Annotated in this window: 51 protein-coding genes (1 of these 51 cut by a window edge); 25 read left to right on the top strand and 26 right to left on the bottom strand. The window is 72.4% G+C overall.

Features of this window, described 5'->3' with window-relative positions; genetic code table 11:
• Positions 1–932, top strand: partial view of a SpoIIE family protein phosphatase gene (locus tag AB0L00_RS42640; protein WP_364443477.1) — the 3' portion only. 1,789 nt of this gene lie to the left of the window's left edge; the window shows 932 of its 2,721 coding nt (coding positions 1,790–2,721); its start codon lies beyond the left edge, outside the window; it ends in the stop codon at positions 930–932.
• 277 nt (positions 933–1,209) lie between these two features.
• Here the strand turns inward: AB0L00_RS42640 and AB0L00_RS42635 are convergent, their stop codons facing one another.
• Both AB0L00_RS42635 and AB0L00_RS42630 read right to left on the bottom strand, forming a co-directional pair.
• Complete coding sequence (locus AB0L00_RS42635) at positions 1,210–1,422, bottom strand: hypothetical protein (protein ID WP_364443476.1); 213 nt, start codon at positions 1,420–1,422, stop codon at positions 1,210–1,212.
• Complete coding sequence (locus tag AB0L00_RS42630; RefSeq protein ID WP_364443474.1) at positions 1,419–1,835, bottom strand: ATP-binding protein; 417 nt, start codon at positions 1,833–1,835, stop codon at positions 1,419–1,421. The genes AB0L00_RS42635 and AB0L00_RS42630 overlap by 4 nt, the downstream gene beginning before the upstream one ends.
• A 168-nt stretch (positions 1,836–2,003) precedes the next feature.
• Here AB0L00_RS42630 and AB0L00_RS42625 point away from each other — a divergent pair, with 168 nt between their 5' ends.
• Both AB0L00_RS42625 and AB0L00_RS42620 read left to right on the top strand, forming a co-directional pair.
• Positions 2,004–2,780 (top strand): helix-turn-helix transcriptional regulator, encoded by a 777-nt coding sequence (locus AB0L00_RS42625; RefSeq protein WP_364443473.1) that lies wholly within the window; start codon positions 2,004–2,006, stop codon positions 2,778–2,780.
• Complete coding sequence (locus AB0L00_RS42620) at positions 2,771–2,863, top strand: DUF397 domain-containing protein (RefSeq protein WP_364443471.1); 93 nt, start codon at positions 2,771–2,773, stop codon at positions 2,861–2,863. The genes AB0L00_RS42625 and AB0L00_RS42620 overlap by 10 nt, the downstream gene beginning before the upstream one ends.
• Positions 2,864–2,879: 16 nt before the next feature.
• Here the strand turns inward: AB0L00_RS42620 and AB0L00_RS42615 are convergent, their stop codons facing one another.
• Positions 2,880–3,395: an HAD domain-containing protein gene (locus tag AB0L00_RS42615; RefSeq protein WP_364443470.1), complete on the bottom strand. Its 516-nt coding sequence runs from the start codon at positions 3,393–3,395 to the stop codon at positions 2,880–2,882.
• 75 nt (positions 3,396–3,470) lie between these two features.
• On the opposite strand from AB0L00_RS42615, the gene AB0L00_RS42610 reads away from it, so the two are divergent.
• Both AB0L00_RS42610 and AB0L00_RS42605 read left to right on the top strand, forming a co-directional pair.
• Positions 3,471–3,944, top strand: a complete 474-nt coding sequence (locus tag AB0L00_RS42610) for an Rrf2 family transcriptional regulator (RefSeq protein ID WP_364395392.1) — start codon at positions 3,471–3,473, stop codon at positions 3,942–3,944.
• 48 nt (positions 3,945–3,992) lie between these two features.
• Positions 3,993–5,189, top strand: coding sequence for an MFS transporter (locus AB0L00_RS42605; RefSeq protein WP_364443469.1), 1,197 nt, complete (start codon positions 3,993–3,995; stop codon positions 5,187–5,189).
• 163 nt (positions 5,190–5,352) lie between these two features.
• Here the strand turns inward: AB0L00_RS42605 and AB0L00_RS42600 are convergent, their stop codons facing one another.
• The 4 genes from AB0L00_RS42600 to AB0L00_RS42585 form a co-directional block, all read right to left on the bottom strand.
• Positions 5,353–5,625, bottom strand: a complete 273-nt coding sequence (locus AB0L00_RS42600; protein WP_364443467.1) for a FeoC-like transcriptional regulator — start codon at positions 5,623–5,625, stop codon at positions 5,353–5,355.
• A 55-nt stretch (positions 5,626–5,680) separates the two neighbouring features.
• Entirely contained in the window at positions 5,681–7,834 is a 2,154-nt protein-coding gene (gene feoB, locus AB0L00_RS42595; RefSeq protein ID WP_364443465.1) for a ferrous iron transport protein B, read from the bottom strand.
• Positions 7,827–8,054 carry a FeoA family protein gene (locus AB0L00_RS42590; RefSeq protein WP_364395342.1) on the bottom strand — a complete coding sequence of 76 codons (228 nt, stop codon included), beginning with the start codon at positions 8,052–8,054 and terminating at the stop codon, positions 7,827–7,829. The genes feoB and AB0L00_RS42590 overlap by 8 nt, the downstream gene beginning before the upstream one ends.
• A 241-nt stretch (positions 8,055–8,295) precedes the next feature.
• A complete protein-coding gene (locus AB0L00_RS42585; protein ID WP_364443464.1) occupies positions 8,296–9,168 on the bottom strand; it encodes a helix-turn-helix transcriptional regulator in 873 nt (290 codons plus the stop codon).
• Between the two features lie 205 nt (positions 9,169–9,373).
• On the opposite strand from AB0L00_RS42585, the gene AB0L00_RS42580 reads away from it, so the two are divergent.
• Complete coding sequence (locus AB0L00_RS42580; protein ID WP_364443462.1) at positions 9,374–10,225, top strand: oxidoreductase; 852 nt, start codon at positions 9,374–9,376, stop codon at positions 10,223–10,225.
• Between the two features lie 151 nt (positions 10,226–10,376).
• Here the strand turns inward: AB0L00_RS42580 and larC are convergent, their stop codons facing one another.
• Together larC and larB are read right to left on the bottom strand one after the other, a co-directional pair.
• Positions 10,377–11,606, bottom strand: a complete 1,230-nt coding sequence (gene larC, locus AB0L00_RS42575) for a nickel pincer cofactor biosynthesis protein LarC (RefSeq protein ID WP_364443461.1) — start codon at positions 11,604–11,606, stop codon at positions 10,377–10,379.
• Positions 11,607–11,775: 169 nt separating this feature from the next.
• The gene (gene larB, locus AB0L00_RS42570) at positions 11,776–12,468 is read right to left on the bottom strand and encodes a nickel pincer cofactor biosynthesis protein LarB (RefSeq protein ID WP_364443460.1); all 693 of its coding nucleotides are present in this window, start codon (positions 12,466–12,468) and stop codon (positions 11,776–11,778) included.
• Positions 12,469–12,495: 27 nt separating this feature from the next.
• Between larB and larE the strand changes: the two genes are divergently transcribed.
• From larE to AB0L00_RS42540, 6 genes are all read left to right on the top strand, one after another.
• Positions 12,496–13,323 (top strand): ATP-dependent sacrificial sulfur transferase LarE, encoded by an 828-nt coding sequence (gene larE / locus AB0L00_RS42565; protein WP_364443458.1) that lies wholly within the window; start codon positions 12,496–12,498, stop codon positions 13,321–13,323.
• A 369-nt stretch (positions 13,324–13,692) separates the two neighbouring features.
• A complete protein-coding gene (locus AB0L00_RS42560) occupies positions 13,693–15,978 on the top strand; it encodes an HAD-IB family hydrolase (RefSeq protein ID WP_364443456.1) in 2,286 nt (761 codons plus the stop codon).
• Positions 15,975–17,171, top strand: coding sequence for a zinc-binding dehydrogenase (locus tag AB0L00_RS42555; RefSeq protein ID WP_364443454.1), 1,197 nt, complete (start codon positions 15,975–15,977; stop codon positions 17,169–17,171). Before AB0L00_RS42560 ends, AB0L00_RS42555 begins: the two co-directional genes overlap by 4 nt.
• A 64-nt stretch (positions 17,172–17,235) precedes the next feature.
• Positions 17,236–18,813: a lactate racemase domain-containing protein gene (locus AB0L00_RS42550; protein ID WP_364443453.1), complete on the top strand. Its 1,578-nt coding sequence runs from the start codon at positions 17,236–17,238 to the stop codon at positions 18,811–18,813.
• Entirely contained in the window at positions 18,810–19,763 is a 954-nt protein-coding gene (locus AB0L00_RS42545) for a lysophospholipid acyltransferase family protein (protein WP_364443451.1), read from the top strand. The genes AB0L00_RS42550 and AB0L00_RS42545 overlap by 4 nt, the downstream gene beginning before the upstream one ends.
• Before the next feature lie 123 nt (positions 19,764–19,886).
• Positions 19,887–20,387, top strand: a complete 501-nt coding sequence (locus AB0L00_RS42540) for a hypothetical protein (protein WP_364443449.1) — start codon at positions 19,887–19,889, stop codon at positions 20,385–20,387.
• Positions 20,388–20,406: 19 nt separating this feature from the next.
• Here the strand turns inward: AB0L00_RS42540 and AB0L00_RS42535 are convergent, their stop codons facing one another.
• Positions 20,407–21,102, bottom strand: a complete 696-nt coding sequence (locus AB0L00_RS42535) for a hypothetical protein (RefSeq protein WP_364443448.1) — start codon at positions 21,100–21,102, stop codon at positions 20,407–20,409.
• Positions 21,103–21,411: 309 nt separating this feature from the next.
• Positions 21,412–22,236, bottom strand: coding sequence for a MerR family transcriptional regulator (locus AB0L00_RS42530; protein WP_364443447.1), 825 nt, complete (start codon positions 22,234–22,236; stop codon positions 21,412–21,414).
• 467 nt (positions 22,237–22,703) lie between these two features.
• Between AB0L00_RS42530 and AB0L00_RS42525 the strand changes: the two genes are divergently transcribed.
• Both AB0L00_RS42525 and AB0L00_RS42520 read left to right on the top strand, forming a co-directional pair.
• Positions 22,704–23,615 carry a helix-turn-helix transcriptional regulator gene (locus AB0L00_RS42525; RefSeq protein ID WP_364443445.1) on the top strand — a complete coding sequence of 304 codons (912 nt, stop codon included), beginning with the start codon at positions 22,704–22,706 and terminating at the stop codon, positions 23,613–23,615.
• The gene (locus AB0L00_RS42520; protein WP_364443443.1) at positions 23,612–24,433 is read left to right on the top strand and encodes an SDR family NAD(P)-dependent oxidoreductase; all 822 of its coding nucleotides are present in this window, start codon (positions 23,612–23,614) and stop codon (positions 24,431–24,433) included. The genes AB0L00_RS42525 and AB0L00_RS42520 overlap by 4 nt, the downstream gene beginning before the upstream one ends.
• Positions 24,434–24,725: 292 nt before the next feature.
• Here the strand turns inward: AB0L00_RS42520 and AB0L00_RS42515 are convergent, their stop codons facing one another.
• Positions 24,726–26,846 carry a HEAT repeat domain-containing protein gene (locus AB0L00_RS42515; RefSeq protein WP_364443442.1) on the bottom strand — a complete coding sequence of 707 codons (2,121 nt, stop codon included), beginning with the start codon at positions 26,844–26,846 and terminating at the stop codon, positions 24,726–24,728.
• Here AB0L00_RS42515 and AB0L00_RS42510 point away from each other — a divergent pair.
• Positions 26,803–28,449: a hypothetical protein gene (locus tag AB0L00_RS42510; RefSeq protein WP_364443440.1), complete on the top strand. Its 1,647-nt coding sequence runs from the start codon at positions 26,803–26,805 to the stop codon at positions 28,447–28,449. The two genes, AB0L00_RS42515 and AB0L00_RS42510, sit on opposite strands and share 44 nt — an antisense overlap.
• On the opposite strand, the gene AB0L00_RS42505 is transcribed toward AB0L00_RS42510, so the two are convergent.
• The 10 genes from AB0L00_RS42505 to AB0L00_RS42460 form a co-directional block, all read right to left on the bottom strand.
• Positions 28,446–29,864 (bottom strand): serine hydrolase, encoded by a 1,419-nt coding sequence (locus AB0L00_RS42505; protein ID WP_364443438.1) that lies wholly within the window; start codon positions 29,862–29,864, stop codon positions 28,446–28,448. The genes AB0L00_RS42510 and AB0L00_RS42505 overlap by 4 nt on opposite strands.
• Before the next feature lie 113 nt (positions 29,865–29,977).
• On the bottom strand, positions 29,978–30,481 hold the full coding sequence (locus AB0L00_RS42500) for a MarR family transcriptional regulator (protein ID WP_364443437.1): 504 nt from the start codon (positions 30,479–30,481) through the stop codon (positions 29,978–29,980).
• Between the two features lie 19 nt (positions 30,482–30,500).
• Positions 30,501–32,171, bottom strand: coding sequence for an FUSC family protein (locus AB0L00_RS42495; protein ID WP_364443436.1), 1,671 nt, complete (start codon positions 32,169–32,171; stop codon positions 30,501–30,503).
• Between the two features lie 43 nt (positions 32,172–32,214).
• Positions 32,215–34,266 carry a glycogen debranching N-terminal domain-containing protein gene (locus tag AB0L00_RS42490; protein ID WP_364443435.1) on the bottom strand — a complete coding sequence of 684 codons (2,052 nt, stop codon included), beginning with the start codon at positions 34,264–34,266 and terminating at the stop codon, positions 32,215–32,217.
• Between the two features lie 97 nt (positions 34,267–34,363).
• On the bottom strand, positions 34,364–36,979 hold the full coding sequence (locus tag AB0L00_RS42485) for a hypothetical protein (protein ID WP_364443434.1): 2,616 nt from the start codon (positions 36,977–36,979) through the stop codon (positions 34,364–34,366).
• A gap of 150 nt (positions 36,980–37,129) precedes the next feature.
• A complete protein-coding gene (locus tag AB0L00_RS42480; RefSeq protein WP_364443432.1) occupies positions 37,130–38,764 on the bottom strand; it encodes a glycoside hydrolase family 13 protein in 1,635 nt (544 codons plus the stop codon).
• A gap of 37 nt (positions 38,765–38,801) precedes the next feature.
• On the bottom strand, positions 38,802–39,671 hold the full coding sequence (locus tag AB0L00_RS42475; protein WP_364443431.1) for a carbohydrate ABC transporter permease: 870 nt from the start codon (positions 39,669–39,671) through the stop codon (positions 38,802–38,804).
• A complete protein-coding gene (locus tag AB0L00_RS42470) occupies positions 39,668–40,684 on the bottom strand; it encodes a sugar ABC transporter permease (RefSeq protein WP_364443430.1) in 1,017 nt (338 codons plus the stop codon). Before AB0L00_RS42470 ends, AB0L00_RS42475 begins: the two co-directional genes overlap by 4 nt.
• 55 nt (positions 40,685–40,739) lie before the next feature.
• Positions 40,740–42,011 carry an ABC transporter substrate-binding protein gene (locus tag AB0L00_RS42465; protein WP_364443428.1) on the bottom strand — a complete coding sequence of 424 codons (1,272 nt, stop codon included), beginning with the start codon at positions 42,009–42,011 and terminating at the stop codon, positions 40,740–40,742.
• Between the two features lie 77 nt (positions 42,012–42,088).
• Positions 42,089–43,099, bottom strand: a complete 1,011-nt coding sequence (locus tag AB0L00_RS42460; RefSeq protein ID WP_345364427.1) for a LacI family DNA-binding transcriptional regulator — start codon at positions 43,097–43,099, stop codon at positions 42,089–42,091.
• Between the two features lie 395 nt (positions 43,100–43,494).
• Here AB0L00_RS42460 and AB0L00_RS42455 point away from each other — a divergent pair, with 395 nt between their 5' ends.
• Positions 43,495–44,937: a hemolysin family protein gene (locus AB0L00_RS42455; RefSeq protein WP_364443427.1), complete on the top strand. Its 1,443-nt coding sequence runs from the start codon at positions 43,495–43,497 to the stop codon at positions 44,935–44,937.
• Positions 44,934–45,950, top strand: coding sequence for a hemolysin family protein (locus AB0L00_RS42450; protein WP_364443426.1), 1,017 nt, complete (start codon positions 44,934–44,936; stop codon positions 45,948–45,950). The genes AB0L00_RS42455 and AB0L00_RS42450 overlap by 4 nt, the downstream gene beginning before the upstream one ends.
• Before the next feature lie 75 nt (positions 45,951–46,025).
• Here the strand turns inward: AB0L00_RS42450 and AB0L00_RS42445 are convergent, their stop codons facing one another.
• The gene (locus AB0L00_RS42445; protein ID WP_364443424.1) at positions 46,026–47,168 is read right to left on the bottom strand and encodes an MraY family glycosyltransferase; all 1,143 of its coding nucleotides are present in this window, start codon (positions 47,166–47,168) and stop codon (positions 46,026–46,028) included.
• A 307-nt stretch (positions 47,169–47,475) separates the two neighbouring features.
• Between AB0L00_RS42445 and AB0L00_RS42440 the strand changes: the two genes are divergently transcribed.
• The gene (locus AB0L00_RS42440; protein WP_364443423.1) at positions 47,476–48,051 is read left to right on the top strand and encodes a hemerythrin domain-containing protein; all 576 of its coding nucleotides are present in this window, start codon (positions 47,476–47,478) and stop codon (positions 48,049–48,051) included.
• Positions 48,052–48,402: 351 nt separating this feature from the next.
• On the opposite strand, the gene AB0L00_RS42435 is transcribed toward AB0L00_RS42440, so the two are convergent.
• On the bottom strand, positions 48,403–49,329 hold the full coding sequence (locus AB0L00_RS42435) for a sensor histidine kinase (protein ID WP_364443422.1): 927 nt from the start codon (positions 49,327–49,329) through the stop codon (positions 48,403–48,405).
• 207 nt (positions 49,330–49,536) lie between these two features.
• Here AB0L00_RS42435 and AB0L00_RS42430 point away from each other — a divergent pair, with 207 nt between their 5' ends.
• From AB0L00_RS42430 to AB0L00_RS42405, 6 genes are all read left to right on the top strand, one after another.
• Entirely contained in the window at positions 49,537–49,923 is a 387-nt protein-coding gene (locus tag AB0L00_RS42430; protein WP_364443421.1) for a hypothetical protein, read from the top strand.
• Positions 49,924–50,202: 279 nt separating this feature from the next.
• On the top strand, positions 50,203–50,364 hold the full coding sequence (locus AB0L00_RS42425) for a hypothetical protein (RefSeq protein ID WP_345364446.1): 162 nt from the start codon (positions 50,203–50,205) through the stop codon (positions 50,362–50,364).
• 35 nt (positions 50,365–50,399) lie between these two features.
• Positions 50,400–50,882, top strand: coding sequence for a TrkA C-terminal domain-containing protein (locus tag AB0L00_RS42420; RefSeq protein ID WP_364443419.1), 483 nt, complete (start codon positions 50,400–50,402; stop codon positions 50,880–50,882).
• A gap of 6 nt (positions 50,883–50,888) precedes the next feature.
• Entirely contained in the window at positions 50,889–52,061 is a 1,173-nt protein-coding gene (locus AB0L00_RS42415; RefSeq protein WP_364443418.1) for a cation:proton antiporter, read from the top strand.
• A 129-nt stretch (positions 52,062–52,190) separates the two neighbouring features.
• Positions 52,191–53,840, top strand: a complete 1,650-nt coding sequence (gene pgm / locus AB0L00_RS42410; RefSeq protein ID WP_364443417.1) for a phosphoglucomutase (alpha-D-glucose-1,6-bisphosphate-dependent) — start codon at positions 52,191–52,193, stop codon at positions 53,838–53,840.
• A gap of 74 nt (positions 53,841–53,914) precedes the next feature.
• Positions 53,915–54,433 (top strand): hypothetical protein, encoded by a 519-nt coding sequence (locus AB0L00_RS42405; RefSeq protein WP_364443416.1) that lies wholly within the window; start codon positions 53,915–53,917, stop codon positions 54,431–54,433.
• Here AB0L00_RS42405 and AB0L00_RS42400 read toward each other — a convergent pair.
• Together AB0L00_RS42400 and AB0L00_RS42395 are read right to left on the bottom strand one after the other, a co-directional pair.
• Positions 54,411–55,073: a TetR/AcrR family transcriptional regulator gene (locus tag AB0L00_RS42400; RefSeq protein WP_364443415.1), complete on the bottom strand. Its 663-nt coding sequence runs from the start codon at positions 55,071–55,073 to the stop codon at positions 54,411–54,413. The two genes, AB0L00_RS42405 and AB0L00_RS42400, sit on opposite strands and share 23 nt — an antisense overlap.
• Positions 55,070–55,519, bottom strand: a complete 450-nt coding sequence (locus tag AB0L00_RS42395) for a helix-turn-helix domain-containing protein (RefSeq protein ID WP_345364458.1) — start codon at positions 55,517–55,519, stop codon at positions 55,070–55,072. The genes AB0L00_RS42400 and AB0L00_RS42395 overlap by 4 nt, the downstream gene beginning before the upstream one ends.
• A gap of 141 nt (positions 55,520–55,660) precedes the next feature.
• Between AB0L00_RS42395 and AB0L00_RS42390 the strand changes: the two genes are divergently transcribed.
• A complete protein-coding gene (locus tag AB0L00_RS42390; protein ID WP_364443414.1) occupies positions 55,661–56,515 on the top strand; it encodes an SDR family oxidoreductase in 855 nt (284 codons plus the stop codon).
• Positions 56,516–56,734: the final 219 nt, after the last annotated feature.

Genomic DNA, 56,734 nt, shown 5'->3' with positions numbered 1-56,734 from the left:
TGGAGGAGGTCCTGTGGCACCTGGACGAACTGGTCGCGCGGATGGACAGTGAGGAGGACACCGGCCAGGACGCGGAAGGTCACGGCGGCGACGGGGTCACGGGCGCGACGTGCCTGTACGGGATCTATGACCCGGTGACGGGCACCTGCACGCTCGCCCGCGCCGGACACCCCGGCCCGGCGGTGGTGTACCAGGACGGGACAGTCACCTATCCGGACGTACCACCCTCACCTCCGCTCGGCCTCGGCGGCTACCCCTTCGAGACCACCGAGCTGCGCCTGCCGGAGGGCTCACGACTGGTGCTGTACACCGACGGGCTCATCGAGGACCGAACCCGCGACATCGACGCCGGCCTGGAGGAACTGCGCCGGACGTTGGAGCGCGCGGAGGGACTCAGTCCGGAGGACACGTGCCAAGCGGTGATCGACTCCGTCGCGCCGCCGCACCCCGCTGATGACGTAGCGCTGCTCGTGGCGCGCACCCGGTTGTTCCCACGCTCACACGTGGCCGAGTGGGACGTTCCGGTCGACGCGGCGGCGGTCCCCGCGGTACGGGCCAAGTGCGCTGCGAAGGTACGGGAGTGGGGCCTGGAGGAGATCGCCTTCACCACCGAACTCATCATCAGCGAACTGGTCACGAACGCCATCCGGTACGGAGCACCGCCGATCAAGGTGCGGCTGCTCTACGGGCGCTCCCTGACCTGTGAGGTCTCCGACGGCAGCAGCACCTCACCACGACTCCGGCGCGCCGCCACCACCGACGAAGGCGGCCGCGGCCTGTTCCTCGTGGCACAGCTCGCCGAACGCTGGGGAACCCGCTACACGACCAACGGCAAGGTCATCTGGGCCGACCAGGCCCTTGGCGACGGTAGTTCGCCCGCCGAGGGCGGAGCACTGGCCGACGTCCTCGAGCAGTTCGACGCCGCCTCCTGAGTGACCGCCTACGCCGACCACCCGCAGCCGGCGGCGCGGCCCGGGGCGGGACGTCACCCGCCGAGGGTGGCGCACCCGCCGACGTCCTCCTCCAGCAGTTCGACGCCGCCTCCTTCTGCGCAGGTTCGGCTACTCGAACAGGTGACGGTGGGGCACTTTGCACCGCCCGAGACGGCACGTCGCCGCTGCCGTTGCCGGATCGCCGTCGGCGTTGACGGCATGCTGCCGGATTCGTCCCCGTACGAGCGACAACAAGGACGCCAATGTTCCAAGGGTTCTACGGACGGCTCCGCTTCTCCGCTCGGTGGCGGCCTCGCCGGCCAGGTGGGTCGAGTTCGGCCAGGAAGTGCCGCGCATGGCGGGGGTACTTGGTGACCAGAACCCTCAACCACTGAACCTCCGCGACCTGCGACGCTCCGGTGAAGCGCATCGCGTCGAGCACCGCGTGGAACTCGACGAGCGAGCGCCGCAGCCGTTCCTCCGGCGTCACGCCGTCGGCTCCTCGCCCGCGGTTCGCGCGTGCGGGAACGCGGTCTCGCACCAGACGGCCCGCCCGGAATCGCCGGCGTAGGTGCCCCACCGTCCGCCCGTGAGGATGTCGACCATCCGCAGTCCGCGCCCTCCCGTCGCGTCCGGTCCCGCCTCGGCGATTCGCGGAACGCCGCCGGAGGTCCCCGCGTCCACCACCTCGACGCGAATCGCGTCGGTGAGTGAGAGCAGCGTGACCGTCACGCGCTTGGAGCCCGAATGGCGGATGGCGTTCGTCGCCAATTCACAGGCGAGGAGCACGACGTCATCGGCGATCGCCTCGTAGGCCGGGACGAGCATGTCGTACGCCCAGCGGCGCATTCGGCCGACCTCCGATGCCGCTCCCGGCAGGTCGAGCTCTCCGAGAATTCTCACCCCGGTCATTTCGCGGAACACCATGAGCCGCCCTTCCGTCGTCTCGATAGGACTCCCCACAATGCGCTGCGCCGACTACAATCCGTACGCAGTCGAATACGGATCACGAACAACGAAACGGACCGAGGAGTTCTTGAAGCGACCCTGAACTCCGGCGCGGAGGTACAAATGGGCACTCCCCCCGGCCCAACGCTGCTCAAACTCGGCGCGGCGATTCGCCGCTATCGGCAGGCCGCCGGATTCACACAGGCGCAGCTCGCCCAACGGATCAATTACTCCGAAGGGTGGCTGAGCAATCTGGAGACCGGCCAGCTCCGCCCCAGACGTAAGGCCGTCGACGCCGTCGAGAAGGCACTCGGCCTGCCGAACGGGGTCCTCATGGACCTCTACGACCTGCTCACCGAGGAGACCCCACCCGGCTGGTTCCGCCCCTGGCTCGAAGAAGAGCGCGCCGCCACCGGCTTCCGGTCCTTCGAGCCCATGGTCGTTACAGGCTTCCTTCAGCGCGAGGAGTACGCCCGTGCGCTACTCAACGGCGACGAGGCGGCCGTCACGGCGCGGCTGGAGCGCCAGGAGATCCTCGTACGCAGCAATCCCCCGACCCTTCGCTGCGTCATCGACGAAATGGCCCTCTATCGTGAGGTGGGAGACGCCGCCGTCATGCGCGCTCAGCTGGAATACCTGGTAAGCCGCGTATCGCCGCTGATAACCGTCCAGGTGGTTCCCGCCGCCGCGAATCCCCACAGAGGGGGCGGATTCACCCTCGCGACCGTCGATGGCGGCGAGGTAGCCTACGTGGAAACGGCCGTTCGTGGCATGGTCACCAGCAACCGGGAGGACATCTCGGTTCTGTCGCACACCTGGGAGTCCATCCGGACTTTCACCCTGTCACAACAGGAGTCGGTCGAGTTCATCACGAGGGTGGTAGCGGAAAGATGGACCTGAGCCGCGCCGAATGGCGTAAGTCCACACGTAGCACCGAGAACGGCGGCATGTGCGTCGAGGTGACCGTTCTGGAAGACGTCTAGTCGGGGCCACCGCGCTTCAGCGGTGGGCGGCCAGCCATCGGCCCATGACGTCGAAGTCCTCGCCGGTCAGGCCGAGGCGATGGTCAACGTAATGCAGGAGAGCCCGCCCTCGATGGTTCGCGGACACCCAGGCTCGATCCGCGTCGGTGATCTCGTCGTCGACCCAGACGAATGAGCGTCCGGCGGCCCACTCGACCAGGCCACGGGTCTTCCAGTGCAGCCCGCGGTCGTACTCATCGTCCTCAGCGGAGTCGGGCCACACCAGCACCGGCAGTTGGGGCAGGCCCAGCCGTGGGGCGATCTCGTCGTTCGCGTCCTCCATCCACGTCGTGGCCCACACGAGGTCGCACGGCAAGGCCGACAGCCGCCTTCCGTGGTCGGGATCGAGCCTGGCCAGGAGCGGGTTCGTGGCCGGCTCCGGCGGATCGAACCCTGCCTGCCCTGCGGGCTCCCGCCCGGGCCTGACCCCGAACGGGATCAGCGGTCCGTCGACGTCGAGGAAGAGCAGCGGGCGGCCGATGACATCGGTCATGGCCCGCACCGTAGCGCCGGACGTGACACGACTTCCATAGAAAATCATGGACATGTAACATCCAGGTTCGTGCGAATGGGTGAAGGGGTCGAGTGGGGTCTGCACTGCTGTCTGGCGCTGGCCTGGATCGGTGATGACGAGCCGCTGTCGACGGCGAAGCTCGCGGCGTGGTTCGAGCTGCCACCCGCGTACCTGAACAAACGACTCCAGGCGCTCGTACGGGCCGGCGTGCTGACCTCGACCGCCGGAGCGCGCGGCGGGTTCCGCCTGGCCCGGCCCCCGGAGAAGATCACGCTCATGGACGTGGTGTCCGCGCTCGAGGGGCCGGACGAGGCGTTCCGCTGCACCGAGATCCGGCAGCGGGGGGCGGGCGCGGAGGCGCCCGCGAGCGAGTTCCGGCACGCCTGCGGTGTCTCCGTCGCGATGCGCCGGGCGGAGCTGGCGTGGCGGCGCGAGCTGGCCGCCCAGACGATCGCCGACCTGATGGCCGAGGCGCCGCCCTCCGCCCCCGCCCGCGCCCGGCGCTGGCACGAGCGCGTCAACGGCTGATCGAAATTTCGACGAACGAGCAGGGAACGACGTGTAAGGAGAATCTGGATGAATAATGTCCTGATTGGTCGTGATGCCGAGCGGGCGACGGCAGGTGGCCTGACCTCCACGCTGGTCCTGGCTCTGGGGACCTTCGCCGTGGGGACGGACGCCTTCATCGTCGCCGGCTTCCTGCCGTCCATGGCCCGTACGCTGCACGTCTCCGTCGGCGCGGCGGGCCAGTCGGTGACGGTGTTCGCGGTCGCGTACGCCGTCCTGGCGCCGGTCCTGGCGACCGCGACGGCACGGCTGCCGCGCCGCGCGCTGCTGGTCGGCGCGTTGCTCGTGCTCGGCGTCGCCAACCTCGCGTCGGCGCTCGCGCCGGACCTGCCCCTGCTGATCGTGAGCCGGGTGCTGGCGGCGGCGGGCGCCGCCGTCTACACGCCGGGGGCCGGCGCGGTGAGCGCCGCCCTGGTCCGCCCGGAGAAGCGGGCGCGCGCGCTGGCCGTGGTCGTGGGCGGGCTGACCGTCGCGACCGCGATCGGAGTGCCGCTGGGCGACCTGGCCGGGCACTGGTTCGGCTGGCGTACGGCGCTCGGCCTGGTGGCGGCGCTCTCCCTGGTGGCCGCCGTCGGCGTCTGCTGGATCATGCCGTCGCTGCCCGGTGGACCGCGCGTCCCGTTGCGGGCCCGCCTGGCACTGCTGTGGCGGCCCACCGTGGCGTCGGTGCTGCCGCTGACCGTCCTCGGCATGGGGGCGAGCTACACGGTGTACGCCTACAGCGTCCCGGCGTTGCGGAGCGTCGGCGTGCCGGACGGCTCGATGGTCCTGATGCTCTTCCTGTACGGCGCGGGCGCCGTGGCCGGGAACCTCGTGGCCGGCTACGCCACGGACCGATGGGGGCCGGTCCGCGTGCTGAGCGGCGGTTACCTCGCCATGGCCGTGTCCCTGGCGGCGCTCGGGCTCGTCGCCGCGACCGGGGTCCGAAGCGCGGCGGCCGCGGGGGCGCTGGTGCTGCTGTGGGGCGCGAGCACCTGGACGCAGACTCCCCCGCAGCAGCACCGCCTCATCGCCGCCGCGCCGCAGGAGGCCCCGCTCGCCGTCTCGCTCAACGCCTCATCGATCTACGTCGGGATCGGCGCCGGCACCGCCCTCGGAGGCGCGACCCTCGGCGCGGGCCCGTCCGTGATGTACGCCCTGGCGGCCGGGGTGGCGGCGCTCGCCTTGGTGTTCCTGCGCTGGACCACCCGGGCCGGGCGCGGATGACCGCCGTCTTCGCGCGTACGGCCGGGCGGTCCGAGCCGCGCTCTTCCGTCTCCGTGCGCGGCGGCCGGGGCGTACCCCATCCTCAAGGCGACCCGGAGTCCGTCGCGCGGCGGCTTCCGCCGGGCCGGACCACCCCGGTACGAGTCGCGCGGTGGAGTGCCGGTCAGGGGCGGCGCACGCTGATGGCGAGCAGCACCGGGCCGTCGCGCCGCGTCCCGCAGCCCGGCTTGCCGTCGTCGCCCTGGGGGCAGCCGCCGCAACCCCCGCTCGGGCAGGCGGCCCCCAGGTCCTCGGCCGACAGCCGGCCCTTGCGGACCCAGTAGTCGACCATCGACTCGGCCTCCTCGCGGCTGACGCCGACGCGGCGGGCGATCTCGTCGAGGCTCGCCCCGCGCGAGGTCGTGATCTCCTTGAGAATCTGCCGCAGTGCGCTCATGCGACCTCCTTCGTCGGAGGAGGGGCGAGAGACGCTGTGCTCACGATTCGCTCGCTCATAGAAAGAGGCCTCCGATCTGGAAGACGGCGACCGCGAGCAACCAGGCGACGACCAGTTGCATGCCGATGCCGAACAGGGTCATCCGGCCGCCGAGTTCGGCGCGCTGCGCCGCGACGGTCGTCATGCACGGCGTGTACGCCAGCAGGAAGACCATGAACGCCAGCACGGCCGGGATCGGATGGCCGTGGGAGGTCCGCTCGAACGTCTGCCGCAGGGCGGGCCCGAGGCTCCCGGCCCGGTGGTTGTCGGACGGCTCGCCCATGCTGTACGTCTGGGAGACCGTCGAGACGACGGCCTCCTTGGCGACGAAGCCCGTGATCAGGGCCGCGGACGGGTGCCAGTCGCCGAAGCCCGCCGGGGCGAACGCCGGGGCGACGGCCCGGGAGGTGCTACCGAAGAGGCTGTGCTCGATGGGGGTCCTGCCGAACCCGCCGTGACCGCCGCCGGCCGGGATCGAGGAGAGCAGCCACACGACGGTGACGGTCGCGACGATGAGGCCGCTCGCGGTCCGCAGGAACGCCCAGAGCTTCTGCCAGGTCTGCGCGCCGATGACCCGCAGGGTCGGCAGGCGGTACGGCGGCAGGTCCAAGACCAGTGGTTCGTAGCTCATGCCGCGGAACAGGGTGCCCCGCAGCAGCAGGCCCATGCCGACGACCAGGACGATGGACAGGACGTACATCGCGAACACCACGGTGCCCGCGTTGCTGCCGAAGAAGACGCCCGCCACCAGGACGTACACCGTGAGGCGGGCGCTGCAGCTCACGAAGGGGATCAGCAGGCCGGTCAGGAGGCGGTGCCGCCGGTCCGCCAGGATGCGCGTGCCGGCCAGGGCGGGCACGTTGCAGCCGAACCCGACGACCAGCGGCAGGAACGCCCGGCCGGGCAGGCCGATCAGGCGCATCAGCCGGTCGACGACGAAGGCCGCCCGCGCCATGTAGCCGGAGTCCTCCAGCACCGACAGCAGCACGAACATGATCGCCATCAGCGGCACGAAGCTGAGCAGTTGGCCGACACCGCCGATGATGCCGTTCAGCACCAGGCCGGACAGCCACACCGGAGCCGAGACCCCGCGCAGGGCGTGTGCGGCCCCGCTCGTGACCGGTCCGTCGATGAGGCTCTGCAGGCCGCTCTGGAGCGGTGCCGCGGCCTTCGTCGTGAGGATGAACACGCCCCACATGACGAGGAGGAAGATCGGCAGGCCGACCCAGCGGGAGGTCAGCACCCGGTCCACCCGGTCGGACACCGTGGCCCGTACGTCGCCCTTCCGGCGGACCGTCTCGGCGATCAGGCGGTGCGCCCAGGCGTACCGCTGCTCGGCCACGACGATCTCGAGGTCGTCCAGGTCGTCCAGATCTTCTGCCTCGTCCTCGGCGAGCAGGCCCGCGCCGGCGGCCCGCGCCAGCGCGCCGACCTCCTCCGGTACGCCCGGGACCGTCTCGCCGGTGAGCAGGGCGGTGGCCGTCCATCGTTCCGGGTACCGCAGCAGCGCCTCGGCGGGCAGGAGTGCGGCGACGTCCGCCAGGACCGCCTCGACGTCCTCGCCGAGGTCCGGCTCGCCCGGCGGGCGGCGCTCGGCGAGCGCGCCGGCGACGGCCGTGCGCAGCGCGTCCAGCCCGCGGTTCTGGCGCGGCACGACGGGGACGACCGGCGCGCCGATGAGCTCGGCGAACCGGTCGACGTCGATCCGGATGCCGCGGGCCTCGGCGATGTCGACCATCGTGAGGGCCACGACGATCGGCACGCCGGTCTCCATGACCTGGGCGAGCAGGTAGAGGTTCCGCGCGAGGTTGGCGCTGTCGAGGGTGAGCACGACGACGTCGGGGCGGTCGTCCATCCCCCGGTCGACCAGCAGGTCGCGGGTCAGCGCCTCGTCCGGTGAGTCGGGCAGCAGGCTGTAGGTGCCGGGAAGGTCGATGAGCGTCATCTCGCCGTCGGGGGTCCGCCAGGTGCCGCGCGCGACGCTGACGGTCTTGCCGGGCCAGTTGCCGACCCGCTGGCGAGCCCCGGTGAGGATGTTGAACAGCGTCGACTTCCCGACGTTGGGGTTGCCGACGAGCGCCACCCGCGCGTGCCCCTCGTCGACGCCCGGGGCGTCGGCGTCGCAGCAGGGCTTCTCCAGGACCAGCCGGGTCAGCGGGCGCTCAGACATCGGCGGGCTTGACGAGAAGGGTCTCCGCGGTGAATGAGTCGACGGCGATCCGCGAGTCGCCCAGGGCGAGGACCAGCCCGCCCATCGTTCCTCTTCCGATGACCGACAGGACGGCGCCTCGCACGAAGCCCAGCTCGATGAGACGCCGCCGGTGCCGCCGGTCGCCGGTGACCCGGCACACCTCGAGACGCGACCCGACCGCGCAGCCCCGCAAAGTCATCCAACCTCCAGCAGCCTAATGCTGATAAGGCTAGCCTTACCTGGCCGCATCTCAACCCACGTGAGATTCAAATCACCCGGTCGATTATCAATGTGACAGAGGTCGGCAAAGCGGACAGATCGCCGTCTCGCCGATCGGGCAGCGGCGAACGCTGGCTTGCGTTCCAACCTCTGACTACGTATTGAGAGTTGCCGCGCGGCACGAATGGGCAGGTCACCGCTCCTCGCGGACCGGCGGGCGTCTAATGATCTGCGTGCCGCCCGTGCGAGGTCTCGGGCTCCCGTATCCACGCGGCCAGTAGCCGAAGCGTCTGTTCGGAGCTGGAGCCTGCCTCGGCGGTGTAGACACTCAGCCGCTGGTCCGGGTCGGCGGGCAGGGTGAGGGACTCGTAATTGAGGGTGAGCGGGCCGACGATCGGGTGGTGGAAGTGTTTGCTGCCATGCGTGTGCCGATACACGTTCTGGTCGGCCCACCAGCGGCGGAAGTCCTCATCCGTGATCGAGAGTTCGCCGACGAGTTCGGCCAGCAGTGGATCGTCGGGATGGCGTCCGGCGTAGAGCCGGAGCGAGGCGACGATGTCCTGGGCGTGGGTGTCCCAGTGGGTGTACAGCGAGCGGGCGGTCTCGTCGCAGAACATGAACCGCACCAGGTTCCGCTCGCGGTGCGGCAGCGCGTCGAAGTCGGTGAGCAGCGCACGTGCCATCTGGTTGGACGCGAGTACGTCCAGTCGCCGGCCCAGCACAAGGGCGGGGGTGTGCTCGAGTATCCGGAGCAGGTCACGCAGCCCCGGGCGGACCGGCTGCGGGCGCGTCGCCGTGCGGCGGGGCCTGCCTGCGGCGGGCTTGGCGAGCTGGAACAGATGGGTGCGTTCGACGGGATCGAGGCGTAGCGCGCGGGAGATGGCGTCCAGCACGGTCTCGGAGACGTTCAGTCGGCGTCCGCGTTCCAGGCGTACGTAGTAGTCGACGCTCACGCCCGCCAGTTGCGCGATCTCTTCGCGGCGCAGTCCTGGCACCCGCCGAGAGCCGCCGTCGTCGGACAGGCCCGCCTGACGCGGGGTGATCCGTGCCCGCCGAGAGCGGAGGAACTCACCGAGAGCCGTGTTGCGGTCCATGCCGTTCACGATAGGGCCCAAGATCGACCCGACGGCTCCCGAAAGGGGGACTGGCAGTCCTCCGGTCCGGCTGTCCCCGGGGCGAGGCGGACCCCCCGGAAGTCGATCAGCAGCCGATTCCGGTGCTGAAGTGGAACCTGTCGAGACCGACCGGGGCCTGACCGCCCCGGTCGGCCTCTGTTCGCATCGCACGAAGGGAACTCCTGTGTCGGACACCAAGACATTCCTGATCACCGGCGTCAGCACCGGCCTGGGCCGCGCACTCGCGCGCGCGGCGTTGGCCGCGGGCCACCGGGTGGTGGGCACGGTGCGCACGCCCGCCGACGCACGGGCCTTTGAGGCGCTCGCCGGCGACGCGCACGCCCGCATCCTGGACGTGACCGACCATGACGCGGTGGACACGGTCGTGGACGAGACCGAGCGCGCCCTGGGCCCGGTCGACGTCCTCGTCGCCAACGCCGGGTACGGCCATGATGGCCTCTTCGAGGAGTCGTCGATGGATGACCTTCGCCGTCAGTTCGAGGTGAACGTCTACGGAACCGTGGCGGTGATCAAGGCCGTGCTGCCGCACATGCGGGAGCGCCGTTCGGGCCACATCATCGCCGTCACCTCGATGGGCGGGCTGATCACCATGCCGGGCCTCAGCTTCTACCACGGCAGCAAGTTCGCGGTGGAGGGCATCCTCGAAACGCTCGGCAAGGAGGTCGCCGATTTCGGCATCCATGTCACCGCCGTCGAGCCGGGCAGTTTCCGGACCGACTGGGCCGGTCGCTCGATGATCCGCGCACCCCGTGTGATCGCCGACTACGACGAGCTGTTCGAGCCGCTGCGCGCCCGGCGCGTCCACGGCAGCGGGCACCAGCCGGGCGACCCGGACAAGGCCGCGGCCGCGGTGCTGCGAATCGTGGCGGCCGACCAGCCGCCGACGCGCCTGCTGCTCGGCACTGACGCGCTTCGGCTCGTCCAGGCCGGACGCGACGCCTTCGAGCGCGAGATGCTGGCATGGGCCGAACTGTCGGCCTCCACCGACTTCGACGACGTCAGCCAGTCCGCCTAACGTCATTCGCTGCCGGGCCCCCAGGGCGGGGCCTCGACGGCGGCCGTCATCACCAAGCCGGCCCGCTCTTGGTCCACCACAGCCAGACTTGCTCCTAGCCGTTCACGCCACCCAGCGCCTCCTGGTAACCAGGTGAAGGTCGAACCTCAAGCTAGGGCGTGTCTGACGAATCCCGTTCGAAGCGAGCGGCGTCCAGGTCGCGGGCGGCGGCGCGGGCCTCGGCGAGCACCTCCCGTACGGGGCGGCCGGTGCGCTCGGCGGCGGCGCGGACGTCGTCGTACTCCGGCTGGGCGGTCACGACCTCACCGTCCAGCAGGCCGCGTTTCACCCCGACCGTCACTCCCCCGGCCACCGGCACCGTGACCTGGTCGCGGCGCAGGAAGCGACGCTCCACCGGTGAGACGCGGACGCCGAGGCTGGTCGTCTCCGCGAAGATCACGCGGCACACCGCGTCGAGCCGGTCCGGGTCCACGAGGACGCTCAGCACCTGACCGGGCCGGCCCTTGCGCATGAGCGCGGGGGTGCACCACGCGTCGGCCGCTCCGGCGGCGCGCAGCGCCTCCAGCACGTCGGGCCAGAGCCGGGGGTCCAGGTCGTCGACGGTCGTGTCGACCCGGCGCATCTCCGCGGCCGACCACCCGGAGGCGTCGGCGGCCTCCCCGATCAGCACGCGCAGGACGTTCGGGTGACCCTCGGGGTCGGCACGGCCGGCGCCGGTGCCGGTCGCGCGCGGCACGCAGTCCGGGGCCGGGCCCCAGTCGGTGGCCAGCGTGGCGAGCAGCGCGGCGCCGGTCGGGGTGCACAGCTCCATCGCGGCCGAGTGCGCGCGCATCGGCGCGCCGGCCTCGGTGAGCAGCTCCAGGACGGCAGGCACCGGGACGGGCAGCGGGCCGTGCGCGGCGCGGACGACCCCGGAGCCCGCCGCGACCGGCGACACGACGCGGACGGCGGAGCCGAGCAGCCCGAGGTCGTGCAGGGCCAGCGCGCAGCCGGTGACGTCGGCGATCGCGTCGAGCGCGCCGACCTCGTGGAAGTGGATCTCCGCGAGGGTCACGCCGTGCACCCGCGCCTCGGCGCGGGCGAGCCGTTCGAACACGGCGAGCGCGAACGCCCTCGCCTCGTCCGGGAGCGCGGCGGCGGCCAGGATCGCGGTGACGTCGGCGAGGTTCCGGGAGACGTCGCTGCGGGGCGCCCGTACGTCGGCGTGCACGGCGCGCAGCCCGTGCCGGCGCACCTGGCTCACGGCCACGTCGATGGGCTCGACGGCGAGACCGCGCAGGCCGGTGCGCACGGCCTCCAGGTCGGCGCCGGCGTCGATCAGGGCGGCGAGCAGCATGTCACCGGCCGCGCCGTTGCCCGCATCCACCCACAGCGTCTTCATCAGTGCCCCCGTCCCGCCTCGCGCCGCACGACGACCCGCCGGCTCACCCGGCTGACCGCGCTCACCCGGCTGACCGCGCTCACCCGGCAGGCCGCGCTGACCTGGCTTGCCGCACTCACCTGGCTCGCCATACTCACCCGGCTTGCCATACTCACCCGGCTTGCCGGGGTCACCGGCGCGCCTGCGCGGTGCGACGGGCGATGCGGGCGGCGGCGACCCCGGCACCGAAGCCGTTGTCGACATTGACCGAGACGATCCCGGGCGCGCAGCTGTTGACCGTGGCCAGCCAGGCCGTGACGCCCTCGAGGTTCCAGCCGTAGCCCACGCTCGTCGGCACGGCGATCAGCGGTACGCCCACGAGCCCGCCGAGCACCGATGGCAGGGCCGCCTCCATGCCCGCCACCGCGACGACCACGTCGGCCTCGGCGATCCGGTCGCGCTGGGCGAGCAGCCGGTGCAGGCCCGCCACGCCGACGTCCACGATCTCATCGGGCTCGGCGCCGAAGACCCGCACGGTGGTCGCGCACTCGCGCACGACGGGCAGGTCGGAGGTGCCCGCGGCGACGACGGCCACGGTGCCCCGCGTCTCGGCGGTGCCCAGCACCGCCGTGCGGCCCACGGGGTCGACATCGGCGCCCGGCAGCCGCTCCGCGCACGCCGCGACCGCCTCGTCCGAGAGCCGTGTGGCGAGCACGGCGCGGTCCGGGTGCGCCTCGTGCAGCGCGCGGAGCGCGGCGACGATCTGGTCGGGCGTCTTGCCCTGACCGAACACCACCTCCGGGTCGCCGGTCCGGGCGGCGCGGTCGACGTCGAGCCGCGCGAAGCCGAGATCGGCGACGCCGTCCGGCTGAGATACCGTCATCTCTGTTCCTCAACGGATCGGGGTTGCATGGTGGACGTCGTTGTCCTCTCCGACTCACTGCTGACCGAGATGGCAGGCTACGGCAGAACGCTCGTGGCGTTCTCCGGCGGCGTGGACTCCAGTGTCGTACTCGCGGCGGCGGCGCGCGCGCTCGGCCCCGAGCAGGTCGCGGCGGTCACGGCCGTGTCGCCCTCGCTGCCGGCCGCCGAACTCGAGGCGGCCCGGCGGTTGTGCGCGGACCTGGGCGTGACGCATCACACGCCCGCCACCTCCGAACTGGAGGTGCCCGGATACCGGGAGAACAGCTCGCAGCGCTGCTACTTCTGCAAGAGCGTGCTGCTCGACACCGCCAACGCCCTCGCCGACCACCTGGGCTTCGCCACCATCACGACCGGCACCAACGCCTCGGACGTGGTCGCCGGGTTCCGGCCCGGCATCCGCGCCGCCGCCGAGCGCGGCGCCCGCACGCCACTGGCCGACCTGGGCCTGGACAAGGACGCGGTGCGTGCCATCGCCCGGCACTGGGACCTGCCGGTGTGGGACAAGCCGGCCGCGGCGTGCATGGCGAGCCGCGTCGCGTACGGCGTCGAGGTCACCTCGGCGCGGCTGGCCCGGATCGAGCGGGCGGAGACGGCCGTGCGCGCGCTGTTCGGCGACGCGATCCGGGACCTGCGAGTCCGCGACCTGGGCGACGCGGTGCGCCTGGAGGTCGACCCCGACCTGGTGGACCGCGCCCGCGACGACGAGGCCGTGCACGCCGCGATCCGCGCGGCCGGGTTCACCGCCGCGCCGATCCGCGTCGAGGTGTTCCGATCCGGTTCCATGAACGACCGGCTCGCCGCCGCCGAGCGCTGACGCGCGTGCCCACGGTGACACGTGCCCATTCTCGACGCGCCTCTCGACGCGCCGCGTCCGGCCGCCCGCGTGAGACGACGCGACGGTGACATCCGCCCGGCCGCGACGCGCCGCCCGCGTGAAACGATCCGACGGTGACACGTGTCCGCCCGCGACGCGCCGCTCACGCGTGCGACACGACGGTGACGCGAACCCCTGTCCTGCTCGCCGTTCCCGGCCGCCGACACCGGGCGCCCGACGGTGAGATGTTCGAAACATGAACGACGGGTGACGCGTCCGGCCGTTCGTGGAGTGTCCATTAACCGTTAGGGTTTCCCTGTCAGATCGCGGCCGGGACGGCTCATGCCCATGATCGGAGAAGAACAGCGGATGACGCCAGACCGACCTCACGAGTTCCCGTCCCTGGGTGACTCCCACGTCCTGCTGACGGGCGCCACCGGCTTCCTCGGGCAGGCGACCCTGGAGAAGCTGCTGTCGGCGCACCCGGGCGTGCGCGTCTCGGTGCTGATCCGGCCGCGCGGCGCCACGTCCGCCCAGCGCCGCTTCGACGGCCTGCTGCGCAAGCCGGTCTTCCGCACGATGCGAGAGCGGATCGGCGAGGACGAGCTGCGCCGCATCGCGGCCGAGCGGGTCACCGTCATCGAAGGCGACCTCGGCGAGGTGACCCTCCCCTCCGACATCGACGTGGTCATCCACGGCGCGTCCACGGTGTCCTTCGACCCGCCGATCGACGAGGCGTTCCGCACGAACGTCTCCGGCGTCGTCACGCTGTACGAGGCGCTGCACAAGGCCGGCGCGGACCCGCACGTCGTGCACGTGTCCACCGCCTATGTCGCGGGCGTCCGCAAGGGCGTCGTGCCGGAGGCGCGGCTGGACCACGGCGTCGACTGGCGCACCGAGCTGGCCGAGGCGCTGGCCGCGCACGCCGACGTCGAGCGCGACTCGCGGCGGCCGGAGGTGCTGCGCAAGTCGATGGCGCGGGCGCAGGGCGAGCACCGCAAGGCCGGCCCGCAGTCGGTGGTCGCGGCGGCCGAGGACGCGCGGCAGTCGTGGGTCACCGACCGCCTCGTCGACTACGGACGGGCGCGGGCGCAGAGCCTCGGCTGGCCGGACGTATACACCTTCACCAAGGCGCTGGGCGAGCGCGCCGCCGAGGAGCTGTGGGGCGAGCGACGGCTGTCGATCGTCCGCCCGGCGATCGTGGAGAGCTCGCTGCGCCACCCGTACCCCGGCTGGATCGACGGCTACAAGATGGCCGACCCGCTGATCATCGCGTACGGGCGGGGCATCCTGCCGGAGTTCCCCGGCCTGCCCGACAGCGTGGTCGACATCATCCCGGTCGACCTGGTCGTCAACGCCACCATCGCGGTCGCGGCCACGCCGCCCGAGCGCGGCACGCCCGGCTACTTCCACGTCGGCTCCGGCTCGCGCAATCCGCTGTCCTTCCGCGGCCTGTACGAGAACGTCCGCGACTACTTCCGGCGGCACCCGATGCCGGCCGGCGAGCGCGGCCACATCCGCGTTCCGCAGTGGCGGTTCCCGGGCAGCCGTCAGGTCGAGATGATGCTGAGCGGCAGCGAGCGGGCCACCTCCGCGGCCGAGCGCGCGCTGCTGCGGCTCCCCTCGTCGGCCAAGACCCGCGAGTGGATGACCGCGGTCCACCGGCAGCAGACGAACCTCGACTTCCTGCGCCGCTACTCCGACCTGTACCAGGCCTACACGAAGGCCGAGGTCATCTACGACGACAGCCGCACGCACGCGCTGCACCGCACGGTGCCGGCCGACCGGGTCGACGAGCACGGCTTCGATCCGTCCGTCATCGACTGGGAGCACTACCTGCAGGAGGTGCACTCCCCCAGCGTCACCGAGCTGATGCGCGGCTTCTCGAAGGGGCGCGGCGGCGGCCGCAAGAGCGCCGAGCCGGTGCTGCCGGAGCGCACCGACGTCGCGGCGGTGTTCGACCTCGAGGGCACGATCATCGCGTCGAACCTTATCGAGTCCTACCTGTGGGCGCGGCTGTCGTCGATGCCGCGCTCGCAGTGGGGCGGCGAGCTCGCCGACCTCGCCCGCTCGCTGCCGCGCTACCTGCGGGCCGAGCGGCGCGACCGGGGCGACTTCGTGCGCGCGTTCCTGCGGCGCTACCAGGGCGCCGACGTCGCCGAGCTGCACGCGCTCGTGGGCGACGTGCTCGGCGAGGCGGTGCTGCAGCGGGTCATGCCGGAGGCGGTCCGCAGGATCCGGGCGCACCGCGCGGCCGGTCACAAGACCATCCTCATCACCGGCACGATCGACGTGTTCATCGAGCCGCTGTCGACGTTGTTCGACGAGGTCGTCGCCAGCCGGATGCACGAGCGCGACGGCGTGCTGACGGGATACCTCGACGCGCCGCCGCTGGTGGACGAGGCGCGGGCCGCGTGGCTGCGCCGCCACGCCGCCGACACCGGGATCGACCTGTCCCAGTCGTACGCCTACGCGGACAGCTACTCCGACCGGCCGCTGCTCGAGGCCGTGGGCAACCCGAACGCGGTCAACCCCGACCCTTCGCTGTACCGCCATGCCAAGCGCAAGCACTGGCGCATCCAAGAATGGGGCGCCCATACCCGTGGACGGGGCGACGTGCTGATCGACACCGTGGGAGCGAGGTCCGCCCGATGATCCTCGCGCTCGAGTACCACCGTTCACCGGGCCGGTTCGTCGCCGCACGCGGCCTGACCGCCACCCGGATGGGCAGCCGGCTCAGCGGCATGGTCGCCGGGAACGTCGCGCCGCTGCGCCTGGTCAACCGGCAGGCCCGCGAGCTGCCCGGCGACGGCTGGACGCGCGTCGCGCCGGTCCTGTCCGGCATCTGCGGCTCCGACCTGAGCCTGCTCACCGGGCACTCCTCGCCGTACCTGTCGCCGATGACGTCGATGCCGTTCGTGCCGGGCCACGAGGTGGTCGGCCGGACCATGGACGAGCTGCCCGGCATTCCGAAGGGCAGCCGCGTCGTCATCGACCCGGTGCTGTCGTGCTCCGTGCGGGGCCTGGAGCCCTGCCGCTGGTGCGCCTCCGGCCAGCAGAGCCGCTGTGACCACGTCACGGCCGGCCGCATCTCGGCGGGCATCCAGACCGGCACCTGCGCCGACACCGGAGGCGGCTGGAGCCGTCAGATGGTCGCGCACCAGAGCCAGCTGCACGTCGTGCCCGAGGACCTGCCCGACGAGCGGGCGGTGCTCGCCGAGCCGCTCGCCTGCGCGGTGCATTCGGTGCGCCGGGTGCCGATCGAGCCGAACTCCACGGCCGTGGTGGTCGGCGCCGGTACCGTCGGGCTGCTGACGCTGCTCGCCCTGCGGGAGCTGACCCAGGTCGGCGCGGTGTACGTCATCGCCAAGCACGGGCACCAGAAGGAGAAGGCCAAGGCGCTCGGCGCGACCGCCGTCATCGAGCCCCGCAAGGCCGTACGCGCGCTGCGGCGCGTCACCACCGCGCGGATGCACACGCCGGAGATGGGCGCGGACTTCCTGCTCGGCGGCGTCGACACCGTCTTCGAGTGCACCGGCGGCGCGAGCGGCCTGGACACGTCCCTGCGGCTCGCGCGGGCCGGGGGTACGGTCGTGATGTCGGGCATGCCGTCCGGCGGCGTCGACCTGACGCCGCTGTGGTTCCGCGAGCTCGAGCTGGTCGGGGCGTACTGCTCCGGCGCCGACGGGGCGGACTTCGCCGACGCGCTCCGGCTCGTCGGCTCGGCTCCGCTGGACGGCTACGTCGGTACGACCTACCCTCTCGCCCGCTGGCGGGAGGCGCTGAACCACGCGGCCGACTCCGGGCGGCTGGGAACCGTCAAAGTCGCCTTCGACCTGGCGCGGTAGGCGAATTGATGCATAAGGACCGGGAGGTAGGCCGGGTGCTGGTTGGTTTGGAAAGGAACTACGAGTGAGCAGACCAGGCTTCGTACTCGATGTGGATGAGCGGACGCCACCGCTCGTCATGCACCAGGGCGAGGGCTTCCGGCTGGAGCGGCTGCCGCTCGGGTCCAAGGTCATCTACCCGCCGGACTCCCTGCCCGGAATCCGCGACGTCGACGCCGCGATCCGGCACGCGCTGCTGAACCCGCACGGCACCGAACCGCTGCCGGAGCTGCTGCGCGCCGGCATGCGGCTCACGATCGTCTTCGACGACCTGTCGCTGCCGCTGCCCCAGATGCAGACCCCGGACGTGCGGCAGCGCATCATCGAGCAGGTCCTCGAGATGGCGGCGGCCAAGGGCGTCGACGACGTCGAGCTGATCGCGGCGAACGCGCTGCACCGCCGGATGACCCCGGCGGAGCTGCGGCGCACCGTCGGTGACCGGGTGTTCCACGCGTTCTTCCCGGAGCACCTGAAGAACCACGACGCCGAGGACCACGACAACCTCCTCCACATGGGCCAGACCCGCCATGGGGAGGACGTCGAGATCAACCGGCGCGCCGCCGAGAGCGACCTGATCGTCTACGTCAACATCACGCTGACCGCGATGAGCGGCGGCGCGAAGTCCGTGTCGGTCGGCCTGGCGAGCTACCGCAGCCTGCGGCACCACCACAACGTGCACACGCTGCGGCACTCGAACTCCTTCAACGACCCGCCGAACTCCGCGATGCACCACTCGTACGAGCGGATGAAGGGCCTGATCGACGAGCACGTCAAGGTCTTCACGATCGAGACGACGCTCAACAACGACACCTTCCCCTCCTCGATGGGCTTCCTGAACAAGCGCGAGTGGGAGTGGAACGTCCGCGACCAGGCGACCTACCTCGCGGTCAAGCGGGCCAACGAGCTGATGCCGAAGAAGACGCGGCGGCGCATCTGGCAGAACACCGCCGCGCCGTACGGCGTGACCGGCGTGCACGCCGGCCTGCAGTCCGAGGTGCACCCGCTGACGCTGCAGAACGTCCACCGGCAGCAGCTCACCGAGGTGAACGGCCAGTCCGACATCGCGATCTGGGGCCTGCCGTACATCTGCCCGTACAACGTCAACTCGGTGATGAACCCGATCCTGGTGATGTCGCTCGGGCTCGGCTACTTCTTCAACCTGTACAAGAACAAGCCGATCGTCCGGCAGGGCGGCGTGGCGATCTTCTACCACCCGGTGCCGAACGAGTTCCACCCGGTGCACCACCCGAGCTACATCGACTTCTTCGAGGAGATCCTCACCGAGAGCACCGACCCGGTGCTCCTGGAGACGAAGTACGAGGAACAGTTCGCGACGGACCCGTGGTACATCCAGCTGTACCGCAACAGCTACGCCTACCACGGCGTGCACCCGTTCTACATGTGGTACTGGGGGGCGCACGCGATGCAGCACCTCGGCGACGTCATCTTCGTGGGCGGCAACCGCAAGACGACCCAGCGGATGGGCTTCCGGGCGGCGACCACCCTCGCCGACGCGCTCGAGATGGCCAAGGACACCGTCGGCGGCAGCCCGTCGATCGCTTATCACCACGCCCCGCCGCTGGCATTGGCGGACGTGCGATGAGCATCCGCCGGGAGCTCCGCCTGCTGCGGCACGGCCGGGACTGGCGGGGGCGCTCCACGGTGCCCCGTTCGGCCGAGCCGCACGTCGTCGAGCCCGAGGAGAAGGTCTTCCCGACCGCCTGGGCTCGGACGCCGGCCGCGGTCGCGGCCCGGTCCGTGCTGCGCAAGGGGCTGCTCAAGCCGGTCGCCTGGCGGCAGATCACCCCGGTCATCGAGGGCGCCGAGTACCTCGACGGCGTGCGCGGTCCGGTGGTGTTCGTGGCGAACCACTCCAGTCACCTGGACACGCCGCTGATCCTCGGTTCGCTGCCGGAGCGGTTCGCCAACCGGGTCGCCGTCGGCGCCGCGTCGGACTACTTCTTCGACGTACGCTGGCGCGCGACGCTGACGGCGGTGTTCTTCAACGCCTTCCCCGTCGAGCGGTACGGCTCGAAGCGGCTGCGCAGCCTGGCCGTCGACCTGGTCGACGACGGCTGGAGTCTGCTGCTGTACCCGGAGGGCACCCGGTCGGAGGACGGCTGGATGAACCCCTTCAAGCTCGGCGCGGCGGTGCTGTGCGTCTCGAAGCGCATCCCGTGCGTGCCGATCGCGATCCGGGGCTCGTACGCCGCGATGCCGCGCGGCCGCAACTGGCCGCAGCCGGGCAAGCCGCGCGTCACCGTGCGCTACGGCCGTCCCCTCGTCCCCGAAGAGGGCGAGGACATCCGGGCGTTCCGCGCGCGGATGGCCAAGGCGGTCGCCGCGCTGGCCGCCGAGGAGGACCTGGGCTGGTACGACGCGCTGCGCGCCGCGGCCGACGACCGCCTCGAGGTCCCGGGCGGCTCCCAGCCGACCCGCCCCGGTGCGGTGCGCGAGGACGGCGACAAGCCGGCGGAGACCGCCGACTGGCGCCGGGTCTGGGCCTCGACCGAGCCGCTGAGCAGCCGGCGCCGCCGCGTCTGGCGCAGCTGACCCGTTGATTCCGCCGAGCCCCGGGTCCCGCCGCGACGGCCGATCCGGGGCTCGCGCTCTTTCCACGGCGAAGACCCGGTCGGCCGCCGGCATCCGCCGGGGCCGTGACGCACGGAGGCCCGTATGAGCATGCCGCCCGAGCCTCCCGAGCTGCGGCGTCTCACCGGCCGACGACGCCTCCCGTCGCCGGGGGCGGCGCTGGTGGTCCTGCTCATCTTCGTCGTTCCGCTCGCCCTGCTCACGGTCGGCTCCGTCTTCGCGGCGCGTCGGGCGGTGGACGCCTATCGCGCCACGCACGGCGGCGTCCCCGGCGTCTTCACGGTCGAGCGGAGCACCCGCCGGCCGAAGGGCGGGTACGTGACCACGGGCTCGTTCGCGTCCGGTGACGGTGCCGTGCGGCGCTCGGTGACCCTCGACGGGAACCGGCGGCATACTTTTGACCGGCGCATCCCCGCCGAGCTGTCCAGTGCCCACGCGGGCGTCGCGTATCCCGCGAAGTCTCACGCGTGGATCGGCGACGCCGTCACCACGCTGATCACGGGCGGGCTCGCGCTCGGCGGCGTCCTGCTGCCCGCCCCGATACTGATCGGCCGGATACGCCGCCGCCGGTTCCGTTCGGCCTGACCCGAGGCTCGCGCCCGGCTCACCCGATGAGCGCGCTCGCCACCGGCGGCGCCGCCTCCGCGCCCACGAGGTCCGCGCAGACGGCGCGGAGGTGTCCGGCGAAACGCTCGACCTCCCGGTCCGCTGCGGCGACCGCCTCGGTGAGCGCGTTCCGCGCGATCCGCGCGACCATCGGGGCGGATGCCGCGCCGTCCTCGACGGGTCCGCTCAGCGTCAGCACGGACCCGTCGCCGCTCACCAGCAGCCAGGGATGACCGATCCACAGCGTGGCGGGCGCCGGGTCGTCATGCCGGAGGGCCGTCCGCCATTCATCGAGGTCACCGAGGTCGCCGCAGCAGCCGGGGAGCGCGAGACACCGGCCTTCGCGGGTCTCCAGCACGTAGCCTCCGGACAGCGCCGGTACCTCCTCCAGCGCGTCCTGTCGCGTCGCCGGATCGCGGAGCCGGTCGGGCAACGCCGCGTCGTCCGGCTCGTCCGGCTCGTCCGCGAACGCCGACGCGAGAACCAGCCGGGCGAGGCCGGCTCCGCGCAGCTCGACGGCCGGGACCAGCCAGGGGTGCGCCGCCACCGGCGCGGGCAGGCCCGCCGCGACGATCCGCTCGCGGCAGTACGCGTCCCACCGCGGTTCGCCGATCGGCCCGAGATCGGCATCGTCGAGCACACCCGTGTACGCCTCGACGACCGGCACCAACCGGACATGCGGGTTGCGGAACATCGAACGAAAGTAACGCTAAGCCGCCCGACGCGGGTCTTCTTGGCGTGACTTTCCGTTCCGGCGCTGCGGCCCTGGCTGCTTGCTCGGGCGAGCGCTGACGGGGCGGCCGCCTGGCATAACGTCCGTACGCGACCACGGCCAGGCCCTCGCCGTGACCCGGCGAACCGGCGCTCTCCTCTTCAACCGTCACCAGTTCCCCGCGAGGCTCAGTCCGATGGTGGCTGTAGGTGATCTCCGGGGACGTACCAGCCCCGGGCGCCAGCGGCTTGGGGCGCCGGCTTGCCGGTTGCGACGTGGTGGTAGCCGGGGTCAGGTCGTGACGACCGGCGCCTGCAGCTCGGCGACCCACTCGTCCGGATTCTTCGAGGAGTTGAGCGTGACCTCCCGCGCGTGCCCGTCGAATCGGTAGCCGTGCGCGTCGACCCAGCGGACCAGTTGCTGGCTGGTGCTCAAGAAGCCATGGATCATGCCGCGGTGCACGATCGTGGCGGCGCGCTCGACGGGGGGCAGCGAGACGACCTGGAAGTCCGGGCCCTCGATGACTCCTGGGGGAACGGGGAGGCCGGCGTGCACGACGATCCCGTAGTCGCCTTCGCCAGGGGTCTGGAAGTAGATGGTGCGGGGGCCGGTCGGAGCGATTCCGGCAGAGTCGAGCCGTCGGCACAGCTCGTCGAACAGCCCGCCGATGAGCGGGCTGGTGTCGTCGGGGCTGAAGCTTGCAGCCGTTCCGCTCAGCTCGGCCAGGCGGATGGCGGCCAGTTGCCTGATGACGACGTCTTCCTGCGGCATGGAACTCTCGTTCTCGATCGATCGGAGCCTCGCTTCGACCTGGACCAGGCTGGATGCCGCCTCCGCGAGGGCTGCTTCCAGTTCGGCGCGTCGCAGCCGCAGCATCCCGCGCAACTCCTCGGTGCTGACGTCCTCGTCGAGGATCGTCTGCACCTCCTGCAGCGTGAAGCCGAGGTCCTTCAGTGCAACGATCCGGTTGAGGCGGGACAGCTGTGCCGCCTTGTAGAAGCGGTAGCCGCTGGACTGGTCCACGTGCGCGGGGCGCAGGAGACCTATGGCGTCGTAGTGCCTGAGCATGCGGATCGAAACACGTCCGTGCCTGGCGAAGTCTCCGATGGTGAACATGACGCTCTCGAGTGTCGGCCCTCACACTGTGGCAGGGTCAAGGGGCGCCCCTGCCGAACGCACGGCGCGTTGCCTCACACAGCCTGCCTTGAGCCGGTCATGCGGCTGATCGCAAAAAGGTGGAGGCGTCGAAGGGCGGAGCCTGGTCGAGGTCCCATGGTCGCGGCGACCGCGACCGGCTTGGTCGTGGAGGCCATCCGGAAGATCTGCCTTGATCTGCCAGCACGCCTCCAGGGCACGTCGATACCGCCGAACCGCTCCTGGGCCGTGTTGACGGCGGCGCGGACCTGTCCGGGGCCGGTGACGTCCAGCGGCAGGGCCAGGGCTCGACCGAGTGCCGCTCTTCCACGACATCACCGGCCAGGGTCCGGTAGCGGGGGAGGAATGTCCTGGTCAGCGGCTTCCTAGGACGCGGTGACCCAGGCTCGTGGCGTTCCGCGGCCCCGGTCGGCGGGGAGCATGGAGGTATGGCACGAAATGTGGATCTGAGTGAGTTCCTGCGCCGCTGCCGTGCCCGGATCAGCCCGGAGTCGGCGGGCCTGCCCGAGCGCGGCGCCTACCGGCGGGTGCCGGGCCTGCGGCGCGAGGAGGTCGCCCAGCTGGCCGGGGTGAGCACCGACTACTACACGCGGCTGGAGCAGGGCCGCCAGATCAGCCCCACGCCGGGGGTGCTGGAGGCGATCGCGGCCGCGCTGGGCATGGACGACGCCGAGCGAGCCCACCTGTTCGACCTGGTGCACCCGCAGCACGCCGCCCGCCGGAGCCCGCCGCAGGTGCAGAAGGTCCGCTCCGGGCTGCATCGGTTCCTGGACTCCTTCACCGACCAGGCGGCCTTCGTCCTGGGGCGGCGCGGCGACGTCCTGGCCGCCAACCGGCTGGCCAAGGCGCTGCTGGCCGATTTCGACGCCATGCCCTACCGGAAGCGGAACCTCACCCGGTGGATCATCCTGGATCCGGCCGCCCACGACCTGTACGTCGACTGGGAGAAGATCGCCTCGGAGATGACCGCCATCCTGCGCCTGGACGCCGGCCGCCACCCCGACGACACCCGCACCGCCGAGCTGGTGGGCGAGCTGTCGATGAAGAGCGAGCACTTCCGCCGCTGGTGGGCCGACCACAAGGTCCTGGACCGCAGCTTCGGCACCAAACGGTTCCGCCACCCCGTCGTCGGTCCGCTGAGCATCGACTACCAGGCCTTCACCATGCCCGGCGCCGACGACCAGACTCTCTTCGTCTACCTTCCGACCGCCGACCGGTCCTCTCAGGACGCCTGGCGCCTCCTGGCCAGCTGGTCCGCAGATCCCCTCCCCCGGCCCGCAGCCGACCAAGCCGCAGCCGGCCCCGCCGATTCCGCACACGACCCCCGGAGCACCTCGTGAGCACCACCCACCGCAATCCCGGCCGTCCCCTCGCCCTGGTGACCGGCGCGTCCGCGGGTATCGGCTACCAGTTGGCCCTGCTGTTCGCCCGCGACGGCTACGACCTGGTCGCCACCGGCCGCAGCGACTCCATCGACCGCGCCGCCGCCGACTTCGAACAGCACGGGGCCCACGTCGTTCCCGTACGGGCCGACCTGTCCGAACGCGACGGCGTCCAAGCGGTGTGGCAGGCCGTCCAGGACACCGGCCGACCGCTGGAGGCGGCCGTGCTCAACGCAGGTCGCAGCATCGGCGGCGCGTTCCTGGACACCGATCTGGACGACGAACTCGACCTGCTCGCCCTCAACGTCACCTCCGTCGTCGCGCTCGCCAAACCCGTCGCGCGGCACATGGCCGACCACGGCAACGGCAGAATCCTCATCACCTCGTCCCTGTCGGCGACGCTGCCCACCCCGTACGAGACCGTCTACGGACCCTCCCGCGCGTTCACGTACATGTTCGCCGAGGCACTGCGCCAGGAGATGAAGGACCGCGCGCCCGGTGTCACCGTCACCGCACTGCTGCCCGGCGCCACCGACAGCGGCTTCCACGCCCGCGCCGGAATGGGCAACACCGCCTTCGGGCCCGGCGCCAAGAAGAACAGCCGCGTCCAGGTCGCCGCTCAGGGCTACCGTGCCCTCATGGCCGGCAAAGACCACGTCATCGGCGGAGACCTGCGCACCAAACTCACCGCCCTGACCAACCGTCTGCTCCCCGAACCGTTCAAAGCCGCCCGCCACGCCCGCAAGGCCCGGCCCCGCGACACCGCGGTCGGATAACCGCGCGACGGCGCCTCGAATCCGGCCGGATTCGTGAAACCGGCGCAGGTCGCGGGCCGGTTAGCCGGGTCACGGCGAGGGCTTGGCCGTGGTCGCGTACGGACGTTATGCCAAGCGGCCGCCCCGTCAGCGCTCGCCCGAGCAAGCAGCCAGGGCCGCAGCGCCGGAACGGAAAGTCACGCCAAGAAGACCCGCGTCGGGCGGCTTAGCGTTACTTTCGTTCCGATGTCCTCAACCTCCGACATCCTCCACGTTCCCGTCCTCTCTCCGGCACGGGCGCACCGCTATGCGCTCAATACCGGTCCATGTCGACGTCCCACGCCTCCTGGGCGACTTCGGGCTCTGGGGAACCGCGCCAGTGCCGGAGCGCCTCCCGCCATTCGTCCGGCCAGTCGGTCCGGTCGCCGCCGACCCGGGTCAGCGTGACGGCGAACAGACCGGCCGCGAGGTCGGCCCGCCCGTGCAGGCCCCGGACGACCGCGAGGAGCAGCGTGGGATCGACCTCGCTCTGCCTCCCGTAGGAACGGAACCGGTGCGCGAGGCGTTCGGCGGTCCGGGCCGCGAGGACCGGCCGGTCCACGAGCAGGTCGGCGAGATCGGCGAGGTGGTCGACGAGGTCGACGAGGTCGCCGGCGAGCCGGGCGGCCTCGTCCTCCGGCCCGGCGTCGGCCGGTCCGGCCGTACCGGGGCCGGAGCCTTCGAGTCCGGCGGTGCGCTCTGGAACGGGAAGGAGCGCGAGGCCGAGGCAGACCGCCTCCGGCAGGTGCCCGGGATCGGCGAAGAGCCGCCGCATGGCGTCCCGCACGAGGCGCGGCTCCCAGGGCACGGGCCTCCGGCCACTGATCCAGTCCGTCGAGAGTGTGCGGACGATCGACCGTATCCGGGCCCGCGCCCGTTCCGGGATCGCCTCGCGGTCGTCCGCGGTCGTACTCGCCCCGCCGTGCCGGTAGGCGGTGCGCAACCGGTCGAGCACGTCGAGGATCTCGTCGTGCAGCGTCCCGGACGCCAGGAGAGTCAGGAGCACGTCCAGTTCGGCGTCGCCGTCCGGGTCGGCCGGGTCCCCGGCGGACCGGATGATCTCCGCGAATCCGTCTCGGTACCAGGGCGCCCACGTCGAGAAGGCCCTCCTGCCGCGAAAGCGGACGCCCGGACCGTCGGCCGCCAGGAACAGCCGGCGGACGAGGTCCGCGTACAGCGGGCGGTGGGCCGGCCCGTACTCTCGGGGATTCGCCTGGAACAGCGTCCGGAGCATGAGCTCTCCGGCGTACCGCTCGGCGGCCGCCCGCAGCGCGGGAAGCGAGCGTGGGTCCTCCGGCATCCTCCGCAGCGCGACCGCGACCGCGACCCGTACGTCACGGTGGGTGTCCGGGGCGTTCCACGCGCGCAGCAGCAGGTCCACCGCACCCGGCACGCGGCAGCCGGCCAGCCGCCGCGCCGCCTCCTTGCGCACGGTCACCTTGACGTCCGGGCCGAACAGCGCCCGCTCGAGGATCGGGCGGAGCCGGGACGGGGGTACCGACCCGCAGCACCGCGCGACGGCGGCCACCGCCGCGCGAGAGGCGGGTCCGCTCGCGCGGGCCAGCAGGATCGGCAGCGCCTCGACGGGCCCGTCCACGCCGCCCATCGCCTCGACCGCGGTCTCGGCGATGACCGGCTCGGCCTCTTCGGCCAGGCGGGCGAGGTCGGTGCCGGCGCCGGGGAGCCGGCCGATCGCCCGGACGGCCGACATCCTGGCGGCGACGGGCGGCCGGTCGTCCTCGATCAGCTCGCGCAGCCGCTCCCGGACCCGGTCGCACTGACCGGAGGTCCACCGCCCCGGCAGACCGCCGCCGGTGTCCGGAACCCAGGGACCGGAGTCCGGACCGCGCCGGGCGGAGCCGTCGCCGACCGGCAGGCCGAGCAGGTCGGTGCGGCGCCCCGCGACCGTCCGCCAGACGGCGGGCAGCTCGACCGTGGACGGATCGTCGCGCACGAGCGAGGCCGCCCGGTCGTCCCGGCCGGGCACGCCGGCCAGCCAGAGTCCGGCCGCCCGGCCGGCCAACGGCTCCGGTGCGTGCAGGACCGCCAGGCGCAGCTCCTCCTGGAGCTCGTCCAGTGCCCAGGCCCTCCTGCCGAGCGCCCGGGCGAGGGCGACGACCAGGTGGAAGTCGTCGCGTTCCCGCGCGGCCCGGAGGTGGGGACGCAGCACCGCGAGGAGGTCCCGCTCCTGACCGGCTCGCAGGACGGTGTCCAGCCGGTGCCATCGGTCGACCCGAGGTCGCTCCGGCCACCGGCGTCGCCCGCCGGGGTCCGGACGTGCCTCCTCGTTCCAGGCCAGGGTCATCGCGCCGAAGCGTCGCACGAGCCGGTCGTACACGCCGAACGCCCAGGTGACGAGGCGCGGCGAGAGGGCCGGATCGTGGTGCCGCAGCACCTGGGCGGCCAGATCCCGCAGCCGCGCAGGTGGCCGGCGAGGAGTCCCCGGCTTCGGCGACGCGTGCGGCGAGACGTTCGAGGACGTCCGCGGACCGGTCGTCCAGCAGTCCCGGGCGAAGGTCGCGCAGCGCGGCCAGCAGGGCTCCGCGCAAAGGGTCCTGCTCGTTCTCCGTACGCTGGGCCAGCTCGTCGAGCAACTCCGCGACCAGCGTCCGGTCCCCGGTGCGGGCCGCGCACTCGAGCAGCAGCGTACGGCCCGTTCCACGACGCCGGGGATCGCCGCCGAAGGCCGCCTCCCGGAGCGGACCGGCCGCCTCCTCGTACGGCAGATGGGAGGTCAGCCGAAGCGGGAGTTCGGGGTCGTCCAACCTGCTACGCGCCGAGTGCCAGACGGAGGCGTGCCGCTCCAGCGCCCGCCGCGCCTCGGCCGCCGCGCATTCGGGGGAAAGGAGGGCCAGGACGGAGTTCGACCACATCGATGCGGTCCCCGCGCCGGCCCGGACGGCCTCGAAGATCGCCGTTCGGCGGGCTGGGGGCAGCGCGCCGAGCAGCGGGCCCAGCCGGTGGTACAGGCCGTCGGCCAACGCCACGATCTGCGCGTCGGAGCACGCGCGCAGCCGCCTGAGCAGCGAGGGCGGTGGCGCGGATCGTGCCAGCCCCCCGAGACGGGCGCCGAACAGCACCCGGGCGGCGCGGTCGGCGTCCGCCTCGAAGAGTGCGCCGGCGACCGCCGCGGGCAGCCGGGCCCTGCCCCAGCCGATCTCCTGCCGTTCCAGGATCGACAGGACGCGACCGAGACGGGGGCGGGCGGCGGCGGTGACCGCGTCGCCGTGCCGCCGCGACCAGTGGCGATCCTCGGACAGCTCCCGCTCGACGTGGTCCAGGACGGCGTCCGGGTGACGCCGGCCCAGCGTCCGCCAGGACGTGACCGCGTGGGCCAGGTCCGGCAGCCGACGGGAGACGACGGCGGACGTGCATGCGGGCAGCAGCACGGCGCCCTCACGGTCACCCCAGCGGGCGCGGACCTGCGGGAGGAGACGGTCCGCGAGGACCGAGCGCCGTGCGTGCGCCAGCGTGCGGTACAGCGCCAGCCGGAGGTCGGCCGGCGCGTCGTCGAGGACGGCGGCCACGGCATCGTCGGACACCGGGAGGGTCCGCACCGCGCGCAGGGCCGCCCGGCGCAGTGCCGGATCCGGTCCCCTGAGGACCGCCTCGACGTACGCCAGGTCGCGGGCCGCCATCGCCAGGTGCAGAGCGGTCCGCCGCTCGTAGCGGCCGCAGCGGCCGAGGTCGGCCAGGAGCTCCCGGAACCGCGGGGTCTCGCGGTGCAGGCGCGCGTAGCGGGCCTGTTCCCGCATGCGGCGCGGGTACGGAAGAGGTTCGAAGAGGTGAAGGAACTCGACAGTGCTCGGGGCCGGTGCTCCGACCGGCTCGGCGGGCCTCAACGGCCGGGGCGGAGGCCGCCCTTTCCATCGATCATGCGCTCGATGATGGCGGATCGCCTCGCCGTCCGCAACCGCGGCGAGCACGGGCGGGCGCGCCCCGAGGAGGGTGAGGAAGGGGCCGGAGATCCGACGCCTTCCTCACCTCCGGGCGGCTAGCGCTGGGCCTCGTACTGGTCCATCGCACGGCCGAGCTTGGCGAACTTCTCGGTGCGGTTCACCGCGGGCTGGACGCCCGGGTCCGGACGGTTCGTGTCCTTGTAACGCCAGCCGAGGTTGCTGAACGCGACGATGACGTAGTTACGCTTCGCCTGGCCGGGCAGCGAGTGCACGATGCCCGCGTCCCCAGCCGCGAACGCCGTCAGCCCGGTCTTGTGGGCGAACGTCACCTGGGCGGCGTCCTGGCAGGGCTGCACAGGGTACTGGTACTTGCCGTCGGTCGGGTCCTCGTTGACCGTCACGGTCCCGTCCGGGCCGATCCACCGCTGCGCGATCCGCTGCGGCATGCCCTGGGCCGGGTAGCTGTAGCCGCAGTAGTTGGTCGTCGACAGGACGTTGTTCCAGCCCTGCTCCCCGAGTTCCTTCATGAAGTACTCGCGGGACGACTTGCTCAGGATGTCACTGGTGACCGGCTTGCCATTCGGAGCGGTCCACGCCGTGCCGGGAACGCCGTTGATGAGCATCAGCAGCTTGGCGGTGTCCAGCGACGACATGGTGATCTGCGGGGACCAGTCGCCGTTGGCCGGGTCGGTGCCCTTCAGCTGGAGCATGTCCAGACCCATGTCCTGGAACTGCTGGTTGAGCCAGTCGACCCCGCCGTGGTCGTGCATCACCTTGATGAGCGCGCACGCCGAGCCGTTGTCCGAGATGGTGATCATCCGGTCGAAGTACTCGCCGATGGTCCGGGTGGTAGCACCCTCACATCGGTCGGAGGCCTTCGTCGGCGTGTAGGCGTAGGTGTCGTCCAGCTTGATGGTGCCCTTGTCCACCAGCTGCATGATCCCGAAGCCGACCATCAGCTTGACGATCGACGCCGAGTAGGGCTCCATGTAGTCGATGGGCGCGTTCTCGCGGCCTGGGACGGTGTCGATCGTGCCCTGGCCGTTGTTGGCGTCCCATTGGTCCGTGTCCCATAGGCGGTACCGCACCGCGGTGGTGCGGAGGTTCTTGTCCACCGGGACGACGACGCCGTTCTTGTACTTCGGGCTCATCAGGACGGTGCCGGAGTTGACGGGCCGGCCCTTGTTGTCGAGCTCGATGACGGTCACGTCGACCTGCGGCTGCTGGTGGATCGTCGTGGCCGCGGCCGCATTGAGCGCCGGAGCCTGCTTCGGCCGGCCGGACTCGGACTCCGGCTGGGCGGCGAGAGCGCGGGCCTGGGCCGATCCAGGCGGGGTCGTGTCCAGGAGGTCGCCGAAGTTCTGCGCGACCATGGCGGCCTGGAGCCGTTCGGCGAGGGCACTGGACTTGTGCGTGGCAGCGTGGGCGGGCTGGACCATGGTGGCCGTCAACACGGCGGCGCCGCCGAGCACGACCAGGGCCTGACCGCGTTGTCGAATGCGAAGTGAGATCACCGCGCCAGCGTAGAGCAAAAGATGATCTTGGTGGCTACCTTTGTCACAAAACGGTTACGAGATCCGGCGCGCCGGCGTGGAAGGCGCGCCGGGCGCGGGCGCGACCGGCCGGCTCAGATCGGCAGGCCGCCCAGACTGCCTTCCAGGAGGACGAGCAGCTCACTGAGGACGTCGGCCAGCCCCCGCTGCTTGTCCGCGCCGAGTGGGGCCAGCAGGGACGCCTCGTAGCCGACCTGCTCGGGGACGAGGCGGGCGATGAGCCGCCGGCCCTCCTCGGTGAGGGACACGTGGGCGACCCGGCGGTCGCGCTCGTCGGCGCGGCGCTCGATGAGGCCCTGCTCCTCGAGCCGGCGCAGACGCTTGGTGACGGCGGCGCCCGAGGAGAAGGTCTCCCGCGCGAGCCGGGTCGGGGTCATCTCCCGGCCGACCCGATGCAGCGCGCCGAGCAGGTCGAACTCCGGCCGGGCAAGCCCCTCGCGGACCAGCGGGGCATCGGCCGCCTGCTGGAGCAGCGTCGCGCAGCGGGTGAGCCTGCCGATCACCGCGATCGGGAGGGTGTCCAGGTCGGGATGGACCCGCTGCCACTGACGCAGGACCTCCGAGACCGCGTCCTCCATGGTGTTCTCCATTCCCTGGTCAGGAGGCGAGTGACGTCGCGACCGGCGCCGACAGGCGCAGGGCCACGCGGGCGAGCGTGCGGTGCCCCTCCCGTTCGGCCGACGTGATCCGTTCCTCGGGGAGGCCGGGCCGCCACCACTCCCCGTTCGCGGCGTCGACCGCCTCGCGCAGCTCCACCAGCGACGCCACCAGGCGGTCCCGGGCCATGGCCAGGTCGCGCGGGTCCATGCCCCAGGCCGTGTCGAGCAGGGCGCGGGCGGTGGCGTCCGCGAGGACGACGCGGTCCAGGAGGTCGTCGATCCGGTGCCCGGCCCGGCGGTTCGTGATCAGGACGCAGCCGAGCAGGCCGATGACCGCGCCCACGCAGGTGTCGAGCCAGCGGTCGGCGACGAGCCGCCCGGCGGGCTGCGCGCCGGCGAACTCGACGACGAGCAGCGCCATCGGCGTGACGCAGACCGTCCCGAGCCAGTAGTTGCGGCCGATCAGCGCCTCCGCGCCGAACTGGAACGCCAGCGCGGTCAGCACCAGCGCCACCTGGCCGGTGCGGGTCAGCGGCAGGACCGCGGTGAAGACGAGCAGGCCGACCAGGTTGCCGAGCACCCGCTGCACGGCGCGCTGCCAGGTGAGCGACAGGTTCGCCTGGAAGATCGCGGCGGCGGTGACCACCGCCCAGTACGGGCGGCCCACGCCGAGGGCGGCCGAGCACCACCCGGCGAGGGCGGCGCCGACGGCCACCCGCGCGCCGATGGGGATGACCGGCGAGCCCGGACCCAGCGCGCGGAGGAGGTGGCGGGAGCCGCGGGCCCGTTCGACCGCCAGCCCGGCCAGCTCGCCCGCCTCGGCGGGGCTGGGCGCGGGCACCGGCGGAGTCCGGCCGCGGCGCAGGGCACGGGCCCATCGGACGAGCCGGTCGGCCTCCTCGGCATGGCCCGGCCCGGCCGCGAGGGCGGACTCGGCGCGGGCGACGAGCCGCTCCAGCGCCGCACGGGCGGCGACGCGCTCGGGCGTCCGGGCGGGCACGAGGGCCAGGGTGTGCCACGCGGCGTTCGCCGCGGCGGCGGCGTCGTGCCGGGCGCGCGCCGCCTGCCCGGGCGCGGCCCGCAGCAGCCGGGCCGCCGCGTCGAGGGCGCGGGCGACGGCGACGCGCTGCGGACCGTCCGGACGCACCAGCGCGGGCGCCATGCAGACCAGCCAGGCGACGCAGCCGCCGAGCAGGCCGAGTCCCAGGTGAGCGGGGACGTCACCGAGCCGCTGCGGCACGAACGCGCAGCTCGCGGAGATGAAGGTGAAGATCAGGTTCCCGGGTGGGCCGGTGCGGACGGCGTCGCAGACCACCTTGTGCGCCGCCGCGAGCAGGGCGGCCACGGCCACCCGGACCACCACGGAGTCGGTCAGCGCCGAGGTGAGGAGCGCGACGGCCGTGCTCGCGAGCATGCCGAACACGACCCACAGGAGGGTCCGGGCGCGCGCGGCGTACGGCCGGCCGTGGGCGTACAGGGCGCACATCGCCCCGGCGGAGGTGTAGAGGACCAGGTCGAGCCGGCCGAGGACCAGGAGCGCCAGGTCCGGCACGGCGAGCGCCACCACCACGCTCGACGCCACCTTGGGCCAGATGTCGCTGCCCCGGCCCACACGCAGCACGCCCTTCAGCGGCAGCAGCCGCGCACCACCCCTTCGTCGATCCACCACTCCAACAGCTTAACAGGTGTTTTACTCGTAAACGATCGGCCCCTCAGAGGTCCAGCGTCAGACCCGGCGGCACACCGATGAGCGACGCGGCGCCCTGGGGGTCGACGTCGATCGAGACGGTCGCGGCGCCGACGCGCACGTTGCTCACGGACAGCGGCCCGAAGCCCCGCAGCGGGGACACGGCGAGCCGGCCCGCCGGCACGTCGACGTCGAGCCCGAGGATCGCGGTGACCAGGGCCGGCGAGACCGCGGCGGCCCACGCCTGGGGCCGGCACGCCGCCGGGTACGGCACGGGGCCGGCCGGCACGCCGTCGTCCGCCGGCCCGGCCGGGCCGCTGTGCCCGGAGTTCCCGCCCGCCCGGTGGCTCCGCTCGGCGTTCGAACCGTGGCCCGCCGGGGCGGCCTGGCCGCCGAACAGCTCGGGCAGCCGATGACCGAAGCTCGGCGCGGCGGCGATCAGGCCGCGCGCCAGGCTCGCGGCCACGTCGTGGTGACCGGCCCGGACCAGGCCGAGCACGGTGATCACGGTGTCGTGCGGCCAGACCGAACCGAGGTGGTACGACAGCGGGTCGAAGCCGGCCGAGGCCGTGCCCAGCGTTCGCAGCCCCCAGCCGGAGTCCAGCTCGGCCAGCCGGGGCGCGACCCGGTCCTCCTCGGCCGGGGTGAGCAGGCCGGTGCCGAGCAGGTGCCCCATGTTGGAGGCCGGGCCGTCCACGGGTTCTCCCCGACCGTCCAGCGCGATCGCCGGGTAGCCGTCCACCCAGAACCGCGCCCGGAACCGCTCCGCGAGGGCCGCCGCCCACTCCCGGCGGCGGTCGCCGCCCGGCCGGCCGAACGCGTCGAGCAGGTCGGCGCCGAGCACGGCGGCCTGATAGGCGTACGCCTGGACCTCCGACAGGGCGACCGGCGGCGTCGCCGGACGCCCGTCGGCATGCTGGACACCGTCGGTGGAGTCCTTCCAGCCCTGGTTGACGAGCCGGTCCGGCGACCCGGTGTAGGACACGAAGGCGTCGCCGAAGCCCTCGAGCCAGTCCAGCGCCCGCTCGGCGGCGGGCAGCAGCGCCTCGACCTCGGCGGCCGGCATCCCCCACCGCCACGCCTCCGCGAGCGTCGTGACGAACAGCGGCGTGGCGTCGACCGTGCCGTAGTACACCGGCGGCAGCCACCCCGCGGCGTGCGCGGGCCGCAACTCGTGCGGGATCTTGCCGGGCGCCTCCTCCGTCTCCGGGTCGTGGCGGACGCCCTGGTGCCGGGCCAGGGTCCGCAGCGTCCCGGCGGCGAGCTCGTACCCGAGCGGGAGCGCCAGCCGGGCGGTCCACAGGGAGTCCCGGCCGAACAGCGTGAGGTACCACGGGCTGCCGGCCGCGCAGTACAGGTCGCCCTCGTCGGCGAGCAGCAGCGCGCCGAGATCCGCGATCCCCTGACCGACCAGCGCGTCCAGGCGCCGGTCGGCGGACCGTACGGTGAGCGGCGCGGCCGACCAGGGCGGCGGCGCACCCGGCGCCAGCGGCCGGAACCCCTCCACCGGCGGGGGCGTCGCCCGTACGGTCAGCGTAGTCGTGAACTCCTCCCCCGGCGCCAGGGTCGGCTCGGCCCGCAGGCGCCCGGTCAGCAGCACCGCGTAGCCGTCCGGGCCGGTGTGCGCGACCCCGTCGCGCAGCGACACCGCGCCCGCCCGGGCGCCGTCGCCGTGGTCGCCCGTCCGGCCCGGCTCCCCGGCGTGCCACGCCTTGACGTCGCTGATCTCGGCGAGGTCGGCGGCCGCCTCGACCGCGACGGCCACCGTGACCGGCTCGGTCCCCGTGTTGCGGACGCGGATCTCCTCGGTGCCGCCGTCGCGGCCGACCGTACGGGTCCGCTCGACCGTCAGGTCGCCGAGCGCCGCGGTGAAGCGGGCGCCGTCGGCGCCGACGAGGGTCGCGTCGACCGGCGCGGGCTCGGCTCCGTCGAGGGTCAGCACGAGCCGTGACAGGACCCGGCGGTCGGCGACGTACAGCCCGTCGGCACCGCCGGTCAGCTGCCCGCTCGGCGGGGAGAGCCAGAGCGCGGGCGCGGCGACGCAGGTCAGGTGCTCATGGAGGGAGGACTGGGACACGGTGACTCCGGGGTGGGCAAGGCGACGCCCCGCCCGGGGTGGACGGGGCAGGGCGAAAGGACGCCCCGCCCGGAAGGCCGGGCGGGGCGTCGCGGGTTCAGCGGAGGGTGACGGCGAGCACGGCGGTGCCGCCCGCGGATCCGGCGTCGGCCACGACCTCGGTGCCGCGCGCGGTCGTGCGGACCTGGTACTTCACGGCGCGCCCGTCGAGGGTCACCGCGGCGACCTTCGCGCCGGCCGGCAGAACCTGGCCGATCAGCAGGCTCGCCTTGGCGGACCGGCCGGTCACGGTGGTGCGCAGCGACTTCCCGGCGGCCTCGGCGGTGACGTCGACCGTGCCGCCGCCGACCCGGATGTGGCGTCCGGCGACGCGGGTCTGGCCCGGCGGCACCTGCGGGACGACCTCCAGCCGCGCCCGGCCCATGTCCGGGGAGACGCCGAGCTGCTGGTGGACGACCGGCCAGAGGTTGCCGTACGCGCCCCACGCCTGCAGGACCATCGAGCGTCCGGTCAGGGGACGGTCGATGTTGGCGGGGTCGAAGTCCGGGCTCGGCGCGATCTCCGGCATGGCGCCGGGCATCTCCCACAGCGACGGGTCGAGCTGGATCCGGGCGTTGTCGGTGGTGTACGTCCGCTGCTGGGCCAGGCGGCCGTAGTTGCCCTCGGCGACGGCCATGATCCCGTTGCCGAGCGAGAAGACCTCGCGGTCGCTCTGCACGGACGAGACCACGCCGTCACAGGACGGTCCCTTGTTCCCGCCGTCGGCCGAGGTCGGGCCGGTGCCCGTGTGGTAGAGCCCGGTGGTGCCGGTGTAGCAGGACTGCTCACGCCGGGCCAGCGCCGCCCGTGCGCGCTGGTCGTCGGCGAGCGGACGGGTGACCTGGCCGGGGCGGACGAGTTCGGCGTCCATCGGGGTCACGCCGATCCAGTGCCGCTGGAAGATCTTCGTGTTGTCGTTGGCCGGGTCGTCGGCCTTGTCGATGGAGTCGGCGTACTGGGCGGTGTCGCCGCCGTACCACCAGGCGCCCTCGAACTTCTTCTCCATCGCATCGGCGCGCCCGCCCGCCCATGCGGCGGTGGCGCCGTCGCCCTCGGCGGTGGCCAGGTCGGCCAGGTCCCGCAGACCGCGGATGGTGTACACGGCGTTGTCCAGCTTCTCGACGCCCATGCCGGCACGCTCGACGTTCCCGGACCCCTCGGGCCAGCCGTCGCCGTCGGCGTCCAGCTTCTCCACGATGTAGTGCATGTTGCGCTTGGCGAAGTCGTACATCGAGTCGAGGAACGCCCGGTCACCGGTCCAGCGCCACACCAGCGCGACCGCGCTGGGGAACTTCGCGGTCTCGTCGGTGTTGCCGGCCTCGCCGTTCGCGCCGAAGTAGACCGAGCCGTCCGAGACGACCTCGTGGATCACCTTGCCGCTGCGGTCGTTGACGATGTCGCTGGTGTCGCGGACGGCCCGCAGATGGTCCTCGATCGCGGAGAACTGCCCGGCCGCCACGGTCGCGTAGGCGGTGTACTCCCCGTCGGTGCCGAACAGCCACGGGTAGTCCGGCCAGCCGGCGCCGAGCCAGCGGGCCTTGGCGACGGTGCCCTTGGGCGCCGGGTACTCCTTGCCCTCATGAGTGACCCGCAGCTTCAGGTCGCGGGCCTCCTGCACGGAGTCGGCGAGGTTCTGCTTGCTCCACTCGACGCTCTGCTGCAGGAGCCGGTCGCCGGGCAGGTCGACGACGGTGTTCGCGGCGACGGCGCGGCGCGCGGCGACCTTGCGGGCCAGCAGGCCGGCCGGGTCGCGCAGCGCGGTGCGCAGCGCGCCGTTCGCCTCGGAGAGGCCGTGGTCGGAGCCGGCGACGGCGATCCAGACGGTGGCCTTGCCGCCCGCCGGGACGGTCACGTCGTAGGAGAGCCGCCCGCCCGTGCCCTTGCCGAACGCCGTGTCGTCGCAGCGTTTGGGCTGGTCGCCGGTCGCGGGGCAGACGACGGCCGGATCCTGCGGCCCCCGGTGGTCGGGACCGAGCTGGTGCGCGACCGGCGTGCGGTCGGCGGCGACGAGCGCGGCGTAGTCGTGCCGCGTCGCGTTCGGGACGTTCGGGGTGCCCTGCTCGCGGAAGACCAGCGACCCCTTGTCGTACGCCCCGGTGTCCGGGAGGTTCATCGCCTGCTGGTCAGGGCTCGTCGAGCCCCACGGGTAGGCGGTCATCAGCTCCGAGTGCGCGTCCACGTCGAGGCGTACGGTCTTGCGGGAGTCGGAGCCGAGGGTGATGCCGATGAGGCCGGCGCGTACGCCGTCGGGCGCGACGTCCGTACGCTCGGCGCGCACGCCGTTCGCGGCCGTGTAGGCGATCCGGGTGTACCCCTGCCCGGCGGTGAACCGCTGGGCGGCGGCCTGCTTGCCGAGCCACGCGCCGTCCAGGCCGAACCAGACGCCGTCGAGCAGCTTGAGGGGCGGGGTCCAGATCCCGCCCATCTCCCCGGTCGTGTGCCAGCCCGCCGCCGGGTACAGCCCGTCCTCGGTGGACACCGAGTAGAACCGGTCCCCGATCACGACCGACCGCCGATCCGGCAGCCGGGTCGTCTCCGACAGCTCGGCCGGGGCGGCGGAGACCGCGGGGCCGGTCGCGGCGCGGGCCGGGGCCGGCCGCGCGGCGACGGTACCGGCGGTCAGGACCAGTGCGACCGCGACCGCGGGTACGGGTCGTAGGGCGTGGCCTCTCATGCGCATCACCTCTCGTGGATCTTCCCCCGAGCGTTCAGGTGCCCTGAAGGCGTCCGGCGGATCTCTGTCACCGGACACCCCGAGGGACGAAGACGGCCCGCCGTCCGGGGTGCCGCGGTCGGCGACACCTCCGGACGGCGGGCCGCGTCATCAGTCGGAGACCGCGAGCCAGGCGGCCGTTTCCGTGGGCAGCAACCCGCCGTCGAGCGGGCCGCTGGCCAGCAGGACCTCGGCGTCGGCGGGCAGCTCCTGCGGCACCCCGGACAGGTTGACGACGCAGGCGAAGCCCGGTGCGCGGGTGAACCGCAGCACCCCTTCGGGCGCGTCGTCGTCCCAGGTCAGGTCGCCGTCGCCCAGGGCCGCGTGCTCGTGCCGGAGCCGCAGCGCGGCGCGGTACAGCTCCAGCGTGGACGCCGGGTCCCCGGCCTCCGCGTCGGCCGTGAGCCCCTTCCAGGACTCCGGCTGCGGCAGCCAGGGCGTGCTCCCGTCCGGACCGAATCCGTACGGCGCGGTGTCACCGGACCACGGAAGCGGCACTCGGCAGCCGTCCCGGCCACGGGACGTGTGCCCGGAACGTTCCCAAACCGGGTCCTGCAGGGCGGACTCGGGCAGGTCCTCGACCTCCGGGAGGCCGAGCTCCTCGCCCTGGTAGACGTACGCGCCGCCGGGCAGGGCCAGCATGAGCAGCGCCGCCGCCCGGGCCCGGCGGGTGCCGAGCTCCAGGTCGACGGGCTCCTCGACGTCGTGCTGCGGGCCACGGCCGCCGGTGTTGGTCCGGCCGTACCGCGTGACGTGGCGGACCACGTCGTGGTTGGACAGGACCCAGGTGGCCGGGGCGTTCTCCAGGGCGAACGCGCCCAGGCTCGCGTCGATCACCTCGCGCAGGCTCGCGGCGTCCCACGAGGCGCGCAGGTAGTCGAAGTTGAACGCGGTGTGCAACTCGTCGGAGCGCAGGTAGCGCGCCAGCCGCTCCGGAGTCGCCACCCACGCCTCGGCGACGAACGTACGGTCGCCCTCGTAGCGGTCGGCCACCCGCCGCCAGCCGCGGTAGATCTCGTGGACCCCGTCGCGGTCCCAGTGCGGGTGGTCGAGCCGCATGCTCGGCTCCAGGACGTCCTCCGCCTCGCCGCCGAGGTCCGGCAGGCCGTCCTGCTTGATCATGCCGTGCGCGACGTCGATGCGGAAGCCGTCGACACCGCGGTCGAACCAGAACGCCAGCACCTGTTCGAACTCGGCGCGGACCTCGGGATTCTCCCAGTTCAGGTCCGGCTGCTCGGGGGCGAACAGGTGCAAGTACCACTCTCCGTCCGGCAGCCGGGTCCAGGCACTGCCGCCGAACGTGCTGCGCCAGTCGTTCGGCGGCAGCTCGCCGTCGGCTCCGCGACCGGTCCGGAAGACGTACCGGTCGCGTTCGGGGCTGCCCGGGCCGGCCGCGAGCGCGGCCTGGAACCACTTGTGCCGGTCGGAGGTGTGATTGGGAACGATGTCGATGATCACCCGGATGCCGTGGTCGTGCGCGTCACGGATCAGGGCGTCCGCGTCGGCCAGAGTGCCGAACATCGGATCGATATCGGTGTAGTCCGCCACGTCGTAGCCCCCGTCCGCCATCGGAGAGGGGTACCACGGCGTGATCCAGACGGCGTCGACGCCGAGGTCGCGCAGGTACGGCAGCCGGGATCGAATCCCGGCGATGTCACCGATCCCGTCACCGTTCGCGTCGGCGAAGCTGCGAATGTAGATCTGGTAGATGACGGCGCTGCGCCACCAGGGGGCGTTGACGTGCACTGTTTCCCTTCAGGGGGGTCGGGGAGGGTGTCGTGCCCTACTTCACGCCACCGGCGGTGAGGCCGGCGATGATGCGGCGCTGCAGGAGCAGCACGACGATGACGAGCGGTACGGTCACGAGGACGCCGGCCGCCATCTGCGTGCCGAACGGCTGGTCGAAACCGTACGCCCCGGTGAACTTGGAGATCGACACGGTGGCCGTCTGCATCTCCTTCTTGTTCACCATGCTCAGGGCGATCATGAACTCGTTCCACGCGGCGATGAACGCGATGATCGCGGTGGTGAAGACACCCGGCGCCGCGAGCGGAACGATGATCTTTCGGAAGGCCTGGCCGCGGGTGCACCCGTCGACCATGGCCGCGTACTCCAGTTCGAACGGCATCTGCCGGAAGAACGCGTTGAGGTTCCACACCGCCAGCGGCAGCACGAACGACAGGTTTGGGATGATCATCGACTGGTAAGTGTTGATCCAGCTGATGTTCGTGAACAGGTGCAGCAGCGGAACGATCAGGGAAATCGTCGGGAACATCGAGGTCGCCACGATGATGCCGAGCACCACGTTCTTGAACTTGAAGTCCAGCCGCGCCAGCGCGTACGCCGTGAAGGTGCCGACGACGAGCGTGAGCACCGTCGTCACGCCCGCCACGACGACGCTGTTCAGCAGCGCCCGCTGGAACCCCACGTCGTGCTTGAACACCGCCGTGAAGTTCTTGATCGAGATCGGCGAGGGGATCGGCGAGTTGTCGAACTGATCCTCCGGCCGCCGGAAGGCCGAGACGACCATCCAGTAGAACGGCGCCAGGCAGTAGAGCGCCACCACGATCATGCCGAGGTACGAGAGCGCCCTGCCCGCGCTGAAGCTCCGGCGCTCCTTGGCCCCGGACTTCGAGGTGGAAATGGCGGTCATGCCGTTGCCTCCCGGGTGGGCCGCGAGCCCTTCTTGGCACGCTTGGCGGCCGCGGACTTCTTACGCGCCCGCGCGTCGCCGATGATGTCGGCGCCGAGCAGCTTGACGAAGGCGTACGCGACGACCGCGACGTAGACGAACAGGATCGTGGCGTAGGCGGCCGCGGGACCGTACCGCAGGTTGGTCGCCTCGTCGTAGGCGAGCATGGACAGGGTGTTCACCGAGTCCTTGTGCGCGCCGATGAGCACGAACGGCAGGTCGAAGAACCGCAGCACGTCGAGCAGCCGGAACAGCACGGCGACGAGCAGCACCGGCTTGATCAGCGGCAGCGTGATCTTGCGGAACGTGTACCACGTGCCGGCCCCGTCCACCTTCGCGGCCTCGTAGACCTCGGCCGGGATCAGCTGGAGGCCGGCGAGGACGAGCAGGCCGACGAACGGCGCGGTCTTCCACGTGTCGGCGATGAGTACGGCGACCTTCGCGTGGAAGCCCTCCGTGGTCCACAGCACCTGGTGGCCGATGATCGCGTTGGCCACGCCGTCGGCCTGGAAGACCCAGCGCCACAGCAGCGCGGACACCGCGGTCGGGATCGCCCAGGGCACCAGAATGCTCGCCCGGACGAAGCCCCGGCCGCGGAAGGCCTGGTGCATGACCAACGCCATCGCCACGCCGAGAATCGTCTCGATGATGACGCCGACGACGGTGAAGAAGGTGGTGTTGTAGAACGCGTTCCAGAACGCGTGCGAGCTGTCGCCGGTCAAGATGTCGGTGTAGTTCTTCAGCCCGACGAACTTGTCGCCCTTGACGACGAACCCGTTGGCGTCCAGCCCGTTGCTGCGCTGGTACAGCGACTCACGGAGCGCGTCGACGATCGGGTAGCCGACCACGAGGGCGAGGACGAGGAAGGTCGGCGAGAGCAGAATGGCGGCCAGGCGACCCGAGCCCTGGACGTCGCTCTTCTTTTTCTGCTTTACCGGGGCGACGGTTCCCGGTTCGGCGGTCGTAGTAGTCATGGAGCCCTCCTGGGGGCCCGTGGCGGGACGACGGGCGTCCCGCCACGGGACGCGGCTACGGCGTGATCAGCTGTCCAAGCTTGTTCTGCAGGTCGGCCAGCGCCTGGTCGGAGGTCGACTTGCCGGTGAGCGCCGCGTAGGCGGCCTCCTGGATCGCGGCGGTCACGTCGCCGTACCGCACGGCCTGCGGCCGGGGCTTGGCGTTGTCGAGGGAAGCCTTGAGGGTCGTCAGGTAGGGGAACTTCTTCTGCAGCTCCGGGTCGGAGTACAGCGACGCCAGGGTCGGCGCCTCCGAGGAGTTGATGAGGTTGGCGCGCTCGGTCTGCTCGCTGGTCAGGTACTTGATGAAGTCCAGCGCCGTGGCCTTGTTCTGGGCGAACTTGGAGATCGCCAGGTTGTGGCCGCCCAGGGTCGGCGCGCCCGGACCGTTCAGACCCGGCAGCGGGGCGACGGCGAACTTGTCGACGACCTTCGAGTCGCCCTTCTTGTTCGACAGGGCGTAGGCGTACGGCCACTGGCGGTAGAAGACCAGGTTGCCCTTCTCAAAGGCGCGCCGGGACTCCTCCTCCTTGTAGCTGATGGCCTCCTTGGGGATCATCCCGTTCTTGAAGCCGTTGACGAGGAAGTCCAGGCCCTGCTTGGCCTGCGGGGTGTTGACGTTCGGCTTGCCCGAGTCGTCGACGACGACGCCGCCGGCGCTCTCGACCGCCTCGGAGAAGTTGACCGTGAGGCCCTCGTACTTCTCGAACTGGCCGGCGTAGCAGCTGGCGCCCTTGATCTTGGCGCAGTCCTGCTGCATCTCCGCCCAGGTCTTCGGCGGCGCGGTGATGCCCGCCTTGTCCAGCAGGTCCTTGTTGTAGTAGAGCAGACCGGAGTCGGTCTTCCACGGCGCGGCGTACAGGTTGTTCCGGTACTCACCGGTCTTGGTCGCCGAGGGCAGGAACTTCGTCAGGTCGAACTGGTCCTTCGGAAGCTGCGCGATCCACTGGTTCGCGGCGAACTCCGCCGTCCACACCACGTCCAGGTTCAGCACGCTGTACGCGTTGGACTTGGTCTGGGCGTTCTGCACCATCTGCTGCCGCTGCGCGTCGGCGTCCTCCGGCAGCTCGATGATCCGAGCCTGCTCCTTCGGGTGCTGCTGGTTCCAGGTGTTGACCAGGTTCTGCAGGTTGCCCGACGTGTCCTTACCGGTCGCCAGCGTGATCGGCCCACGGCCGCTCAGCGCGCCGGAGTCGCTCGACCCGCCCTTGCTGTCGTCGCTCTTGCTGCCGCCACACGCGGCGGCGACCACGGCGACGCTCGCCGCGATGACCGCGAAGCGGGTCATTCTCGAAACGGATGCCACCTTTACTCCATCCTGAGGGATTGTTCGGTACTGCTGCCGGGTCGGATCCCCGGCCCTCGTCACTCCCGTGCCACGAGCTCTGGGCGCAACATCACCCCCTCGGGCGGGGAATCACTGCCCTGCACCCGCGCCGTCAGCAGACTGACGACGCGTCGCGCCACCTCGTCGAGCGGTTGCCGGATGCTCGACATCCGGGGCGAGATCAAAGACGCGGCGGGTGAGTCATCGAAGCCCACCACGCCGACGCGCGGACGGCCGTCCGCGTCCAGGCCACCGGCGAGCCTGGCCCCGACGGCGTGCGTGTCGCTGCCGCACACGAACGCGGTCGGCGGCTCGGGCCGCGCCAGCATGCGCTCGGCCGCCGCGACGGCGACCGCGACGCCCTCACCGCACACGCCGATCAGTCCGTCGGTCTCCAGGCCGTGCCGGCCCATGGCCCGCAGCCAGCCCCTCCGCCGCTCGTCGCCGAACCCGGTGCCCTCGGGCCAGCCGAGGTAGGCGATGCGCCGATGGCCCCGGCCGATCAGGTGCTCGACCCCCTGCTCGATGCCGTACGCCCCGTCCACGTCCACCCAGGTGTACGGGCCGTCCTCCTGGCCCCAGGGCCGGCCGAAGCACACGAAGGGGATGCTGCGCTCGGCGAACCACGGGAGCCGCCGGTCCCGCGCGGACACGTCGGCCAGGACGAACCCGTCGACGGTGCCGGTGCGGATCAGGTCCTCGTAGGTCGCGAGTTCCTCGTCCACGGCCGTCGGGGCGAACAGCAGCAGGTGGTAGCCGGCGGCCCCGGCCGCCGCGGTCAGCGAGTAGAGGAAGCGGTCGAGGAAGTTGCTCACGCCGATCGGCGCGGGGATCTTCAGGCCGAGGCACCGGCTGGCACGTTCCCGGAGGTTCTGCGCGGCGCGGTTCGGCCGGTAGCCGAGCTCCTCGATCGCCCGCCGTACGCGGGTGGCGGTGTCCGGCGCCACGCGCGCGGGACGGTTCAGCACGTTGGAGACCGTCTGACGGGAGACACCGGCGGCCGCGGCGACATCGGAGATCGTCACTCCGTTCGCGTCTCGACCGTTCATCCCTCTCCCTCGCGTTTCGCGATATTTCTGGTGACCCGGGGCGATTTGATCGTTCAAATTGCCACCACGCGAGAAGGCGTGTCAAGCAGATGTCGAACACGTTTCCGGCTCGTTACATGCGCGTGTTGGTACCGAGTCCGAGTGGTCCGGACCACTCGGGCCCGAGCAGCTCACAAGCCCCGAAACGGGCAGGTTTCTCCCCTAGGGAGGACGATGCCACGCCGGACGCGCTCCAGGAAGAGGGATAAGGAACGCGAGCGCGGGCAGGGCGTTCGGCGAGCCAGCCGGGAACACCGGGGCGGGCGCGCGTCGTTGCCGCTATACGACCGAGGAAGAGGGGGGATGTGGGTGTCCGCGACGTCGGACCCTTCCAGTCCTGAGGCGAGGGCACCGCGATGGTGAGCGCCCTCGCCGGTGTCGCCGCGATCCTGGTGCTGACGGCCGCGACCGGGTACTTCGTCGCCCAGGAGTTCGCCTTCGTCGCCGCCGACCGCGCCACGCTCGCCGCGCAGGCCGAACGCGGAGACGGAAGGGCCCGGCGGGCCCTGGACGTGACGAGCCGGCTGTCGTTCATGCTGTCCGGCGCGCAGCTGGGGATCACGGTGACCGCGCTGGTCGTCGGCTTCATCGCCGAGCCCGCCACGTCCCGGTTGATCGCCCCGCTGCTCGAGCACGCGGGCCTGTCCGGAGGCCAGGCCGACGGCGTCGCGGTCGTCGCCGGGTTCCTGCTGGCGACCGTGGTCCAGATGGTGCTCGGCGAGCTGCTGCCCAAGAACCTGTCACTGGCCCGCGCCGAGCCGGTCGCCAAGGCACTCGCCGCCTCGACCCTGGCGTACCTGACGGTGGCGGGCCCGGTGATCAGGTTCTTCGACACGGCGGCCGCCCGGCTCGTGCGGCTGTTCGGCGTGGAGCCGGTGGAGGAGCTGCACCACGGCGCGACCCTGGAGGAGCTCGGCGACATCATCGGCGAGTCCCGCCGCGCGGGCCATCTCCCGCCGGACCTGTCCGACCTGCTCCAGCGTGCGCTGACCTTCCGGGAGCGTACGGCGGCCGAGGTCATGGTGCCCCGTCCCGACGTCGTCGCCGTTCCCCGGGCCACGACCGTGGCGGAGCTGACCGACCTGGTGACCCGCGCGGGCCACACCGACTATCCGGTGTGGGGACGGGACATCGACGACGTCATCGGCGTCGTCGGGGTGCGCGAGCTGGCCGCGCTCGACGTCACGAACACGCCCGGGCCGTCCCGCAGGGACGGCGCCGGCGCCTCCCGCGCATCCGGCGCCGGCTCACCCGGCACCGGCTCCCCCGGCGGCGACCGGACCGTGGACGCGGTGATGCGCCCCGCGCTGCTCGTCCCGGACACCCTCGAACTGCAGGCGGTCACGGCCCGGATGCGCGAGGCGGGTCAGGAGTTCGCCGCCGTCGTCGACGAGTACGGGGGCCTGGCCGGGATCCTCACGTTCGAGGACATCGCCGAGGAGCTCGTCGGCGAGATCGCCGACGAGAACGACGCGGCCGAGGCGGATCCCACCCGTGGCGAGGGCGTCTGGGTGCTGAACGCCGGCATCCGGATCGCGCAGGTCCGGGACCTCACGGGACTGGCACTGCCCGTCGACGCCGCGTACGACAGCCTCAGCGGGCTCGTCATGACACGGCTGCACCGCCTGCCGCGAGCGGGTGACCGGATCGAGGTCGAGCTCGACCCCGAGTACGGCCCGCCGGGGCACGCCGCGATCGAGGTCCTCGCCGTCCGCCGGCGCGTGGCCCGGACCGTGCGGCTGCACGCGCTTCCCCTCGCCACCGCCGCGACCGGAGAGTCCCGAGGGGCGTTCTCGTGAACCCGCTGACCTCCGCCCTGGTCACGCTCCTGCTCCTGGCCGGCAACGCCTTCTTCGTCGCCTCGGAGTTCGCCCTCGTCGCCGCGAAACGCCCGCGCCTGGAGCGGGCGGCGGCGCGCGGCGGCACCGCCGCGCGGGCCGCCGTCGCCGGGATCGACGAGCTGTCGCTGATGCTGGCCGGGGCGCAACTGGGCATCACCATGTGCTCGCTGGGGCTCGGAGTCGTCACCGAACCGGCCTTCGAGGGCCTGCTGGACGCGCCGCTGGCGGCCGTCGGCGCCCCGGCGGCCGTCGGGCACGCCGTGGCGTTCACCCTGGCGCTGGGCGTGGTGACCTTCCTGCACATGGTGGCCGGGGAGATGGCGCCGAAGTCCTGGGCGATCGCCCACCCCGAACGCTCGGCCCTGCTCCTCGCGATCCCGTTCCGCGGGTTCGCCCGGCTGTCGCGCCCACTCCTGACCGTCCTCAACGGGATCACCAACGGTCTGCTCCGGCTCTGTGGCGTAGGGCCACGCGCGGAGGCGGAGGCACCGGCCGACCCGCAGCGGCTGTCCCACCTGATCGGCGAGTCGCGCCGCTTGGGGTTGATCGACAACGCCGAGCACGACCTGCTGGGCCGGGCCATCACCACCCGGAACGCGGGCATCGACCACCTGGTCGTGCCCGCCGAGCGGGTCACCGCGGTCCCCGCCGACGCCGACCCGGAGGAGATCAGGAGGGCCGCCGCGGCGAGCGGGCACACCCGGCTGCTCGTCCGGGACGGCCGCGCCCGCATCCACGGGCTCCTGCACGTACGGGACGCCCTCCCCCACGGCGCCGACGGCCGGACCGCCGGCGAAATGACCTACCCGGTCCCGTCCCTTCCCCCGGACACGACGGTGCTGGCCGCGGTCAGCACGCTGCGGCGGGCCCGCGCGCAGCTCGCGCTCGTCGCGACGCCGGAGAATCCGTTCATCGGCATCGTCAGCCTCGACGACCTGCTCAGCGAGCTCCTCGCCGGCAACCCGCACTGAGCCGGCCGCCACGACGGACGGCCTCCGGCGGCCGCGGCGACCCGCCCGGCGAACTCCTCATCGGCGGTGGCTCGCTCATCTTCGCCACTCGTCGAGGTGCAGGACCGATCCCCGGTCCGACGTCGGCACGTTCCGCGGCGGGAGATCGCCGTGCCGCGGCTCGGGCGCGGGCCGGACCGTCAACGGCAGGACGTCGGCGGTGGCCGGTTCCTCGGCCGGCGCGGCCGCGTACACCGGAACCTTGATCAACAGGAGGACCAGCGCGGCGGCCCCGGTGGCGGCCGCCGCCAGGGTGAGGACGCCGGGCAGCCGTGCGGCGGCGACGCCCACGCCGAAGAGCCCGGCGAGGCCCGCGGCGGCGCACAGGGTCAGGGCGACCTGCGGAACGGTGAGTCCCATCGCCCGCAGCCGGTGCGCCGCGTGGTCGGTGCCGGCGGTGAAGCAGGACAGACCCGCGCGCGGGCGCGCGATGACGACGACCAAGGTGTCCACGGTGGCGACGAAGGTGAACAGGAGAAGCTCGGCGAGCCTGGCGGTCGCGCCGCCCGGAACCCGGACCAGCACGGCCGCGGCCGCCAGGAGGAAGCCGATGAACAGCGAGCCGGCGTCGCCCATGAACATCCGCGCGGGCGCCCAGTTGTGCACGAGGAACCCCAGGCAGCCGGCGGACAGCGTGATCAGCAGCAGCGCCAGGCCGCGCTGGCCCTCGAGGTAGGCCGCGCCGGCGATGAGGCAGCCGCCCGCGACGGCCACCGTCGCGGCCGTCCCGTCCATGTTGTCCAGGAGGTTGAAGGAGTTGGCGAGCACCACGATCCACGCGACCGTCACCACGGGGTCCAGCCAGTGCCCGAAGACGCCGATGCGTCCCCCGGCCAGGACGACCGCCGTGGCGGCGACGACCTCCACGACCAGCCGGAACACCGGGTGCGTCGGTCTGAGGTCGTCGAGCAGCCCGACCAGCGCGACGACGACGGCGGCCACGACGAGGACCGTGATCCTCCGGTCCCAGTAGGGGATCGACACCGTTCCCGCCGCCAGGGCGGCCACCGCGATCGCGACGCCGCCCAGGTACGGGGTCGGCCGGTCATGGGCCTTGCGGACGCCCGGCCGGTCGACGATCCCGCGCCGCAGCGCGTACCGGCTCAGTCCGGCGCTCAGCATGTCGGCCAGCAGAAGCGCGGCGAGGGCCGCGCCCGCCGCCGTCAGCCACGGAGCCACGGCCGCCCGCTCTCGACCTGCCTGATCGTGCCGGGCATGGCGCCCCTCCCGAGTCGGACGACGGCCCCGCGGACGGATGCCACCGTCCGTGACCACTCCGGGAATCAGGCTAGAGATCGTCGATCAAAACCAGGGTCGCGTCGGCCACATGATCCGAGAAAGTCGGCCGGGCCGGCCGCTTCCCGACGAGTCCCGTACCGGCCCTCGCGCGTTCGCCGGACGGCCGGGCGGCGCGTTTAACCAGGTCGGCACCGGAAATGTCGCAATAGGCACATACGGGGAGACACAGGGGGGAAGGTACCGCGAGATGACTCAGCGACCTGAGACGATGCCGGAGAAGGACGCGGTCGATCTGCTGATCCACCAGCACGAGGAGATCCGCCGCCTCTTCGAAGAGGTCGACCGGAGCACGGGCCACGCCCGCGAGGACGCGTTCGAGAAGCTCTGCCGGTTCCTGGCGGTGCACGAGACGGCCGAAGAGGAGGTCGTGCACCCCTTGGCCCGCCGGGTCATCCCCGACGGCGACCGGATCATCGACGCCCGGCTGGAGGAGGAGAACGAGGGCAAGCGCGTCCTGCAGGCCCTGGAGAAGATGGGCACCTCGGCGGCCGGCTTCGAACCGCTGTTCGCCGAGTTCCGCAAGTCCGTCCTCGAGCACGCCGAGCGCGAGGAGCACGAGGAGTTCACCCGGTTGCGCGAGATGGGCGGCACCGAGCTTCGCGGACTCGCCGCGGCGATCAAGGCCGCCGAGGCCATGGCGCCGACGCACCCGCACCCGGGCGTGGAGTCCGCCGCCAAGAACATCCTCATCGGCACGTTCGCCTCCGCCGCCGACCGGACACGGGACGTGGTCCGGAAGGCGCTCGGCCGCGACCGGAAGTGACATGACGCCGCCGCTGGGCGGTGCACCCCAGATTCGGCGGAATAGGCGCGCTAAACGATTGTTTACCATTTGCGCTCTTGACGCTACCCAGCGTCACCGGCACAGTTGAAGAGACCGCGCATTGCGGTCGATTCGGAATGCGATGGCGCATTTATCGCCAGTCACCTGACTCGGTCTTCACGCGAGGGACCGGGTCGGACCGGCGATCCCGGCTCAGGCGAATCCGGGAGGGCGATCGGGAGACGATCCCGATCGCCCATCACGGCAGGGGCGTGCCCCTGCGCGCGGCCGGCCGACGGATGCGCCCGCGGGGATGGTCCGGCCGTGCGGCGGTCCCTCGAGGCTGCGGGCTCAGCGGTCCAGGGCGAAGTGGGCCTGGACGCGGGTGCCCTCGGCGGCGCGGGAGATGCGGACCAGGTCGGCGACCTGATTGACCAGCAGGAGGCCGCGCCCGCCATGGGCGTTGGGGCCCACCGGCCGCCGCCCGGCCAGCGGGTCGGCGAGCCGGCCGGAGTCGCTGACCTCGCACACGACGTGCCCCGGCCGGGACCACACCCGCAGCGTGCCGCCACCGCCGCCGTGCACGATGGAGTTGGCGGCCAGCTCGTTGACCGCGAGCTCGAGATCGAGCAGCCGGTCGCCGCCCAGACCGCGCAGGGCCGCCTCCGCCATGGCGAAGGTGCGTACCTCGCCCAGGCCGTCCGCGCCGAACTCGAGGGCCACCGTGTCCACGGGCTCCGGGCCCAGGTCGTTGTACACCTCGATGACCTTCTCTGGATCGAAGTCGGGACTGACGCGCTCGACGCCGCGCTCGATGAGGGCCGGGTGGGTCAGGGCCGCGTCCGCCAGCGTCCGCCGGTCGAGCTCCGCCGCGTCGTACGGGCACAGGATCGTCACCGCGCGCCCGGCGAAGGCCACGTTGATCAGGGCCTCGTGCTGGGCGCAGGCGGGATACTCCGTCGCCGAGCGGCCGCGCCAGATGGGCTCGCCGATGATCCGCACCCGCCGTCCGGGGTACGCGTCGACGAAACGCCGCAGAACACCGGGGATGATCCGGCCCGGGTTCCGTCCGGCCACGCTCATGTCGACGAAGCGCACCAGCCCGGCCGCGGCGCCCAGCCGCGCGCGCAGCAGCGCCAGCCGGCGCCCCGGAACGGCGATCGCCACCGGCTCGCCGACCTCGAGGCCGCTCCGCACGAAGGGCAGTGTCCCGGCGAGGTACTCCCGTTCGCCGTGGTACAGCAGCGCAGGGTGGGAGAAGAGGGCGGGGGCGCTCATCCCGGTCCACCTCGCTCGTCGGCCACTGAGGAACACTACCGTGAGGTTACGTCCGAACGACCAGGATAAGGCGACCTTCACACCGCTCAGCGATCTGGTCGTCACGCTCCATCCTCCCCCGCTGCGCGCGGACCCGTGACCACGGCCGCACCGGCGGTTTGCCGGTAGGGTCGAGGTGACGTGAATCGTCTCGGCCAGGTGGGGAGGGTGACGGTGTCCGGTGAGCGGGCGCGCCGGCGGGTTCCGGCGATCCTCGTCTCACTGCTGCTGTTGCTCGGCATCGGCGGCGGGCTCGGCGCCGCCGCCTCCTCCCAGGGCGCCGATCGCCTGACCGCCGCGGTGGCGGCGACCGCGCCGTCCGCGGGCGCGATCCCGGCGGCCGAGCACGGCCGGCATCTGCCCCGGCTCGACGAGCACCGGCAGGTCGGCAAGACGCCGCTGCGGGCCGTCGGCCCCGAGGGCATCTCGACCTCGGCGGGACTGCCCGTCTGGTGGCGAGGGCCGCACCGCACCTCCTCCCGTACGCCGGCGGGCGACCGGTCGACGCGGCGCGGCCGGGCGCCTCCGCGCCTTCTCCCGTACGCGTCGGCGTAGCCGGACGGTCGCGAACCGCGCCACCGGTCGTCGGCGCGCGTACCCGGGTGTCCACTGCCCCGGAACACGGACGTGCCCTGCCGCATGACGACTCGCGTGGCCGGATGTCCGCCTCCCGGAACGCGGAAGTGTCCCGCCGCTTCCCGGAACGCGGGTGTGTCCCGCCGCGTGACGGCGCGTCCGTTCCCGACCGTGCCCTGTCCGCGGGAGGCGTGCGCGTGCCGCCGTCCCGTGGGCCGCCGGTGTCCGACGCCGGCGCCCTGACGTGGAGAAACGACCGTGACCTACCTCTTCCTCGCCATCGCCGTCCTCGTGGGCGGCGGGGTGCTCCTGATCGCCTCGATGTTCCGCCGCGACAACGCGCGGCTCGGTCTGCCGGCGCTGGCCGTGCTGATCACCGCGAACGTGCTGGCGATGGTCTACGCGGCCTTCGACCAGTGACCCCCACTCCGATCGACGAGCCTGAGAGGACTCCCGTGGAGATCGAACGCTGCTCCCTGCCCGGAATCGGCCTGCAACACGTGTTCACGACCGAGCGCGGCCGACGTGTCGGGATCGTCTCCCACCACAGCGGCCGGCGCGACGTGGTCGTCTTCGACCAGGACGACCCCGACAGCGCGGCCACGACGATCGTGCTGACCTCCGAGGAGGCCGGGGCGGTCGCCGAACTCATCGGCACCGCCCGCGTCGTCGAACGCCTGGCCGAACTGCACCGCCACGTCGAGGGCCTGGTCAGCCGGCAGGTCCCGATCGTCGCCGGCTCGCCGTACGACGGGCGGCCGCTCGGCGACACCCGCGCCCGCACCCGTACGGGCGCGTCCATCGTGGCCGTCGTCCGCGGCGGCGGCGTGGTCGCCAGCCCGCGCCCGGACTTCGTCTTCCAGACGGGCGACATCGTCCTCGTGGTCGGCACCGCCGACGGCACCGCGGCGGTCGCCGCGCTGCTCGGCACGCGGTAGCCGCCCATGCATTCGACGACCCAACTGATCGAACTCGGCGCCATCATCCTGGGCCTCGGCCTGCTCGGCGCGGTCGCGGTCCGGTTCTCCGTCTCGCCGATCCCGCTGTACCTCCTGGCCGGGCTGGCGTTCGGATCCGGTGGCGTCCTCCCGCTCACGACCAGCGAGGACTTCGTCTCGGTCGGCGCCGAGGTGGGCGTGATCCTGCTGTTGTTCACCCTCGGCCTGGAGTACACGGCCGACGAACTGGTGACCACGATGCGGACCTCGGCTCCGGTCGGCCTGTCCGACCTGGCGCTGAACGCCGTGCCGGGCGTCGCCACCGCTCTCCTGCTCGGCTGGGGTCCGGTCGCGGCGGTGGCGCTGGGCGGCATCACGTACGTCACCTCCTCCGGGATCACCGCGAAGGTGATGGGCGACCTGGGCCGGCTCGGGAACCGCGAGACTCCCAGCGTGCTGTCCGTGCTGGTCTTCGAGGACCTGACCATGGCCGCGTACCTGCCGATCCTCACGGCGCTGCTGGCCGGGGCCGGGCTGCTCGGCGGTCTGTTCGCCCTCCTGGCCGCCGCGGTCACCATCGGCCTGATCCTGTTCGTCGCGCTGCGCCACGGCGACGTCGTGCAGCGCTTCGTGGCCAGCCCCAGCCGTGAGGTGCTCCTGCTGAAGGTTCTCGGTCTCACCGTCCTGGTGGCCGGGCTCGCCCAGCAGCTGCAGGTGTCGGCCGCCGTGGGGGCGTTCCTCGTCGGCATCGCGCTGTCCGGTCCGCTCGCGCACGACGCCCGGCAGTTGCTCAGTCCGCTCCGGGACCTGTTCGCGGCGGTGTTCTTCGTTTTCTTCGGCCTGCACACCGACCCTGCGGACCTGCCGCCGGTGGCCGGCATCGCGGCTCTGCTGGCGGTCGTCGGCGTGGTGACCAAGCTCGCCACCGGGTGGGTGGCGGCCCGCCGGGCGGGAGTGGGGCCGGCGGGCCGGCTGCGGGCCGGGACCGCGCTCGTCCCCCGTGGGGAGTTCAGCATCGTCGTCGCGGGCCTGGCGGTCGGCGCGGGCACGAACCCGCGCCTCGGGCCACTCGCCGCTGCGTACGTCCTGATCCTCGCGGTCGCCGGGCCGCTGCTGGCCCGGAGCGCCGACTCCCTCGGCCGTGCCGTCGCCACGGCCGGCGGCGGACGCCGGGCATGACCCCCGATCCGGCGGCACGCCGCGGCCGGTTCGCTCGCCGTAGGGCGGATCGAGTACCTCTCCCGCGCTGGGACAGACTGGCGTAAGGAATCGAACGTCGACGGCCCGTGAGGGCCGAAGGAGCATCCGATGGCGCATGAGCGTGCGGGGCGGCCCGCGCAGCCGGAAGACCTGGTGGACGTCGCGCGACTGGTGACGGCCTACTACGCGTACCAGCCCGACCCCGCGCGGGTCGAGCAGCGCGTGGCCTTCGGCACGTCGGGGCATCGCGGATCGGCGCTGAACACCGCCTTCAACGAGGCGCACATCCTGGCGACCAGCCAGGCCATCTGCGAGTACCGCGCGGACCAGGGGGTCGACGGTCCGCTGTTCCTGGGGATCGACACGCACGCCCTGTCGGAGCCCGCGCGGGTGTCGGCGCTGGAGGTCTTCGCCGCCAACGGCGTACGGGTCCTGATCGACAGCCGGGACGGCTACACGCCGACGCCGGCCGTCTCGCACGCCATCCTCACCTACAACCGCGGTCGCGAGTCCGGTCTCGCGGACGGCGTGGTCGTCACGCCCTCGCACAACCCGCCCGCCGACGGCGGTTTCAAGTACAACCCGCCGTCCGGCGGTCCGGCCGACACCGACGCGACCTCGTGGATCCAGGACCGGGCGAACGCGCTGATCGCCGAGGACCTGAAAGAGGTCAAGCGCATCCCGTACGCCCGCGCGCTCGCGGCGGACACGACCGGCCGCTACGACTTCCTCGGCGCGTACGTGGACGACCTGCCCTCCGTCCTCGACCTGGACGCCGTCCGCGAGGCGGGCGTACGGATCGGCGCGGACCCGCTCGGCGGCGCGAGTGTGGCGTACTGGGGCGAGATCGCCGACCGCCACCGGCTCGACCTCACCGTCGTCAACCCGCACACCGACCCGACCTGGCGGTTCATGACGCTGGACTGGGACGGCAAGATCCGGATGGACTGCTCGTCGCCGTACGCGATGGCGTCGCTCATCGCGCGCAAGGACGAGTTCGCGGTCTCCACGGGCAACGACGCGGACGCCGACCGGCACGGCATCGTCACGCCGGACGGCGGCCTGATGAACCCCAACCACTTCCTCGCGGCCGCCATCTCCTACCTGTACGCCCACCGGCCCGAGTGGCCCGGTGACGCGGGAGTGGGCAAGACCCTCGTCAGCAGCAGCATGATCGACAGGGTCGCGGCCGGACTCGGCCGCCGTCTCGTGGAGGTCCCGGTCGGGTTCAAGTGGTTCGTGCCCGGTCTGCTGGACGGCTCGCTCGGGTTCGGCGGCGAGGAGAGCGCGGGCGCCTCGTTCCTGCGCCGCGACGGCTCGGTGTGGACCACCGACAAGGACGGCATCCTCCTCGCCCTGCTGGCCTCGGAGATCACCGCGGTCACCGGCCGCTCCCCCAGCGAGAACCACGCCGCGCTGGTCGCGCGGTACGGCGACCCCGCGTACGCGCGCGTCGACGCGCCCGCGTCCCGCGCGGAGAAGGCGGTCCTCAAGAAGCTGTCCGCCGAGCAGATCACCGCGGACACGCTCGCCGGTGAGCCGATCACCGCGGTGCTCACCGAGGCCCCGGGCAACGGCGCGCCGTTGGGCGGCGTGAAGGTCTGCACCGAGAACGCCTGGTTCGCCGCCCGGCCGTCCGGCACCGAAGACGTGTACAAGATCTACGCCGAGTCCTTCCAGGGCCCGGACCACCTCGCCCGCGTCCAGGAGGAGGCCCGCGACCTGGTCAACGCCACGCTCGCCGCGGCCGGCTCCTGACCCGCCTCCGTCGCCCCGCGCGTACGCCCGCGCCGTGACGCCCCGGTCGGGGCGTCACGGCGCAGAATGAACGTATGAGCGAGTCATCGACCGCGCACGGGGACAACCCGACACTGCCCGCGCTGCGGCGGCACTTCGAGGACCTGCGGGACGGCACCCACGGTGGCGTGGAGGCGCGGGCGGACAAGGAGGAGCGGTTCGCCGACACGGTCGTGCTGCTCGCCCAGTACGCCCGCCGGGTGCTGACCGAGATCGACGAGGGCCTGTTGCAGGGGACGGGGCTGATCGACGAGAGCGGACTGCGGCGGACCGAGGACGGCGGGCTGACCGCCTCATGGACCCTGTCCTGGCCGGAGCAGCGCGCGGCGGGCGTCCGCCCGATCACGCTGAACGCCCACTTCGAGCGAGGTTTCCACCATCCGCACCTGCGCGGCGCGACGGTGGGCGAATGGCCGCTCAACGTCTTCACCGACGAGCAGGCCGCCGCGGAGGTGGGCACGCTGCGCGCCATCGCGGCGGCGGACCTGCACAACCTCGTCTTCCAGCGCGACTACCGGCTGGTGCCCGCGATCACCCGTCCGGACGGCGGCTGATCGCCGCGCCGCCGGGAGATCGGTCCGGGACCGGACCCCGCCGCCGCACCAGGGGCAGGTACACCTCATCGACGATCTCGATGAGGACGTCGTCGGGTGCGGTCGGGACCCCGCGCACGACGAACTCGTTGCGCAGCAGGACGATGGCCACGGTGGCGACCCGTGGATGAAGGGCCTCGGGGCCCGCCTCACCGCGTGCGACCGCGCGTCCGAGGATGGTCAGCCAGGGGGCGGCGACGGCGTCACCGGACTGGTCCTGCAGCTGCGCCAGGACCTCCGACGCTCCGCCCGCCGCGGCGAGCAGCTCCCGCAGGATCGCGCCGAGGGGAGAGCTCCAGTGGCGGTTCGCCCGGCGGAGGTACTCCAGGGCGTCGCCGCGCAGGCCACCGGTGTCGGGGATGGCGGCCGTCGTGGTCAGCCGCCGGTAGGCGGCGATGCCGAGCGCGAGACGGTTCGGCCAGCGGCGGTAGATGGCGTTCTTGTTCGTGCCGGCCCGCGCGGCGACCTTGTCCATGGTCAACCCGGCGTATCCGGACTCGGTGAGCTCGTCCACCGCGGCGCCCAGGATCGCCTCTTCCAGTGCGGCGCCGCGGCGCCGCGTCCGCCCGGCGCCCGGCCGCGTCATCGGACTCTCCGTCATGGCCCCTTCTCGTCGGCCTTCGCCTCGTCGTAGCGCGCCCGGGCCGCCGTGACCTCGGGCATGCTGGCCTCCAGCCACTCGATGACGCCCAGGAGGCGTTCGGCGGCCTGGCGGCCGAGCGGGGTGAGGCTGTACTCCACGCGCGGTGGGATGGTCGGCTCGGCCTTCCTGAGCACGAAGCCGTCGCGTTCGAGCGCCTGGAGGGTCTGCGCGAGCATCTTCTCGCTCACGCCGTCGACCCGGCGGCGCAGCGCGTTGAACCGGTACGTGCCCTCGCTCAACGCGCCCAGCGCGAGGATCCCCCAGCGCCCGGTGATGTGCCCGAGCGCCTCGCGGGAGGTGCACCGGCCGGCGAACACGTCGAAGACGACGTCGCCGTAGGCGTCGCGGACCGCTTCGCCGTCGCAGGCCGGGGTCGGCGATCCGTTGGTCGCGCGGCTGTCCATGGCGTCAGCATACTTCTCCACCGCACTACCCATTGATCGTGTACTCACTCTTAGATTGCACTGTCGAAAAGTTAGTACTACGGTCGGCGTGTGCTCACCTCGGGGCGCTGCCGCCGAGGCCGTTCGAAGCTGGAGACTCTTATGATCATCGTTACCGGCGCCACCGGCCAGCTCGGCCGTCTGGTGATCGACGGGCTGCTGGAGAAGGTGCCCGCGGACCAGGTGGTGGCCGCCGTGCGCAGCCCGGAGAAGGCCGCCGACCTCGGCGCGCGCGGCGTGCAGGTCCGGGAGGCCGACTACGACCGTCCCGAGACGCTGCGGCCCGCGTTCGAGGGCGGGACCCGGCTCCTGCTCATCTCCGGCAGCGAGGTCGGGCGGCGTGTACCGCAACACGCCGCGGCGATCCAGGCGGCCCAGGGCGCCGGCATCCCGCACGTCGTCTACACCAGCGCGCCGCACGCGGACACGTCGGTCCTCGGACTGGCCGCCGAGCACAAGGCGACCGAGGAGATCATCCGTGAGACGGGGCTGACGTACACGCTCCTGCGCAACAACTGGTACAGCGAGATATACGTTCCGGCGATCGTCCACGCCGTCGAGACCGGCGCCGTCATCGGCGGCGCCGGCGACGGCCGGATCGGCAGCGCCACCCGCGCGGACTACGCGGCGGCGGCGGTCGCCGTGCTGACGGGGACGGGTCACGACAACCGGATCTACGAACTCGCCGGGGACGTCGCGTGGACCCTCGGCGACCTCGCCGGGGAGATCTCCCGGGCGTCCGGCAAGGAGATCGTGTACCGGAACGTGTCCGCGGAGGAGCACCGCGCGGCCCTGGTCGCGGGGGGCGTGCCCGACGCGTTCGCCGACGTGCTCGTCGACGTCGACCGCGGCATCGCGGCCGGGGCGCTGGCCGACACGCCGGGCGACCTGAAGGCGCTCATCGGCCGGCCGACCACCCCGATCGCCGACACCGTCGCGGCGGCGCTCGCCGGCTGAGGTCCCGGCGCTCCGCCGCCCGAACCGTCTCGTCACCCGCGGCGTTCCGGACCCCGGCCCCCCGGGTGGCCGGCCGCCGCGCGCGGCGGCGGGCCACCCGGACCCGGAGTGGCGGGGCTCCGGGCGCGGGGGGGGGCCACGTGCGCGCGCGCGCCCCGCCGCGCGCGGGGTGGGCGGGGGGACCCCGAGTGGGTGGGGGCCACCGGGTGGGGGCGGGGC

The sequence above is a fragment of the Actinoallomurus sp. NPDC052308 genome (assembly GCF_040679195.1).
Lineage (GTDB): Bacteria > Actinomycetota > Actinomycetes > Streptosporangiales > Streptosporangiaceae > Actinoallomurus > Actinoallomurus liliacearum.
This window is presented reverse-complemented; position numbering and strand designations above follow the sequence as displayed.

Coding starts and splice junctions, on each gene's coding strand:
- AB0L00_RS42625 (WP_364443473.1), top strand. CDS start 2,004: ATGGGCACTCCCCCCGGCCCAACGCTGCTCAAACTCGGCGCGGCGATT.
- AB0L00_RS42620 (WP_364443471.1), top strand. CDS start 2,771: ATGGACCTGAGCCGCGCCGAATGGCGTAAGTCCACACGTAGCACCGAG.
- AB0L00_RS42615 (WP_364443470.1), bottom strand. CDS start 3,395: ATGACCGATGTCATCGGCCGCCCGCTGCTCTTCCTCGACGTCGACGGA.
- AB0L00_RS42610 (WP_364395392.1), top strand. CDS start 3,471: ATGGGTGAAGGGGTCGAGTGGGGTCTGCACTGCTGTCTGGCGCTGGCC.
- AB0L00_RS42605 (WP_364443469.1), top strand. CDS start 3,993: ATGAATAATGTCCTGATTGGTCGTGATGCCGAGCGGGCGACGGCAGGT.
- AB0L00_RS42600 (WP_364443467.1), bottom strand. CDS start 5,625: ATGAGCGCACTGCGGCAGATTCTCAAGGAGATCACGACCTCGCGCGGG.
- feoB (WP_364443465.1), bottom strand. CDS start 7,834: ATGTCTGAGCGCCCGCTGACCCGGCTGGTCCTGGAGAAGCCCTGCTGC.
- AB0L00_RS42590 (WP_364395342.1), bottom strand. CDS start 8,054: ATGACTTTGCGGGGCTGCGCGGTCGGGTCGCGTCTCGAGGTGTGCCGG.
- AB0L00_RS42585 (WP_364443464.1), bottom strand. CDS start 9,168: ATGGACCGCAACACGGCTCTCGGTGAGTTCCTCCGCTCTCGGCGGGCA.
- larC (WP_364443461.1), bottom strand. CDS start 11,606: ATGAAGACGCTGTGGGTGGATGCGGGCAACGGCGCGGCCGGTGACATG.
- larB (WP_364443460.1), bottom strand. CDS start 12,468: ATGACGGTATCTCAGCCGGACGGCGTCGCCGATCTCGGCTTCGCGCGG.
- larE (WP_364443458.1), top strand. CDS start 12,496: ATGGTGGACGTCGTTGTCCTCTCCGACTCACTGCTGACCGAGATGGCA.
- AB0L00_RS42560 (WP_364443456.1), top strand. CDS start 13,693: ATGACGCCAGACCGACCTCACGAGTTCCCGTCCCTGGGTGACTCCCAC.
- AB0L00_RS42555 (WP_364443454.1), top strand. CDS start 15,975: ATGATCCTCGCGCTCGAGTACCACCGTTCACCGGGCCGGTTCGTCGCC.
- AB0L00_RS42545 (WP_364443451.1), top strand. CDS start 18,810: ATGAGCATCCGCCGGGAGCTCCGCCTGCTGCGGCACGGCCGGGACTGG.
- AB0L00_RS42540 (WP_364443449.1), top strand. CDS start 19,887: ATGAGCATGCCGCCCGAGCCTCCCGAGCTGCGGCGTCTCACCGGCCGA.
- AB0L00_RS42535 (WP_364443448.1), bottom strand. CDS start 21,102: ATGTTCCGCAACCCGCATGTCCGGTTGGTGCCGGTCGTCGAGGCGTAC.
- AB0L00_RS42530 (WP_364443447.1), bottom strand. CDS start 22,236: ATGTTCACCATCGGAGACTTCGCCAGGCACGGACGTGTTTCGATCCGC.
- AB0L00_RS42525 (WP_364443445.1), top strand. CDS start 22,704: ATGGCACGAAATGTGGATCTGAGTGAGTTCCTGCGCCGCTGCCGTGCC.
- AB0L00_RS42500 (WP_364443437.1), bottom strand. CDS start 30,481: ATGGAGGACGCGGTCTCGGAGGTCCTGCGTCAGTGGCAGCGGGTCCAT.
- AB0L00_RS42485 (WP_364443434.1), bottom strand. CDS start 36,979: ATGAGAGGCCACGCCCTACGACCCGTACCCGCGGTCGCGGTCGCACTG.
- AB0L00_RS42475 (WP_364443431.1), bottom strand. CDS start 39,671: ATGACCGCCATTTCCACCTCGAAGTCCGGGGCCAAGGAGCGCCGGAGC.
- AB0L00_RS42470 (WP_364443430.1), bottom strand. CDS start 40,684: ATGACTACTACGACCGCCGAACCGGGAACCGTCGCCCCGGTAAAGCAG.
- AB0L00_RS42465 (WP_364443428.1), bottom strand. CDS start 42,011: ATGACCCGCTTCGCGGTCATCGCGGCGAGCGTCGCCGTGGTCGCCGCC.
- AB0L00_RS42460 (WP_345364427.1), bottom strand. CDS start 43,099: ATGAACGGTCGAGACGCGAACGGAGTGACGATCTCCGATGTCGCCGCG.
- AB0L00_RS42455 (WP_364443427.1), top strand. CDS start 43,495: ATGGTGAGCGCCCTCGCCGGTGTCGCCGCGATCCTGGTGCTGACGGCC.
- AB0L00_RS42440 (WP_364443423.1), top strand. CDS start 47,476: ATGACTCAGCGACCTGAGACGATGCCGGAGAAGGACGCGGTCGATCTG.
- AB0L00_RS42435 (WP_364443422.1), bottom strand. CDS start 49,329: ATGAGCGCCCCCGCCCTCTTCTCCCACCCTGCGCTGCTGTACCACGGC.
- AB0L00_RS42415 (WP_364443418.1), top strand. CDS start 50,889: ATGCATTCGACGACCCAACTGATCGAACTCGGCGCCATCATCCTGGGC.
- pgm (WP_364443417.1), top strand. CDS start 52,191: ATGGCGCATGAGCGTGCGGGGCGGCCCGCGCAGCCGGAAGACCTGGTG.
- AB0L00_RS42405 (WP_364443416.1), top strand. CDS start 53,915: ATGAGCGAGTCATCGACCGCGCACGGGGACAACCCGACACTGCCCGCG.
- AB0L00_RS42400 (WP_364443415.1), bottom strand. CDS start 55,073: ATGACGGAGAGTCCGATGACGCGGCCGGGCGCCGGGCGGACGCGGCGC.
- AB0L00_RS42395 (WP_345364458.1), bottom strand. CDS start 55,519: ATGGACAGCCGCGCGACCAACGGATCGCCGACCCCGGCCTGCGACGGC.
- AB0L00_RS42390 (WP_364443414.1), top strand. CDS start 55,661: ATGATCATCGTTACCGGCGCCACCGGCCAGCTCGGCCGTCTGGTGATC.